Source organism: Streptomyces anulatus, from assembly GCF_000721175.1.
In the GTDB taxonomy this organism is placed as follows: Bacteria; Actinomycetota; Actinomycetes; order Streptomycetales; family Streptomycetaceae; genus Streptomyces; species Streptomyces anulatus_C.
The window spans coordinates 1-45,126 of sequence record NZ_JOEZ01000057.1 but is presented as its reverse complement, the minus strand read 5'-3'; the positions used below and the strand labels follow the sequence as shown (position 1 = coordinate 45,126).

Annotated in this window: 42 protein-coding genes and 3 pseudogenes; 16 read left to right on the top strand and 29 right to left on the bottom strand. The window is 67.1% G+C overall.

From position 1 onward, the window contains the following. Positions 1-1,120 precede the first annotated feature (1,120 nt). The 3 genes from IG90_RS0137215 (at position 1,121) to IG90_RS0137205 (ending at position 2,815) form a co-directional block, all read left to right on the top strand. Complete coding sequence (locus IG90_RS0137215) at positions 1,121-1,618, top strand: replication/maintenance protein RepL (protein WP_233436193.1); 498 nt, start codon at positions 1,121-1,123, stop codon at positions 1,616-1,618. Further along, positions 1,615-2,094, top strand: a complete 480-nt coding sequence (locus tag IG90_RS0137210) for a helix-turn-helix transcriptional regulator (protein ID WP_030595099.1) — start codon at positions 1,615-1,617, stop codon at positions 2,092-2,094. Before IG90_RS0137215 ends, IG90_RS0137210 begins: the two co-directional genes overlap by 4 nt. Positions 2,095-2,362: 268 nt before the next feature. Beyond that, complete coding sequence (locus tag IG90_RS0137205) at positions 2,363-2,815, top strand: hypothetical protein (RefSeq protein WP_030595096.1); 453 nt, start codon at positions 2,363-2,365, stop codon at positions 2,813-2,815. A 740-nt stretch (positions 2,816-3,555) separates the two neighbouring features. Here the strand turns inward: IG90_RS0137205 and IG90_RS0137200 are convergent. From IG90_RS0137200 to tpg (IG90_RS0137175), 6 genes are all read right to left on the bottom strand, one after another. Then, positions 3,556-3,822, bottom strand: a complete 267-nt coding sequence (locus tag IG90_RS0137200; protein ID WP_030595093.1) for a hypothetical protein — start codon at positions 3,820-3,822, stop codon at positions 3,556-3,558. Continuing rightward, a complete protein-coding gene (locus tag IG90_RS0137195) occupies positions 3,822-4,055 on the bottom strand; it encodes a hypothetical protein (RefSeq protein ID WP_030595092.1) in 234 nt (77 codons plus the stop codon). Before IG90_RS0137195 ends, IG90_RS0137200 begins: the two co-directional genes overlap by 1 nt. Before the next feature lie 268 nt (positions 4,056-4,323). After that, the gene (locus IG90_RS0137190) at positions 4,324-4,884 is read right to left on the bottom strand and encodes a hypothetical protein (RefSeq protein WP_030595090.1); all 561 of its coding nucleotides are present in this window, start codon (positions 4,882-4,884) and stop codon (positions 4,324-4,326) included. 212 nt (positions 4,885-5,096) lie between these two features. After that, positions 5,097-5,876 carry a hypothetical protein gene (locus IG90_RS0137185; RefSeq protein ID WP_030595088.1) on the bottom strand — a complete coding sequence of 260 codons (780 nt, stop codon included), beginning with the start codon at positions 5,874-5,876 and terminating at the stop codon, positions 5,097-5,099. A 218-nt stretch (positions 5,877-6,094) separates the two neighbouring features. Continuing rightward, positions 6,095-6,718 (bottom strand): hypothetical protein, encoded by a 624-nt coding sequence (locus IG90_RS0137180; protein ID WP_030595086.1) that lies wholly within the window; start codon positions 6,716-6,718, stop codon positions 6,095-6,097. Positions 6,719-6,939: 221 nt separating this feature from the next. Next, entirely contained in the window at positions 6,940-7,530 is a 591-nt protein-coding gene (gene tpg, locus IG90_RS0137175; protein ID WP_030595084.1) for a telomere-protecting terminal protein Tpg, read from the bottom strand. A 139-nt stretch (positions 7,531-7,669) separates the two neighbouring features. Here tpg (IG90_RS0137175) and IG90_RS0137170 point away from each other — a divergent pair, with 139 nt between their 5' ends. Then, on the top strand, positions 7,670-8,092 hold the full coding sequence (locus IG90_RS0137170) for a hypothetical protein (RefSeq protein WP_157846391.1): 423 nt from the start codon (positions 7,670-7,672) through the stop codon (positions 8,090-8,092). A 450-nt stretch (positions 8,093-8,542) separates the two neighbouring features. Then, entirely contained in the window at positions 8,543-8,761 is a 219-nt protein-coding gene (locus tag IG90_RS44575; RefSeq protein WP_030595078.1) for a hypothetical protein, read from the top strand. A 246-nt stretch (positions 8,762-9,007) separates the two neighbouring features. On the opposite strand, the gene IG90_RS0137160 is transcribed toward IG90_RS44575, so the two are convergent. The 11 genes and pseudogenes from IG90_RS0137160 to tap form a co-directional block, all read right to left on the bottom strand. Then, the gene (locus IG90_RS0137160; RefSeq protein WP_030595076.1) at positions 9,008-9,310 is read right to left on the bottom strand and encodes a hypothetical protein; all 303 of its coding nucleotides are present in this window, start codon (positions 9,308-9,310) and stop codon (positions 9,008-9,010) included. Continuing rightward, positions 9,307-9,921, bottom strand: a complete 615-nt coding sequence (locus IG90_RS0137155; RefSeq protein WP_030595073.1) for a 2'-5' RNA ligase family protein — start codon at positions 9,919-9,921, stop codon at positions 9,307-9,309. Before IG90_RS0137155 ends, IG90_RS0137160 begins: the two co-directional genes overlap by 4 nt. Positions 9,922-10,089: 168 nt before the next feature. After that, the gene (locus tag IG90_RS0137150; protein WP_030595070.1) at positions 10,090-10,611 is read right to left on the bottom strand and encodes a hypothetical protein; all 522 of its coding nucleotides are present in this window, start codon (positions 10,609-10,611) and stop codon (positions 10,090-10,092) included. A 217-nt stretch (positions 10,612-10,828) separates the two neighbouring features. Then, positions 10,829-11,338 (bottom strand): annotated as a pseudogene (tpg, locus tag IG90_RS0137145) (telomere-protecting terminal protein Tpg); the annotation flags it as partial. Positions 11,339-11,342: 4 nt separating this feature from the next. Then, positions 11,343-11,621: a hypothetical protein gene (locus tag IG90_RS44570; RefSeq protein WP_157846392.1), complete on the bottom strand. Its 279-nt coding sequence runs from the start codon at positions 11,619-11,621 to the stop codon at positions 11,343-11,345. A 400-nt stretch (positions 11,622-12,021) separates the two neighbouring features. Beyond that, positions 12,022-13,272, bottom strand: coding sequence for a hypothetical protein (locus IG90_RS0137135; RefSeq protein WP_030595060.1), 1,251 nt, complete (start codon positions 13,270-13,272; stop codon positions 12,022-12,024). Next, on the bottom strand, positions 13,269-14,015 hold the full coding sequence (locus IG90_RS0137130) for an ATP-binding cassette domain-containing protein (RefSeq protein ID WP_030595057.1): 747 nt from the start codon (positions 14,013-14,015) through the stop codon (positions 13,269-13,271). The genes IG90_RS0137135 and IG90_RS0137130 overlap by 4 nt, the downstream gene beginning before the upstream one ends. Before the next feature lie 118 nt (positions 14,016-14,133). Then, positions 14,134-14,469 carry a hypothetical protein gene (locus IG90_RS0137125; RefSeq protein WP_030595054.1) on the bottom strand — a complete coding sequence of 112 codons (336 nt, stop codon included), beginning with the start codon at positions 14,467-14,469 and terminating at the stop codon, positions 14,134-14,136. A gap of 712 nt (positions 14,470-15,181) precedes the next feature. Continuing rightward, a pseudogene (locus IG90_RS0137120) lies at positions 15,182-15,697 on the bottom strand (nucleoside monophosphate kinase); the annotation flags it as partial. A 10-nt stretch (positions 15,698-15,707) separates the two neighbouring features. Beyond that, positions 15,708-16,265 carry a telomere-protecting terminal protein Tpg gene (tpg, locus tag IG90_RS0137115; protein WP_030595048.1) on the bottom strand — a complete coding sequence of 186 codons (558 nt, stop codon included), beginning with the start codon at positions 16,263-16,265 and terminating at the stop codon, positions 15,708-15,710. Between the two features lie 12 nt (positions 16,266-16,277). Then, on the bottom strand, positions 16,278-18,572 hold the full coding sequence (tap, locus tag IG90_RS0137110; protein ID WP_030595046.1) for a telomere-associated protein Tap: 2,295 nt from the start codon (positions 18,570-18,572) through the stop codon (positions 16,278-16,280). A gap of 206 nt (positions 18,573-18,778) precedes the next feature. On the opposite strand from tap, the gene IG90_RS0137105 reads away from it, so the two are divergent. Next, the gene (locus IG90_RS0137105) at positions 18,779-19,750 is read left to right on the top strand and encodes a hypothetical protein (protein WP_030595042.1); all 972 of its coding nucleotides are present in this window, start codon (positions 18,779-18,781) and stop codon (positions 19,748-19,750) included. 229 nt (positions 19,751-19,979) lie between these two features. Here the strand turns inward: IG90_RS0137105 and IG90_RS44565 are convergent, their stop codons facing one another. Both IG90_RS44565 and IG90_RS44560 read right to left on the bottom strand, forming a co-directional pair. Then, entirely contained in the window at positions 19,980-20,720 is a 741-nt protein-coding gene (locus IG90_RS44565) for a hypothetical protein (protein WP_157846393.1), read from the bottom strand. Between the two features lie 193 nt (positions 20,721-20,913). Then, positions 20,914-21,390 carry a hypothetical protein gene (locus IG90_RS44560; protein WP_157846394.1) on the bottom strand — a complete coding sequence of 159 codons (477 nt, stop codon included), beginning with the start codon at positions 21,388-21,390 and terminating at the stop codon, positions 20,914-20,916. Positions 21,391-21,871: 481 nt separating this feature from the next. Here IG90_RS44560 and IG90_RS0137100 point away from each other — a divergent pair, with 481 nt between their 5' ends. Beyond that, positions 21,872-23,509 carry a penicillin-binding transpeptidase domain-containing protein gene (locus IG90_RS0137100; protein ID WP_030595039.1) on the top strand — a complete coding sequence of 546 codons (1,638 nt, stop codon included), beginning with the start codon at positions 21,872-21,874 and terminating at the stop codon, positions 23,507-23,509. Positions 23,510-23,611: 102 nt separating this feature from the next. On the opposite strand, the gene IG90_RS46480 is transcribed toward IG90_RS0137100, so the two are convergent. Continuing rightward, positions 23,612-23,812: a hypothetical protein gene (locus IG90_RS46480; protein ID WP_051860421.1), complete on the bottom strand. Its 201-nt coding sequence runs from the start codon at positions 23,810-23,812 to the stop codon at positions 23,612-23,614. Positions 23,813-24,093: 281 nt separating this feature from the next. On the opposite strand from IG90_RS46480, the gene IG90_RS44555 reads away from it, so the two are divergent. Continuing rightward, positions 24,094-24,408 carry a hypothetical protein gene (locus IG90_RS44555; protein WP_030595038.1) on the top strand — a complete coding sequence of 105 codons (315 nt, stop codon included), beginning with the start codon at positions 24,094-24,096 and terminating at the stop codon, positions 24,406-24,408. A 914-nt stretch (positions 24,409-25,322) separates the two neighbouring features. On the opposite strand, the gene IG90_RS0137080 is transcribed toward IG90_RS44555, so the two are convergent. Continuing rightward, entirely contained in the window at positions 25,323-29,111 is a 3,789-nt protein-coding gene (locus IG90_RS0137080) for a GDSL-type esterase/lipase family protein (RefSeq protein WP_233436194.1), read from the bottom strand. 1,267 nt (positions 29,112-30,378) lie between these two features. Between IG90_RS0137080 and IG90_RS43045 the strand changes: the two genes are divergently transcribed. The 5 genes and pseudogenes from IG90_RS43045 to IG90_RS47245 all read left to right on the top strand — a co-directional run bounded on the left by IG90_RS43045 (position 30,379) and on the right by IG90_RS47245 (position 33,357). Beyond that, the gene (locus IG90_RS43045) at positions 30,379-30,783 is read left to right on the top strand and encodes a peptidase inhibitor family I36 protein (protein ID WP_078585544.1); all 405 of its coding nucleotides are present in this window, start codon (positions 30,379-30,381) and stop codon (positions 30,781-30,783) included. Positions 30,784-31,016: 233 nt separating this feature from the next. After that, positions 31,017-31,856, top strand: coding sequence for a hypothetical protein (locus IG90_RS44550; protein ID WP_157846395.1), 840 nt, complete (start codon positions 31,017-31,019; stop codon positions 31,854-31,856). A gap of 23 nt (positions 31,857-31,879) precedes the next feature. Further along, a pseudogene (locus IG90_RS47255) lies at positions 31,880-32,010 on the top strand (IS701 family transposase); the annotation flags it as partial. Positions 32,011-32,294: 284 nt separating this feature from the next. Beyond that, on the top strand, positions 32,295-32,876 hold the full coding sequence (locus IG90_RS47250) for a helix-turn-helix domain-containing protein (RefSeq protein WP_233436195.1): 582 nt from the start codon (positions 32,295-32,297) through the stop codon (positions 32,874-32,876). After that, positions 32,782-33,357 carry an IS630 family transposase gene (locus IG90_RS47245; protein WP_233436197.1) on the top strand — a complete coding sequence of 192 codons (576 nt, stop codon included), beginning with the start codon at positions 32,782-32,784 and terminating at the stop codon, positions 33,355-33,357. Before IG90_RS47250 ends, IG90_RS47245 begins: the two co-directional genes overlap by 95 nt. A 935-nt stretch (positions 33,358-34,292) precedes the next feature. Here IG90_RS47245 and IG90_RS0137065 read toward each other — a convergent pair. Beyond that, positions 34,293-35,024 carry a restriction endonuclease gene (locus tag IG90_RS0137065; RefSeq protein WP_233436196.1) on the bottom strand — a complete coding sequence of 244 codons (732 nt, stop codon included), beginning with the start codon at positions 35,022-35,024 and terminating at the stop codon, positions 34,293-34,295. 17 nt (positions 35,025-35,041) lie between these two features. After that, positions 35,042-35,251 carry a hypothetical protein gene (locus IG90_RS0137060; RefSeq protein ID WP_030595027.1) on the bottom strand — a complete coding sequence of 70 codons (210 nt, stop codon included), beginning with the start codon at positions 35,249-35,251 and terminating at the stop codon, positions 35,042-35,044. A gap of 165 nt (positions 35,252-35,416) precedes the next feature. On the opposite strand from IG90_RS0137060, the gene IG90_RS0137055 reads away from it, so the two are divergent. Then, positions 35,417-35,656, top strand: coding sequence for a hypothetical protein (locus tag IG90_RS0137055; RefSeq protein ID WP_030595023.1), 240 nt, complete (start codon positions 35,417-35,419; stop codon positions 35,654-35,656). Positions 35,657-35,936: 280 nt separating this feature from the next. Here IG90_RS0137055 and IG90_RS47240 read toward each other — a convergent pair whose 3' ends face one another. The 3 genes from IG90_RS47240 to IG90_RS0137045 are packed head-to-tail and all read right to left on the bottom strand — an operon-like array spanning position 35,937 to position 37,785. After that, positions 35,937-36,431, bottom strand: a complete 495-nt coding sequence (locus IG90_RS47240) for a zinc finger domain-containing protein (protein WP_425338033.1) — start codon at positions 36,429-36,431, stop codon at positions 35,937-35,939. A gap of 57 nt (positions 36,432-36,488) precedes the next feature. Continuing rightward, positions 36,489-37,574 carry a response regulator gene (locus IG90_RS0137050; protein WP_030595020.1) on the bottom strand — a complete coding sequence of 362 codons (1,086 nt, stop codon included), beginning with the start codon at positions 37,572-37,574 and terminating at the stop codon, positions 36,489-36,491. Continuing rightward, the gene (locus tag IG90_RS0137045; RefSeq protein WP_030595018.1) at positions 37,567-37,785 is read right to left on the bottom strand and encodes a hypothetical protein; all 219 of its coding nucleotides are present in this window, start codon (positions 37,783-37,785) and stop codon (positions 37,567-37,569) included. Before IG90_RS0137045 ends, IG90_RS0137050 begins: the two co-directional genes overlap by 8 nt. 606 nt (positions 37,786-38,391) lie before the next feature. On the opposite strand from IG90_RS0137045, the gene tcmP reads away from it, so the two are divergent. Beyond that, positions 38,392-39,558 (top strand): three-Cys-motif partner protein TcmP, encoded by a 1,167-nt coding sequence (tcmP, locus tag IG90_RS43035; protein WP_078841983.1) that lies wholly within the window; start codon positions 38,392-38,394, stop codon positions 39,556-39,558. 54 nt (positions 39,559-39,612) lie between these two features. Here tcmP and IG90_RS0137035 read toward each other — a convergent pair whose 3' ends face one another. After that, the gene (locus tag IG90_RS0137035; protein ID WP_030595013.1) at positions 39,613-40,359 is read right to left on the bottom strand and encodes a DUF5131 family protein; all 747 of its coding nucleotides are present in this window, start codon (positions 40,357-40,359) and stop codon (positions 39,613-39,615) included. Between the two features lie 277 nt (positions 40,360-40,636). Here IG90_RS0137035 and IG90_RS0137030 point away from each other — a divergent pair, with 277 nt between their 5' ends. Next, the gene (locus IG90_RS0137030) at positions 40,637-41,170 is read left to right on the top strand and encodes a hypothetical protein (protein WP_030595010.1); all 534 of its coding nucleotides are present in this window, start codon (positions 40,637-40,639) and stop codon (positions 41,168-41,170) included. A gap of 2 nt (positions 41,171-41,172) precedes the next feature. On the opposite strand, the gene IG90_RS0137025 is transcribed toward IG90_RS0137030, so the two are convergent. Both IG90_RS0137025 and IG90_RS40220 read right to left on the bottom strand, forming a co-directional pair. Beyond that, positions 41,173-42,009: a DciA family protein gene (locus tag IG90_RS0137025; RefSeq protein ID WP_030595007.1), complete on the bottom strand. Its 837-nt coding sequence runs from the start codon at positions 42,007-42,009 to the stop codon at positions 41,173-41,175. Beyond that, positions 42,006-44,159 (bottom strand): hypothetical protein, encoded by a 2,154-nt coding sequence (locus IG90_RS40220; protein WP_157846397.1) that lies wholly within the window; start codon positions 44,157-44,159, stop codon positions 42,006-42,008. The genes IG90_RS0137025 and IG90_RS40220 overlap by 4 nt, the downstream gene beginning before the upstream one ends. Positions 44,160-45,126: the final 967 nt, after the last annotated feature.

Genomic DNA, 45,126 nt, shown 5'->3' with positions numbered 1-45,126 from the left:
GCGGGTACCACATCGCTGCGCGATGTGCAAGCGGGGCGGTCGCTGCGCTCCCTTCGCCCACGCGATGCGTGGGCGCCCACCTCCGCTGCGCTCCAGTGGGTAGTGGGGCCGGCCGCTGCGGGCCCGGCTGGCCGCGCATCGCGCGGCCGTGTCACTGGGGTGTGGTGGTGCGGCTAGTGGGGTCTCCAGTGCGGGAGTTGGGAGGAGCGCGGGGCGCTCCTGGCGGGTCCGCTGGGCTCCCCCGCCTGACGGTCCTTCCGGCTGCGCCTCCAGAACCTTGGGGCCCGCGATGCGGGCCAGGCTGGCTGTGAGGGCGTGGATCGCTCGTTCGTGTCGGGTTTCAGTGTAGCGGGTGCATCCGAGAGATGCACATGTAGCGTTGGCGGAAGTTGGGGACACCCCTCAACCGGGCGGTCAAGGTGAATGGTTTCGATGAACGGTCCGCATCAGAATTTCGGTCCACCAACTTACGCGAGGAATTCCACACTGGGAAGCTGCGGGCCTGAGCCACAGAACGGGACCTCAGATATCGGAAAGCCGGAATTCCGGCGTGCGGAGGTACCGGAGCCGAACGGCCTCAAGGGCCGGGCGGCGGAACCGCCCACCGGTGCCAGCCACGCTTCCTGGCTTGAGAGCGTCACGGCTGGCACCACCCGAGACTCAGAGCCGTTGACGCTGTCCACCGGTCCGGGCGAGGGCGCGGTGCCGCACGCGAAGCGAGCGCAGCCACGGCGGCCGGCGTCCCGCCATCCGGTGGTTGTCGACTCGTTGCTGCCGTGGCTGCGAGCGAGGTGCCGGTGGGCGTCACCGGCGGGGGCTGGTTGCGGTGGAATCCGGGCCGCTCTTAAAGATTACAGAAGGCGCAGCGCTGTGACCTGCGGAAACGCGGAAGTTGTATGCATCCTGGCTGCATACAACGTGCCTCTGGAGCCGGAGTTGTATGCACGTAGCTGCATCAAGGGTCGAAAGCAAGGGACACGCCGCCGGGTGCATGGTTCCGCGAATAACATGTCACTGCTGGTATGTTATGCGCCTCGATGATCTTCGTAAGGAGGGGCCAGTGGCCCAGTCCCAGAGGCGTAGCGCGCCAGCCGTCGCCAGGGCCGTACGCCCGGCGCCGGTGCCTCAGAAGCCCGACGACTCCTACGGTCTGGAGTCCGCGCGGGCGCTGCTGAAGAGGCTGGAGGAGCTGGGGCGCAAGGGCGGCACCTTCTCGACGAAGGGCGACTCGAAGCCCTACGCCTTCTACGGCCGGATCCACCTCAGCGCGTCCCAGCGGCTTCAGGACGAGATGTGGAAGTTCAACTTCTCCTCCATGGCGAGGAACGTGCTGGACCACATGACGGTCCACCACGACGATGAGGCCCTGGTGAAGATGACCCAGCGAGGCCTGGCCGAGAAGTTCGGCTGCTCGCAGTCGAAGGTCTCCCGCTCCATCGGCGAGCTCTCCCGGCAGAACTTTGCCTGGAAGGAGAGCAGGGGCATGTACCGGCTGCATCCCCTCTACGCCTACCGTTGGGGGAGCGACAGGCAGCGGGCCCTGGTCAACAAACTGGGTCCGAAGGTCCTGACGGCCCGCGAGATTGTCATCCCGAACGTGAGGAAGGCAGAGCGATGAGCGACAACCCCGTCCCCGGCTTCCGGAACCCGGACGCCTTCGAGGTCCTGCCGAACGCCCGGCTGAGCCCCACAGCGCGCGACGTCTTCGACATCCTCCAGGCCCGGCAGGATGCCAGCGGCGTCGTCAGGATCCGGCAGACCGACGTCGCCAAGCGCCTCGACATCAGCCAGGCCGCGGTCTCCCGCGCGATCGGCCAGCTCAAGGACAAGGGCCTCCTCGACGGCCGGCACCGCCAGGGCAGCGTGCTCATCCACCCGCTCTTCGCCGCGTACGAGTCGCTCCCCCACATGCTCAACCACCTCAGCGACCCCGAGACCTTCGTGTGGCCGCTGAACTTCCCCACCGGCGACATCCGCCCCCCGCGGGCCAGCGACGCGCGCACCGACACCGGCTTCGACCCCAACCCCGACCCCGACGGCGGCGAGGACGCCCCAGCCCCCGAGGCCCGGCCCGCCCTCCGGCTCGCCGGCTGACTTCCCGAGCTCGCCGGAGATGTATGCGCCCAGGCTGCATACATCTCCCCAGGCGCCGCACCCGACGGGTACGGCGCCTTCTTCATGCTCGCCAGCACCTGCCGTGTCACCTCTGCTTGACACCCGTGTCGCCCCCTGCGCGACACGGCACAGGAGCGGTGTCCCTCCAGGGGGACAGTCGCAGATGGCACGGTGCGTACGGGCGTTCCCGCAGTGGAGCTCCGCGTGCCGCCCGACCGAGGGCCGGCCCTCGCGGTAGGAGTGGAGGGTGACGTACGACTTCGGCCTCCACTTCACCCAGGAGCTGGGCAAACGCTTCGGCCCGGCCACCGACAGCTGGCCCGCGACCGCGGAGCGGGTGACCCCGTTCCTCGCGATCGTCGTGGACGCCCTGGGCGTGGACGACGGCCTGCGATGGTTCGAGGCGGCCCGCCAGGCCCGCCAGCGGGTCCTCGAGGACGAGCGCGACGACAGCTACAGCTTCGGCTTCGCGCACTACCTCGACACGGCGACCGGGGCGCACGAGGACATCACCCTGCCCGTGGTGGCCGCCTTCGAGGCGCTGAAGGGCGCGTACGAGGTCGCCCGCCGCGAGCGCAGCGTGGACGTCGACATGTACTTCGAGTGCGCGGCGCAGGCGTGCTCACGTCTGGGCCAAGCGCGCCGCGACCGGCGGGAGCAGCTGGCGCAGGGTCGGGAGAGGCGAGTCGCTGCACAGTAAGGCCGGCCTTGCTGCACGAGCAGCACCCGTGTGCCGCCTGGGTCGGGCGAATGCTGCATCGCGGGCGAGGCGGACCTGTGCAGCACCCGGTCTTGCACCTTTCTGCTGCCCTTGCACCCTTCACCACCAGGAGCAGCAGCCCGTGCAGCAGGACGGGCTGCCAGCGGAAGGGTGCAAGGCGCGCCGACTGGTGCTGGAGATCGCTGCCAGAGCTTCCGCGGGGGCCGCTGGAAGCCGTCCCAGCGGGGCTGCGGCCGGGCACCGTCTTGCACCCCATTAGAGGTAAGTAGTTGCAGTGCCTATGCGCGGGTTGAACTCTCCCCCCTGAGAGCGGAGCTCGCGGCCGGGAGAGCGAGACCACCGGCGCCCAAGACAAGCTGCGACAAGACGGCCGGGGGCTCCAGAGACACCCCGGGCCGGACGAAGTGCTGTACGCCGCCGTGAAGGCACAGGAGGCCCGTGATCGCCGCTCGGGGAGTCGGGCGGCGCTCGGAGCGCCGCAGGAGGCCGTACAGCGCCGGGAAGGATCATGTGCGCCCGACGGGATGGGTGCAGTGGCCAGCTCTGCCCGGCCGTGCGATTACTGCGCACCAGAAGCGGCGCTGCTTCACGAGCAGCGCCCGCACGCCGCCCGGGGCCAGCCTTCGAATGTCATCGCTCTCCAGTACCAGGCGCCTGATACTGGAGAGGCCGGGCAGCACAGCGAGGAAACCAAGCAGTACGAGGGCGGCGGGCGGCTGCTACACCTCGATGAAGGCGACCACGACCACCGTCTTCAATGCGGTCACCCAGTACACGAGCCGGACGCGTTCGACGTCGTCGGCGTACTGGCGCAGCCGCGGTCCGCTGCTGTCGCCGGGAAGGAGCTCGCCGGCGTGGGGGTCGACGGAGATGACGACCAGGGCGCGGTCCAGGGCGTGGAGCTCGGCTTCGCTGGTGATGGTGTCCAGCTGCTTGGCGGCGGAGTCGGAGAACGCGATCCGGGCACGGCGGGGGCGAGGGATCATCAGGCGACGGCCGGGCGCTGGGCGGCGAGCCGGGCGAGGTGGGCCTCGCGCAGTTCCTCCCACGGCGTGCAGTCCTCCACCGAGGGCAGCCCGTTGGTGGCGATGTCCTCCAGGACGGCGGCGAGCTGGTCGGCGCTCTCACGGGTCCGGGCCGCGTACGCGCGCAGTCCATCGGCGGCGTCGGGCTCCATCTGCTGCCGGGTGGTGTCGGCGGGGGCCGGCTGTTCGCTCATCGAGGGCTCCAGAAGGCAGAACTGGCGTGTCCCACCACGGTATCGCCGGGCAGCCGGGCCCGGGAGCACTCCGCAGGAACCCGGCCCACAGTTACGCTCCGCACTTCTCATAAGTGCGCGTGAAGTCAAATCTTGAGTGTCACGCTCCACCCGGAAAGCGGCCTCTGGAGAACCCCGCAGCCCCGAGAAACGGACAAACAGGGGCAGAAGTCGGGGCGGCGTGACACGTAAGGGTGACATCGCGAAGGAGCGTGACAGTCACCCTCCGTCAGTGTGACACCTGTTCCGGAGGGCCTGCGGGTGGTCGGCCGGTGGTGGGGCCAGCCTGATTCTCCCAGGCCGTACGCCAGGTCGTCAGCTCGTCCTCGGTGTACCGGACGGTCTGCCCGTGCAGTACGCCCTCGGGCACCGGGATGAAGCGCTCTCGGGAGCGTTTCACGTAGGTGCGCATGGTCGATGCCTTCCACGGCAGGATCCCCTTCTGCCACGCCTCCTCCAGGGGGTACCGGATCGGTACGGGGTGGTCGAAGGCGTCGTCCGCCGACAGTGGCTGGCGGATCAGAGGCGCCGCGTCGGTGGCCTGCTGCGGCAGGGCCGGGCGGCCGGGCGGAACGACGGGGCCTGGTCCGCACACGTGCGGGCGCTCCTGTTCGAGCAGCGGTTCCATTCCGGCCAGGATCCGGCGCAGGGGCGGGCCCGGGGCGCCGGCCGCGAGGGCCTGCGCCGCGAGTTCGGCAACGGTGGAACCGGCGGTACGCAGGCTCGCCACCCTGCGGTTGCGCACCTCCACCGCGGCGGTGAGTTCCTTGAGCAGCTGCGTCCAGTCCATGCCCGGCACAACGCCCACACCGTGGCGAGGTGACGGCCGGTGATGATCCGTGGGCTCTACCCCCAGACCCCCAGGTCTCCCCCGAAACCGCCTCCACCTGGGAATTCGCCTGCCACCCCCCAGAGGTTCCGGGCCATTCGGGCATTTCTGGCCCCAACCCCCCGGGTCTCCCCCCCCAGAAGTTCGAGAGCTGGGGGATTGCGGAGAGTGAGTCAGTGAGCTTGAGAGCGGGCGTGGGTGAGGTGCGCGGCGAGGGCTGCGGTGGCTTCGGGTTCGGTGGTGGCGAGCCGGGCCGCGAACGCCAGCTGGTCGACGTCGGCTCCGGGTACCAGGCGGAGGAGTTCGGCGAGCAGCGCGGCCTGAGCGAGAACCGGTGGGGTGAGAAGGCCGGCCGCGGCTTCGCGGGCGGCCGGGTCGCGGTAGTGCCCGAGGCGGGAAGCCAGCGCGCGGGCGAGCCAGGCGTCGGCGTCGTCCTGGACGTAGCCGCCGGCTCGCCGGGTGAGCTCCTCGCGTACGGCTTCGTCGCCCTCTCGGGGCTCGGCCTGGTCCAGGGTGCCGAGCTCGCGCAGCGCCTGGAGCTCGTCAGCGCGGGCCGCAATCCGCATCGCTTCGCGCAGCTCGGCCTCCCGGGCGGCGGCGGCCGCGGCGTCGGCAGCCAGCTCGGCCCGGACGACGTCGTCGGTGTCCGGGTCGTAGACGGTGCCCGGGGTCGCGTCGGCGAGCAGCCGGGCGATCCGCTCCCACTCGCCGAGCTCGGCCTGGCCGCGCTCGTCACCGGCCAGGTCCTCGAACCTCGAGTTCTGCCGGTCGCCGAACCGGGCGACGTCCAGGGCGGCCGCGGCAGCGTCGGCGGTCATGCCCCTGGCACGGCGCCGTACCCAGCGGCGGCCGGTACGGGCCGGATCGAGCGGCTCGCGCGGCACGGCGACGTACGGGGCGGTCGTACGGCGGTCGGTGCTCCGGGGCGGCCAGGACGGCAGGGGTGTGGTCATCGTCGGCCTCGCATTCGTGGTGAGCAATGAGGGCGGGCCGCCGTCAGAGCGCTGTACGGCGGCCCGCTGGAATGTGCCGAAGCACGGTAGGTGTCACCGGCAGAGCTGGTTGAGCTGGCGTATGAGACCGGTCGAAGCAGCCTGATTGTCAGCGGTAAGGCACGGGGCTTGTCACAAATCCTCGTCCCGGACCGCCATGATCGACCGGAAACGGCCTCTCAGTATCCCCAGGTGGCATAGATGGTGACGTTCGCGCCATTGTCCCGGGCTCCAACGCACACGTCACGCCAGTCGAGCAGCCAGCCGCTGGAGCGGCAGCTCTCTTGCTGGAGGCCCAGTTCGCGGATGATCTCCGGGCGGGACAGGCCGTTCCCGCTGATGACCGTTGCGGCGCGCCAGCAGCCGCCGGAACCGCAGTTGGTGCCTTCGTCGACCATGCTGATGCCTGGCGGCAGTGAGGGGAGGGCCTTGGACGGCGGGGCGTCCGAGCCTTCGCCGATCATCAGCGCATACAGGAGGCCGACCACGAGGGTGAGGGCGAACTGCATCCCCAGGAAGCCGATCGCTCCGTTGCGGCGGGGAATCCATTCCGGGGGAGGGGAGTTCCCGTGCCGGCCTTCCAGTCCCGCACCGCAGGCGATGAGCACAGGCGCCAGGGCCGTGAACAGGAGATGGGCGTCGGGTCTGGGGGCGTGGACCCAGCCCTGCTGGACACTGATCAGCAAACCGGCTCCGGCGAGCAGCGTGCCGCCGATCGCGAAGCCGACAGGGCGGGTGCGGGCGATCGTCATCCAGACGACGGCGGGCGCGACAGCGAAGAATATCCCCAGGACGATCAGCATGTACGGGGTGACGTGGGCCGCCGAGCGCCCGGTTCCACACGGCCCGGACTCACCTCAGGCCCGCAGCCGGTCGTTCATGCCGGGCAGCGCGGCGAAGCGATGCTCCCAAAACCTCACATGTGCGCATATACGGCCTGCAGGTGACAACAAGCCTGCCTATGGGACAACTATCGTGCTTCGGCTCATGGAAATGGTTATAGCAGTCCCTGAATTGTGTGGTGTCAGAACTCGAAATCTATCGACTGGACGTGGGTGAAATCCGCGCTCAGCCCCTGGGCCCGGGTGCCCCATTCCGTGAAATAGGACTCGGTGACGGCCTGGGCGACGATCGGATGCAGCTCCTCCTCCGTCGCACCGGATGCTTGGAGCTGGAGGATCTGCTGCGCGTAGGTGGGCGAGATCGCGGTGGTGATGTGCCGTATGCGGCCGTCGTCGGAGGACCCGGAGGCGGTGAACCCGAAGTACGCGACGACGTGCACCATCATCCCGCCGGAGGTGGACGCCTGCTCCCTTGCTTGTGCTCTGACCTGCGGTTGCCACTCGGATTCGGTCTCCTCCACCAAGGCCGTTTGGAGGCGCTTCTGCGGGGTCGTCAGCTTCCCGGCGCGGTAGCGCTCCACCGTGCGGCGCGAGACGCCCAGCCGCTCCGCCAGGGCCTTCGTGGACCCCTTCGCCCGCGTGAGGAGGAATTTCACCTGGGCTTTCGCGGATTTCGGCGCGGGTCGGGTGGAGACCTTCCGCTCCGCCCGGACGAGGGCCTCCAGGACCTTGCCCCGGCCCGGGGCCGACTGCTGCTGCTCGTGATCGCTCATACGTTCCAGGACGCCACGGATCACCTGTGGACAGAGGAAGCCGGCTGCGTCGGCGCAGCCTGATCCAACTCCGGGACGGTGCGGCCGTTCCCGCCGTACGGTCGCATCAGGACCGGAACCGACCTGCCCAGGAGACGCAGTGATCCCAGCACAGCACCCCTACCAAGCGAACTACCAGCAGGAAAAGGGCGGCCGTATGGTCCCCAGGAGCAAGCCCGTCATCGCCTGGGACGACGAGGGCCAGGCGCTCGTCGTCGATGAGCGCAGCGGCCGGCTTGTCCCGGCGAACAACGGCCGTAACTTCACCGGGCTCTCGGAGGGCGAGCACCCTGTCGTCGGCGCTATCCCCGGGAGCGGGTGGAGGGTTCGGTTCAAGAACGAAGACGGCACCTTCATCGAGGACCCGCTGGTGGCCTGGACCGTCCGAAGTGACGGCACCCTCACTCCCATCGACACCGACGACAACGGCGAGTGCCAACCCTCCACAGCCATGGGCAACTTCGATGGTCTCGTTGCCCCCGGAGCGCAGGCGCGGAAGGCACAACCGGACAGCTCGGGCTGACCGGGCTGTTCTTCATCCCGGCTGGTGCCGCCAGCTGCCCGACGTCATCCGTCGGCGCTCCCGTCGCACGGCGGCCGCGCCGGGCGGGGCGGCCCCGGATCCCCAGAGGCCAGCCTTTCGATTGCCCGGGGTACCGCACGGCGGGCATGCTGCGCGTTCGGCGAGGAGAAGAGGGAGACGTGTCCGAAGACGACGACACCACAGCGGCGAAAGCATCGCTCAGGAAGGCCGTGGAGCAACTGTGCGGCGACGGGCCGGGCGACGGCAACAAGGCCGCTCAGGAGGCCGTCCAAGCGCTTGCTGACGGCTCCGGGAAGGCGTGGGCGCCCGAGCAAGAGACGCAGATCAGGGCCATGGTCGAGCAGATCCGCAAGCTGCGGTATCTGAACCGGCCGGGGGGGCTGGTGGCGTCGGCGCCGGGAGTGGCGGGCGAGGGAGCAGCTGGTCAACATGATGATGGCCAGCGGCCCGGAACTGCTGAACGAGGCGGAGCTGCGGCACTGGAAGAGCCACGCGATGGTGGAGCTGCTGCTGAAGTTCATGGACACCGCGATGAAGACGGACGACACGGTGGAGACACTCGCCCGGATCGAGGCGCTGAACGCCGTGACGTACGAGGACTACCGGCAGGCCCGGAAGAAGCTTGCCGAGAAGAACGCCGCCGGGTGACCGGTTGGCAGATGCGATGCGCCAGGGGCCTCGAGCCGGCGCGGCTTGAGCGAGCTGATTTCGGTGCGGGGCGGGTGAAGACCTTCCGCTCCGCCCGCGCGAGGGCCTCCAGGACCTTGCCGCGGCCCGGGGCCGGCTGCTGCTCGTGATCGCTCATCCCTCCAGGGACCACGGATCGCCTGTGGACAGATGAAGACGTCCGCGCAGGCGGGCAGGTAGCGTCGGCGGCTGCCCGTGAACCTGTGGTCAGGGGGATCCGGTGAGAACGAGAGCTCCGTCGCTGGTCGCCCGACGTACGTCCCTCATCTGCAGTCGTGGCGAGGCGTAGAGGAGTACGGCGTCCCGGTACAGCCGGTACTGAAACCGCACCACCTTCTCAAGAGCACGGCGCTGCTGTGGATCGGCATCGGGCAGAACCAGCTCAACAAACCCGCATCCGTCGCGGAGCACCCCCTGGACCGTGATCTCGCCCAGTACGGTGAACGACGCCTCCGCCACGACCAGGTCGACGCGGTCACCGTGGATCGGGCGGTGGCCAGGAAAATTCATGCTGACCCCGCCAACGGAATCGACGCGATCGGCTCCCACTTGATCGTTGCGCCGTCGTGCCATTGCTCCACGAGGTGGATGCGGTCCGCGCGCACCGTGTGTGACAGCGGTGCCTCGATGCCCGCCAGCGCTGCCCGAAGTTCGGCGGGGTTGAGCGTCTCGGAGCCCTGACCGGTGTAGGCGATGGACATGTGGGGGTAGCGACTGGCCGCCGGGCGGAAGTCTGTGCGCTGTTCCTGCGTGAGCTGGGTGACGCTGTCGACCAGGCGGGTGAACGGCGTTCCGGGCCAGCCACTGATCTCAATGGCGAGGGACGCGATGGCCGGCCGGTCGAAGGTGAGCGTGAACGGCTCCAGGTGCTGAACGTGCGCGCGCATGTCGCTCACGAGAGCGTCGACATCCACATCGACTGCGGAGAGCCCGACTGCATGTAGGAGGGTGCAATGGAGCCGATCAACCGGTACCCGGTTCAGCCCTGGCCGTGCGAACACGGCCTCGGGGTAGGACGCGAGCAGCGCTTCTCCCTCACTCGCCGCCGGGAGGATGTGCCAGTGCAGGTCACGCCGCCCCTCCGGCCAGATTTTTGCCACCCGCTCGAAAAGGCTCTCCACGCGTACCCCTCCCCAGATCTTTCGCCAGATCCTGCCAGCTTCCCCGCTCCGCAGCACTGGGTTCACCAGTGAACGCGCCTGCGGGCCCCGGGCCTTCCCGGCCAGGTGTGACTGAGCGCTTCATCTGGCGATTGAGGCCAGATGAAGCGCTCAACAGCTTCCGGGCCTTCATACCGGCGCGGGAGAGGCAGCCATCCGGCGCCGGTAGTAGTGCACTGTGACCGCGCCCAGCAGCGGACCCCAGAAGAGCAACGGAGCGTAGACGATGTTGAGTAGCCAGATGCCCCAGGTGGTGGCTTCCATGTCTGCGTTGAGCGACGTGTGGACGAACAGTGCTCCGAAGACAGTCGTGGCCAGCGCGCCAAGCCCCGCCACGGCGGTCCCCAGCATGACTGGGACGCGGCGCCCGCGGAGATACGGGATCCAACGCGGCCATGCCTCACCCCAGCTCTGCACCAGCCCAAGGGTGAGGAACGCGAAGGCCTCGGAGATCAGACTGAGGCCGACGAGGACCAACGACCCCAGGCCAGGAGCCCCCATCTGATCGTATTCGGATTGCGCCAGCCCAACGGGGACGCCGACGGCAATGGCCACCCGCCAAAGCGCCGAGGGCACGTTGGTCAATGCGGCGCCCAGCGCAGCGAGCCGGGCCCAGCGCGGCACATTGGGCAATACATTCACTTTCGGCATGTGAGCCAGGCTCGTCGACGGGGCGGTTACTCACATCAGCCTGCGGTTCCATCCCTTCTCACCCGCGAGGCGTAACTACACGTACGACCGGCGGGCGCGAACTGAAGGTAACCGCTGCATCCAACTCTGACGCACAGCCCCGCCAACTGAAGCACGCATTCGCCAGGTGAAGCGCTCAGTCACACCAGGGACCCGCAGGCTGTTCGGAGGGCTCCGTCTACAGGTCGAACTCGAGGTGTTCGATGTCGGTGAAGCGGACCTCGTCCAGGCTGCCGGCGCGGCGGCCGCCGTCTTGGAAGTAGACCTCCTTGAGCGCTTCGGCGGCGATCTCCTGGAGCCGGGCGTCGGACGCGCCCTGCTCCTGGGCCTCGAAGAGGCGGGCGGCGTGGACCGGCGGCAGGGCGACGGTCAGGTGGCGGATGCGGTCCTGGTCGGTGGAGCCGATCGGGGCGGTGTAGCCGAGGCGGGCACGGGTGTCGATGATGATGCCGCCCGTGGACGCCGCCTTCGCCTTGGCCCTGGCCCGAATCTGCGGCTGCCACCGCTTCTTCACCTCACGCTCTATGCGCGCGGCGAGGTCGGGGCGGGGCTTCTTGATCTGGTCCTTCACGTACCGCTCCACAGTGCGCTGGGACACCCGCAGCATCTGCGCAACCGCCTTCGTGCCGCCGAGCTGCTTCACCAGGTACCGCATCTGCGCACCCGCGCTCTTCCGTGCCGGGCGCGTGACGTTACGACCGCCGGAGCAGACCCCGCAAGCGCCAGGGTGTCATCCAGAAGGCCAGCGCCCCTACAGCCAGCAGCGCCAGGCTGACCCCGATGCCCACCGGGTGCTCCGCCACGGGTGAGCGGCTGAAGTCCCACCACGGGTAGCTGCCCGTGCCGTCCTGGACACTCCAGTAGCTGATGAGCAGAAGTGCCAGTGCGGGCAGGATCCACCCCTGCCGCCAGCCGAGCAGGCGGCCGCTGAGTAGCCCCAGCCCGGTCCACCCCGGCAGAGCGCCAGCCATAACTTCTAGCACTCGGCCCTCTACGGATACGGCGCAGACGCCCAGGAAGACGGCCATGCTCGTGGCCCACAGCATTATCAACCGCAACGCCCTCCCGCGGTGAAAGCGGGCTGTACCGACTGCCTCCAGCGCTGCCATACGGCTGTGCAGGGACAGTACCGGCAGGGCGCCCGCGAACATGGCCAGCATCCGCCAGCTCGGTGTCCCTGCGGTCTGCGTACCTGCCACAGTGGGCAGGGGGGCCAGCCTGTCCCCTAGCCAAGCCACGGCCAGACCGCTGAGGAGGACCATGAGCAGAACACTCCCCGGCTGCCGCACACCGCACGGCGGGTAGAAACGCCTGCCCGGGCTGGGCCGCCAGGTCGGCAGCAGCGCGTTGATGCGCGTGCCGGCTCGGCTGTCAGTCACAATATTTCTCCAGGACGTGCCGCACCGTGGCCGTGACCCATGCGCGTTGTTCCGCCTCAGGCTGGTCGGCCATCTCTTTGCCGATTTCCACGGCTTTCGCCATGGATTCTGTCATTCCCGATTCCCTGTACTCCGGCTCGCCGCCGCCTGCCAGCCGCTTCTCAAGCCACCGCTCTACAGCGAGAACCGACTGGTCGTCAGCCTTTCGTTGCGCCTCGAAACCCGCGAAGTCCTTGTTCCTGCAGGCCGCGAACGTTTGCGTGCTGATCGCCATAGTCACACCGTCGGCCATCGCCCAGACGGAACCACTGTCCAGGTCGAAGTCCCCACCCCACCTGCGGTCCATGGTGTAGACGAGGCCGAGCGAGTACACCGCCTTGGGCGTACCCAGCACCGGGGGCAGGTCCTCGGCCCGCGCCAGCACGTCCTGGGCCATCGGCTTGTACTTTTCTTCTTCCGGCCATAAGCAGATGTCGGTGCGGCCCTTTACGCAAGCCTTCGATGCGGAGCCGTGCCGCTCATCGATCACCGGGCTGGTGGCGGCTGCCGCCGTCGCGGCGAGTGCCAGGACCATAGCAAGTCCTGATAGCGGACTGATTCGCGTGATCCGTGGACCGTAGGGCAGCCAGAGGCAGGCGGCCAGCAGCAACAGAGCGGCCGCCGAGCGGAGACCTATCTCCAGAAGGTCGGGCTGCAGCCGGGCCGGGCCGTTCACCACGGACAGGTCTGTGTCGGCCACCATTGCAATGAGTAGCCAGCCGAGCGCACCAACTGCTGGTCCCCAGCGGCTGGACAGCAGGCGCCCGACGACCCAGCCCAACCCCGTCGCCGTAAGCAGACTTGAGAAGCCGAGGAGGAGGTATCCCAAGTACTGCGTGAAGCCGGCCGGCCAGGAGGACGCGGTGACCGCGAAACAAACTGCCTGTCCCACCAGATAAGGGACCACGAAGACGCACAGGACCACGGCAATGCGTGGCAGTTCGGCCTGAGGTCTGGGCTTGGGCATCGCGCTCAGAGTCTCCGCCACCTCGGGCGGACGGCGCAGCGAGGAAGTCCAAGCGGCCGCAGCCGCGGCGAAGACGCCCAGGAGGAGGGTGGGCACCTGTCCCGTGGCGCCGGTGTCTCCCCAAAGTCCGTGCCAGTAGTCGTCGCGGGTGAGAATGAGGATGAGATCGAGGGCAAGCAAGGGAGCGAGCAGCCACCGCAGCGGGGAGGAACGCAGCGCCAGTAGGAAGGAGGTCACAGTTCCCGCTCTCCGTCCGGCAGCAGTTGCATATAGGCGCGCTCAAGTGGAGTGTGCCCGGCGGCACCGTCGCCGGCCCGGTCTGCCATCTCGGGTACGGCGCCGTTGAAGAGGATCCGCCCACTGTGCAGGACGACGACTCTTTCGCACGCGGCGGCTACATCGTCGATGAGGTGTGTGCTCAGCAGGACGGTGGTATCGGTGAGTTGGGCGAGAATCCGTCGGAACTGCAATCGTTGGCGTGGATCCAGGCCCACAGTGGGCTCGTCAAGGATCACCAGGCCCGGGTCGCCGACGATGGCCCACGCGATGCCCGCACGTTGTCGCATGCCACCGGAGAGCCGGGACATCCGCTCGTTCTTCCGGTCCGCCAGGTCAACCTGGCTCAAGGCCTGCTCCACGGCCTGTGAACGGTGCTTGCCAGGCACCTCGCGCATCCACGCCCCGTACTCGACGAAGTCTCTCACTCGCATCCCCGGGTCCCAGCCAAAGCTCTGCGGCAGATAACCGATCCGGCGGCGGATGTGCCGCGCAGCCTTCTCGCCGTCGATGGTCGCGCCATCGAGAGCGATGCGGCCTCGCAGCGGTGGCTGCACCGTGGCTAAGGTTCGCATCAAGGTTGACTTGCCCGCGCCGTTGGGCCCTAGGAGCCCTGTCACGCCGGGACGGAGTTCAAGGTCAAGGTCCTCGAGAACCACGCGCCCGGGATATCCCTGACGCAGGTCGGATACGTGTACGTGCATTCAAGCACCTTGTCATGGGTGAGTAAGCTGGAACGCAGCCCGTCTGCCCACAATTGGCGTGTGGGCAGACGGGCCACAGGGTTGCTGCTTCGGACCGCCTGCGGCGGTCCGACACCTTCTAGTAGTAGAAAGTGGAGACGCCGGACACGGACCAGTCGCAGTCGTGGCCGTCGTACGTCGCCGTGCTGCCCTTCGCCCGCCACTGCGTCATCGTGTTGTCGGGTTCAAGGCTGCAGTTGGCCGTGGATTCGTAGGTACCCGCGAACCCCGCGCCGGAGCTGCCGCACTTCTGGTCCCAGTCGGTGTTGTACCAACGGCCGAAACAGTTGTGCACCTTGTTGCCGTCACCGGCGGCCACAGCCTGAGGTGCAACCATGGCCGCCGCCCCGCCCACTACCAGCAGGCCAGCGAAGGTGGACGCCGCCCGCGCGCGCCAGGTGGAGTTCATCCGCATGAGGAAACTCTTCTCCTAAAATTGCTAGTTCTGCCCTGATGGAGGCGAACTTCTGTGCGGTTGTTGCGTTGACGTCGTAACCCTGTCATGGAAGTTACCGACTGGCCATGCGCTTTCCTTGCCATGTCCGGAACCTGATGCTCTATTTCCTCACCAGCGCGCCAGGGCCAAGTGCCCCTTCGAGACGCAGTTGCCCACATCGACAGAGAGTGGCCAGCTGTAGCGCGACGAGCTGGTTTCGGCCGGAGAAATGCCAGGTCAACCTAGATAGCGCTACTGACCGGGTCCCGAAGAAGTCCATCCCGTCGACCCACCCGCCACGGTGGCATCCATCGACACTCCCCGATCCTCCAGAAAGCCCGCACCTCACCCTCAAGGCCGCCCGGATGCCTTGAAACCGACCGGCCATGCTGTTTATTTGGCATGTCCGCGACAAGCTTCTTGGTGGTAGGAACCGGTGCAGCAATGACCTCACGAGGGCGATTCACCGCCCACCAAAGAGGGCGATTGGCTGTAGCGCCCTTTACGCCCGTTTCGGACGAAGAAACTCGATACGGTCCTCGCTCAAGCCACCGGTGCCCAGCCCGTCTGCCCGCCAGCGATGATGGCCGTCTCTCCCGGCTCCAACCGGCGGTCGCGGCGGGCGGAACTTGCAGTCCCCGGCGGCGATTCCCAGACACGGCAGCTCTGCACGTTCCCGGTAGCGGGGGCATCAGCCCGACGTACCGGCGACATCGACCTGGCCGTAGCCGAGCGCGACCAGCGAGCGGTTCAGGACGTCCTGGACTTGGCCGCAGGCCGAGATCGTGGTCACCAGGCCCTGGGTCTGGTAATGGCCAACGACCGGCGCCGTCTCGGTGCGGTACACCTCCAGTCGCTTACGAACGGTCCTCTCGCGGTCGTCTTCGCGCTGGTACAACTCACCGCCGCAGACATCGCAAGTTTCATCCACTTCGGGCGGGCTGTAGTCGACGTGAAAGATGTGTTCGTGGTTCTGACGGCACAGCCGTCGTCCAGCGATCCGTCTGACCACCTGGTCCTCGGGAATCTCCAGGTCGAGCACGGCATCCACCCTCGACTCCGAGTAGGCCAGGATGTCGTCCAGCGCATGCGCCTGCGCAAGGTTGCGAGGAAAGCCGTCCAACAGGAACCCCCGCTCGGTGTCCGGGCGGGTGAGTCGTTCCTTGATCACCCCGATCGTGACCTCGTCCGGGACCAGAAGACCGGCGCGTGTGCTGCTACAGGTCGAACTCGAGGTGTTCGATGTCGGTGAAGCGGACCTCGTCCAGGGAGCCGGCGCGGCGGCCGCCGTCCTGGAAGTAGACCTCCTTGAGCGCTTCGGCCGCGATCTCCTGGAGCCGGGCGTCGGACGCGCCCTGCTCCTGGGCGTCGAAGAGGCGGGCGGCGTGGACCGGCGGCAGGGCGACGGTCAGGTGGCGGATGCGGTCTTGGTCGGTGGAGCCGATCGGGGCGGTGTAGCCGAGGCGGGCGCGGGTGTCGATGATGATGCCGCCCGTGGACGCCGCCTTCTGCTTGGCCTTGGCCCGGATCTGCGGCTGCCACCGGGCCTTCACCTCGCGCTCTATGCGCGCGGCGAGGTCGGGGCGGGGTTTCTTGATCTGGTCCTTCACGTACCGCTCGACGGTGCGCTGGGAGACCCGCAGCATCTGAGCGACCGGCTTGGTGCCGCCGAGCTGCTTCACCAGGTACCGCATCTGCGCACCCGCGCTTTTCGGTGCGGGGCGGGTGAACGCCTTCTGCACCGCCTTGTTCAGGCCGTCCCCGATCAGGCTCATGCCGGTCTTCTCCTACTCTCCGTTGTCGGCATCGGTGACGGTGCCGTCCTTGATGAACCGGGCGAAGTTCAGCTGCGGGGCGTCGAATTGCTCGCGAACCCCTTCGCCCCAGAGCACGGTCTGGGTGCCTTCGTGCTTGACCAGGCCGGGGTTGATGCCGAGCTTGAACCCTCCGGGGAGCGGCTTGCCGTCCCGGTAGGGCAGGAAGTCCAGCGGTGAGGGCCCGTCGGCGGCGTAGACGACGCAGTCGGACAGGACCGCGACCGGGTACTGGCCGGTGAACGCCGCATGCTTGACGATCTTGCGGTGGAGGTTGATGCGGGTGCGGGAGATGACCGCCGCGCGGATGTCGGGCCGCCAGGTCGGGCGCTCCAGGGCGCGCCACCGCTCGCCGGGCCGCCAGCCCTCCCCGCGGGGGCGCTCGCGGAGCTTGCCCAGGCCGCCCTTGACCGTTGCCTTGATCGCCGTGATGACGATGCTCAGCTCCGGGTCACGGCCCTTGTAGCTGTCCATCGCCGTCAGAAAGTCCTGCGGCGACAGGTCGGCGTCGACGCCGAGGTCGGCCATGGTGGCGAGGTAGGCGTCGCGCAGCCGCTGGTACCAGCCGTCCAGGTAGCGGCCGTTGTCGTACCGGACGTACGCCTCGGTCGGGGCGACGTCGTAGCCGAGCTCCTGGGCGTAGGCGACGGTCGGTGTCGCGTACCAGGCCGGGCCCGTCGGGCGGTCGCCCTTCGGCGTGAACGGGGAGGGCAGCAGGTCGCCGTTCAACTCCACCCACTCCTTGCCGGCCTTCACCCGGGACAGGTCGACGTGGGAGAGGTCGACCAGCCAGGAGCCGGGCAGCTTCGGGTCGAACGCGGGTGCCTTGACGTGCGTCGGCTCCCCCAGGCCGACGGTCAGCCCGTTCGCACCGGCGGCGAAGGCCATGTTCACGTCCAGGCCCACCAGGTAGCGCAGAGTGCACTCGGCATCGGTCATCGGCCGCGCCCAGTCGTACGCCTCCTCGAACAGCTTCTCCGACGGGCCCCGCACGTGGAAGCGCGGCAGCTCCAGCGCGGTGAGCACCGGGTGCCCGTCCGGGGCCTCGCACGGGGCGCAGTCCACCGGGTCACTGCCGAGCGACCCGGGCGTCTTGGTGTCGGCCTGCCGCAGGGCGCCGGTCTCCTCGTCCCGTACGGCGTGGGTCGGCGGGTGCAGGGCCGTCATCAGCTCCAGGCCGGTGACGGCGGTCGACCCGCGCGGCGTCATCACCCGCATCGCGTAGGTGCCCAGGACGCGGGCGAGCTCCGCCGGCGACAGCTGCGCGGCATCACCCCAGAACCGAGCGTCCAGCGCGTTCCACGAGGGGATGCACAGCTGCACGCACTGACGGTCGGAGCCCTTGGCCGGACGGTAGATCCTCGCCCACGGCCCGAAGCCCCTCTTCGTGAGCTTCCAGTCGGCGCGGGTCAGCTGCTTGATGACCTTGTGGCCCTCCGGGATCCGCCCGGCATCCTTCTCCTCCGGCGTGAGCCCGGTCGGCAGGCCATAGCGCTCCAGCGCGGCTTCAGTGAGGACGAGCAGCGGGTCGGCGGGCTGGCCCGGGCCGGACAGCTTCGGCTGCCCCAGCTTCGCCTCCGCCAAGGTCCACTCCACCAGGGAGGGCAGGGACTTCGCGGGCACGTCCAGGACCAGCCCGCCGACGCCGTACGCCAGCACCTTCCCGTCCTCGACGTCGACGACCGCCAGCGGCCCGTTCTCGAACCGCGGATCGGCGCCGCCCGCCGGGGTTCCGGCCGGGGCTGCCTTCTTCGCTCCCGGACGGCGAGACGTCGGCGTGCTCCTGGTGCCGGGCGTCGGGCGGGATGCTGCGGCAGAAGTAGCGGCGGCGACGGGGCCCGTAGCGGGGATCTGGGTGTTCTCGGGTGCAGTCATGTCCGCAGCCTCGGTCGCCGGACCCGTGGACAGCGGCCGGGTTTCCGTCGGCTCTGTGGGCTGCGGCTGCGTCGAAGCTGGCACGGCGCTGGTGCACGTGGCGGGCACCGGGACGTCCGGCGCGGGTGCCGTCTCTGTGGCCGGGGCCGGGGTGGCGGGGTAGAGCTCCGCGAGCTTGTCCAACAGTCGGGCGTACGCGTCACGCTCCGGGGGGCGGGGCTCGGTCTTCCCGGACTCCCACCCGGACACCGTGGCCCGGCGGACCTTCAGCGCGCCGGCGACCTCATCGATCGTCAGGCCGTGCGCGGAGCGCAGCCGTTTGCGTTCCGCCGGGGGCGGAAGGGTGGCGCGGGAAGCGAGCAGGGCGTCGACCGCGTCGAACAACTCGGACATGGAACACCTCCTGACCGGCACCCTACCCCACGGAACGCACGAAGTGCGACTATTTAGCGTACGAATACCGTACGGATCGCGTACGGATGCCTTGCAGGGCGGGGTGGCATGGTCCCGGCCAGGGGAAGGGCTGGAAATCGGCGCGTCACATGGAGTGCTTATGGGGAGATACGGCCGGTTGCAGCTCTGAGTGACCAGGGGGTTACGTGAAGTGGAAAGACGCGCTCGACCGCGCGATAGAGGAACTGAAGGCGATACGGGCCCTGCTGGCACCGGTCAGCCGCCTCGATGACCCCACGGTCGGGCTGACCGCCCTGCACGGCGAGCTCACCCAGACCCGCCTGAAGATCCTGGAGACGATCCAGGGAGGCATCACCGGCCTACGGGAGGAGAACCGGGAGGTACGGCGCCGCCAGGACCGGATGATCAGCGACCTCAACGAGACCCGCGGCGAACTTCGCCAGCTCCTCGAACTGGCCGACACCCTCCGCCCCCTCGCGGAGCTCCAGGCGGCGGCCGAGGAGCCCGGCGACGTCACCGGCCCCTATCCGCCCGCCGAGCCGGCGCCCGACCCGGATCCGGCCACCGGCCCGACCGCGCCCGCGGCGGCGCAGCCGCCCGCCTCACCCGACACCGACTCCCAGGGGGGAACCATGGAGTACCACGAGCACCAGGCGCAGCCTGAGCCCGAGCGCGGAGACCAGGACGGCGTGCTGAAGCAGCGGATCGAGGCCGCTTACCGGGGCAGCAGCGCCCCCACGGCCCCGCCGGCTGCCGCCTCGCCGTCGTCCGGCGGGCAGGAGGCGGATCTGCGGGTCACCCACGGGGTCCTGCTGCTGAAGGCGGCCGGGGTGGCTTCCGTGGACCTGGTCGCGCACCGCGACACCTGGGAGTGGCTCACCGCCCTGGCCGTCGACCACGACCACTTCCGCACCCCGCCCTCGGTCGAGGACGTCAAGGAAGGCCGCATCCAGACCGTCCTGTCCGGCCGCTCCCTCATCGGCCTGCTCATCAAGCTATGGCACACCCGCTCGACTGCGGCCCCGCTGGAGGCGGACTGGGCCCTGGCCACCACCACCTACAACCGCATCGAGGCCGAACTCACCGGCGTCGACGGACCAGGCCAGACGATCCGCATCGTCCTGGACGACGGACTTCCTCCCGAGAGCGGCGACTGAACCACTGCACGCCGGGTCGGCGGCCCTCCTACGTACGGGCCGGGGCGGTTACCAGCTGGCCGTGGCACAACCGGAGGCCCGCACCGATCACGGATCGGTGCGGGCCTCCGGGTTTTCAGAGTGCGGGGGCGAAGCCCCAGCCGGGATTTGGCTCCTGACTGTGGGCGGGGAGCGCATGCCCGGCGAACTACCGCGAACAGCCCCGGACAGAGCCAGGATCGAAGCCTGACTACTGGCCATCCCTTAGAAATGCGGAGGCTTTGGACGTCGCCGAAGCATTTTCTTCATTCGCCGCGTTCAGTGCTGGAAGTTGCTTTTTGATTTCCGCTTGCTGGATTTTCGCTTCAGTTTCGAACCAGGTTTGGGTAACCTTGTGCTGGTTGCGGCACTTAAGGTCTGCCTGGGCTGTAGAGATTTCCAGATCTGTGACCTGCTTAGCGTCTCCGAATCGGGAGTCGCTCAGTGCATCTAGCGGGGTCTTGTAGTTGAAGCTCGACTTCTTCATGCAGTCAGACCACTGGCCGAACACCTTGATGACCGCAGCATCCTTCATTGATGCAATGAAGGACCGGTTGTCGATTTCTTGAGCGACGGCACTGGCCTCGAGATCGGGCACAGTACCGTCGGCCTTCTCTACGCAAGTTCGCAGAGCCGCCGGGTCTGACCCCGACATATCGACGGCGCCGATTCTCATCGCTTCATCGTAAGCATTCTGTAGTGCCAGATCCGGATGATACCCACGCTTGCGGGTCAATTCCTCGTCGTGAATTCCATATCGGCGATCTGTGAATGAAGTTCCGTCGATGCTCGGAAGGTCAGGAGCTGGTTGCCAAGCCGCGAATCCTGCTTGAGCCATGCATTCGTCGATCATCGTATCCCGGGCGTTGCTTACCTGCAGAGAGTTTGCCTTTCCCGGAAGGAAAAACTCAATCGGGAGCTTCCACGTTTCGGGGTCGCCTTCGCTCCTCATCTGGGCCGCTGGGACTTTACTGGATGGCGCATCAGCTCTCTGCGTCCCGCTCGTAGCACTTGCTCCCCCCGTCTCATCGCTTATCGAAACTCCGGCAAGAGCGATGCCCCCTACCGCGAAAGCCGCAACAGCAGGGATAGCCACGCCAGGCTTAATCTTCACTGATACTCCTAAGTTTCGTCTCAGAATACTACTAGGCCCAAGAGAATGAGGCGTTCTCGTTGTATACGTACCTGAAACGCGCAATGGTCTGCCCTGGGTTCATCACGTCTTTGGGACCGGTGTATCCGCTGTAGAAATGGACTCTCGCCTTGTACTTGTAGTGGTCGTTCTCTGCAGAGGCGGCGTTGTTCTTTATTTTCTGTCCGGCTCCCGGTGTACCACTGGCTCCTATAATGCAGAATCTGAGGGGGTAGGCGCCCGGGTCCGATCCCCCCGGCTTCAGCCGGTCAAAGTCGTAAACCGAGTACCCGATATTCCTATAGGATCCATCCATTCCCGAGTTGAAGTAGATGTGAAACTTGAACTTCGAGGGAGTCGGCTCTTTGCACCCCTCGGAACTGTAGAGGTTTTCGTAATCGATAACATCGGCGCTCGCTGTCGGGGCGGCAACCATTACACCGAAAACGGCGGTGAAGGAGATTATGGAGGTCGCGAGAATTCGCTTCATCTTGTTCACTCTTTCGCGAAGGTCTTGATCCAATAGAAGTGACGTTCGAGAGTAGCGGATTATCCTGTTCCGCTATATTGCACCCTGCCTCTCTGTGGTGGCGTGTCTAAGCTATACGAAGACCAGCCCCCTAGATGGCTCCGGAATGAGTGTGGCTGGATCTCGCCAGGATTCGTCTGGCGGCCACTGACGTCCGTGCCGCTTGTTCTCGGACAGGGCACCAAGATATTCCTCTGTGACAATGCGTCGTTAAAGTGGAGCGTGATGCTTCGTTTCATCATCGAACAGGGGGCTCTTAGGTGCTTGGCTTGTTCAGTTACCTACGGGAGTGGGGCGCTCGCAGGACATCTCGATGGATACTTTCCGGCCAAGCATTCCGGTCCGGTAACAACGCCCTCACCGCCCGCCACAACCGCTTAGGGTTCCTGACGGTTGCCCCTTGAACATGTTCAGGGGGGCTCCTGGGGAGGGGGACTGCGAGATGCGCAGTGGAGCTAAGGTCGCCGTCATCGGCGGAGCGTTCGTGCTGGTGGCCGGCGGGATCGGTTACGGGGCGTACAGCATGCTCGGGGACACCGGCGGCGGGGGCGGCGGCACGCAGAGCCAGTCCCAGTCGTCGAAGGTGAAGACGGGGCCGCCGAGCGTGGAGGAGATAGCGGAGACGTCGAAGGACTTCTTCGACGCGTGGGCGGCCGGGAACGCGTCGGCGGCGGCCGTCCTGACCAACAACGAGGCGGGCGCGGAGCCGGTGCTCGCCTCGTACGGCGAGGACGCCCACATCGGCAAGGTCAAGATCACCCCGGGCCCGCCCGTCGGCACGAAGGTCCCGTACACGGTCAAGGCCACCGTCGCGTACGAGGGGAAGTCGAAGCCCATCTCCTACGCCTCGGAGTTGACCGTCGTCCGCGGTCTGACGACCGGGAAGGCCCTCGTCGACTGGGAACCGACCGTCGTACACCCGCAGTTGGCGGAGGGCGCGACGCTGAAGACGGGCGAGTCCTCGACACCGGCGATCGAGGCCGTCGACCGCAACGGCACGGTGCTGACGAAGGAGAAGTACCCCTCGCTGGGGCCGATCCTGGACACCCTGCGCCAGAAGTACGGGGAGACCTCAGGCGGTTCGGCCGGCATCGAGACCTGGATCGAGCCCGCCGACGCGTCCCAGCCGGACGTCAACCTGCTGACCCTGTCCAAGGGCAAGCCGGGCAAGGTGCAGACGACACTGGACGCGAACGCGCAGGCGGCGGCCGAGCGGGCGGTGAAGAAGTTCGCCCAGGCGTCGGTGGTCGCGGTGAAGCCGTCGACGGGGGCGATCCGCGCGGTGGCCAACAACCCGGTGACCGAGTTCAACGTGGCGCTCCAGGGCAAGCAGGCGCCCGGCTCGACGCTGAAGATCATGACGGCGGCGATGCTGCTGGAGAAGGGACTCGTCACGGCGAACGGGGCCGCCGAATGCCCGCCGGACGTCAGGTACTACACCCGTACGATCGAGAATCTTGGCCGCTTCTCGCTGCCGGACGGCTCCACCTTCACTCAGAGCTTCGCCAAGTCCTGCAACACCGCCTTCATCAAGCTGATCGATGATGTCGACGACGACTCGGCGCTCGCCAAGGAGGCTCGGGAGGTCTTCGGGATCGGCCTGGACTGGAAGACGGGTGTCGTGACATCCGACGGCAGTGTGCCAGAGGAGGTCCAAGGCGAGGCGGCCGCCCAGTACATCGGCCAGGGCACGGTCCAAATGAACGTCCTCAACATGGCGTCCATCACCGCGACGGCCCGCACCGGCACCTTCCGTCAGCCCGTCATCGTCCCGCAGTCCCTGGACGACCGGGAGCTGGCGACGGCCTCGCGTTCGCTGTCGCCGTCCGTCACACAGCAGCTCACGACGATGATGCGCGCCACGGCCGCCTGGGGCACGGGCGCGAAGGCCATGGCGGGCGTCGGCGGCGACAAGGGCGCGAAGACCGGGTCGGCGGAGGTCGACGGACAGGACACCTCGAACGCCTGGTTCACCGGCTTCAGCAACGACCTCGCGGCCGCGGCAGTCGTCCAGACCGGCGGCCACGGCGGCGACGCGGCGGGCCCGGTCGTGGCGGAGGTGCTCAAGGCCGGCGGCTAGAAGGAACTGCCTCATCTGTCGATTTATGCGCTGCACCGTTCGTCTTCGGGCACGGGTTAGCGGTAGGACGCCGAAAGGCCGGTGTGGCCTTGTTAGTCATGCCTACCGCGCCAGGATCCGCTCTGCGGTCTGCTGATGAGACAGCAAACTGGCGGCGGCTTGAACGGTGGCGTCCATGCGCTCGCGGCCACCGAGGTGGCGGGCACGGCCCACCAGCTTCTTCATGTCGGCGAGGGCGTGCTCGTCCCGAATGAGACGTGGAAGGTGTGCTTCCGTCTGGCGCTCGTGTACGGACTGGCTCATACCAGTCAGAATCGTTCCTCTTGGACTTGCGGGGCGGGCGTGGCCCGAAGCGTCTGCCGGCCTATGCTCCGATTCCGTGATCGTCGGCGACGGCCAGGATCTCGACCGCTGAGCTGCCCAGCCAGGACCCTGCCCGGCCAAAAGCCCCAGGGCATGGGTAATGTCCGCGCAGCTTCCGCACGTCGGGGCAGACCGCGCAACCTCCGCTACGCGAGCAGGGGGCACCTCGCTGATGGCCCGGGCCGGGCCGGTCTTGGCAGGCCGACTCCCCGGTCAGGGGGATGCCCGACAAGCCGGCGCCGGTCGGCCTGCCGACCCTCGCAGCGCGGGCAGCCCCGGCCGGATTCGAGCAGCACCCGGTCGTCGCACCGGACATCGCCGCACTGCTGACGCTGGGGCAGGCCCCGGGCCAGCAGCCTGCCCACCGGATTGATGATCGGACCGCCGGTACGCAGCTGCTCGTCCAGACGCCGGACGAGCCGGTCGGCGAGCACCTGCGCAGCGTCCGTACGGCCCGGGAAGCCTTCCACCCGCTTGAGCTCGTCGGGGCAGGAGCAGGCAGCTACCGAATCTCTTACTTTCGGATGGTGTGGTAGTTCTTGACGGGGATGGTAATTTTGAAAACCATTCCGTACTGGCGTCGCAGATCCCTTATGCTGGTCGATTCAGGCTCTTGAATGCACCGCCGAATCGGCGGGTCATGTGGGGTGCATGAACGTGGCTCATCGATCAATTCGCGTCCATTATCGCCGCGCACTTGGTCCCAGTTTAACGCGACACCTTCCGTGCTGAGCAATTCTGTCGGCTCCACTGCGTTCGAACCTGAAGATGCTTCGCTATTTCCGCGATAGTAATCGACGACTGTGCGCGCATAAACAAAGTCGCGATTGAAGGGAATCGGGGATCCAGGTCGGTCTCCTGCGCTAAGGACTCCATCGATGGTATCGGCTACCATTCGTGGGTCCGCGCCGAAATAGGCACTGATGGCCATTGCGCACCTAATCTTATATTTATCGTCACCCGTTGGGAGGAGCCACTCCGTATCCCTTCCGCCAATACATATATCTTCAATGACGACTAGGCCGAGAGTGAGTGGCGTTTCCGATTCCCAAGTGGCGATAGTGCTGCGTCCCGCCGACTCCGCTTCATGTCGCGCTTTAACCGCTTCTGGACTGCTGGCAAGTTTACGCACCGTCTTCTCGCTTGTTGCTCGCCCACACGCCCCTACGGCAAGCACCAACACTATGGCGAGAGGTAGGCGGACCGTGCGGCGAATCCATAGCTTCCGCTCCTGGCGCGGAGGGAGAGGGCGAGGTCGGGTCGCAGCAGTGAAGGTCAGGATGAGAGACAGGATGAGTAAAGCGATCCAGATAGTGAGTGTCATGACGGTCATGTTGCACTAGAGCGTGGGGATCTTCTACCCGTACAGGTACTCAATGAGGTTGATGAGGGAGGTGCTCTGGGGAGCTGTGTCGACGGCTCCCCAGAGCACCTGTTCGTACGGGTACTACTAGTTCAGGGCCTGCTGGAACGCCTTCGCGTAGTGAGCTGTTCCCGAGACCTTCGGGTGGAACGACTTCATTGATGGCTTCGGAAAGGAGTTGTCGGCCTGCGAGTACCCCGTCACCACGAGTCCGTGGATCGTTTCCGGTATTCCGCAGACTCCCTGCCCGGCGAACGCGGCCCGAGGGTCGGCAAAGACTGCGTATGAGCCGGTGTCGCTGACGGCGCCGCTCATCTCTGTGGCGACCATGTTGCTCATTTCGTTCAGCCAGATGGCTTCCGCCGCGTTGATGCCCGCTACACACCCGTCGTGCGCCTCGAGGAGCTTGGGATAGCCCATGAGGACGATCTTGGCGTTGGGGGCTCTAGTGTGAATCGACTTGAGAGTCTTCGTCAGACGGGGCCGAATTTCATTGTGGGCCCAGTCCGGAAGCCACGTCTGCAAGGGCGGGGTGTTGGTGGTCTTTACCTCACCCGTGTCAGGATCACGGTCTTTAATCACATCGCCCATGCAGCTTCCCAAACCGGGCAAGATGCATTGGGTGAGGACGTCGCCGAATCCCACGTCGTTGCCGCCGATCGACAGGGCTACGAGGGTGGTGTGCTGGTCTAGATAGCCCTGCTGGATCTGGGGCGGTTCGCCTGCATCGGGTGTTCTCTCAAGGATGTTGTAGTGTCGCGCGCCGGAGCAGGCAACGAACTGGAAGTCCATTCTTGCGCTCCACGCGTCGTCCAGGGCGCCGACGGATAGCTGCTGACCTGGCAGAATTGCCCGGCGCGGCCAGGCGTGCTTGGAGCGGTGACACGTGTTCTTCCACTTGTCACCGCGAACCTTGTTGTAGTAGTCGCTTTCGGGATAGTAGTCGTCCCCCTTGGGGTCGGAGGCTCCTTCGCCGGAGGTGTACGAATCGCCCATCGCCACCACGCTCTGGTCAGGCTTGCCGGGAAGCGGTTGGAAGGCTACGGAGTCCCATGCGACGTCCTCGTCGGCCGTGCCGTCGGGAGTCGAGTTCGTGAGGGTGACCGTGGGTGTTCCTGTGAAACGGAACACCCCGAGGCTGACCCACCGATTGGCGCGCTGCTCGACTGTCCTGGCGGTACTGGAGGTGTCCGCCCCGCCGATCACATACTTGGCTTGGCGGGTGTGGGCTCCGGTGTCTGGGAGGTAGACCATGACCCGAGCCCATGAAATGGACCTGTTCAGAGTCCAGGTCCCCTTGACGGTCATCAGACCGGAGTCCCCACCGAGGTGTTCTGCGTTGCGGGTGTGCGCGTACCAGAAGTGACCGCCTTGCCCTCCACCGATTTGGTGGAGGTCGCCCTTGCCCTGGTACGGGCCGAGACCGGGCCCGGATGCGGCCGGGTTCGGGCGGAAGGTGAACTGGAAGTCGCCGTTGTCGGTCGAACCTGTGCCGCAGCCGCCGTAGGTGTTGGTGTTGTCGGGGACTGATTCCACGATGTATGCGCCGGTGGGGGCGGGGTCGCACTTCGGGGTGCCGTACTTCAGGCGGGTTCCGCGGCCGGGTTCCGCTCGCGGTGTGACGTACTTGATGTTCTCGTGGCCGCAGTCTCTGTCGCAGTTCTCCTTCCACGTCACGTTTGATCCGCGCCACCAGTACTTCTCGTAGCATTCCGCGTCGGGGCAGTCCGGCGGGTTGGTGGCGCTGCAGTTGTTGGTGGCGTTGCAGAACGAGCTCAGGGGTGGCTTCACGCGGTCGCGCTGCAGCGTGTCGACCCACCAGGAGGGGCGGAATCCGACGCTGTCGAATCCTGTTTCACCGGGCCAGTCCTGGCGTCCGTCGCTGGAGTAGGAGTAGCCGGTGTCCATGGACCAGGCGGCCCAGCCCAGGACCTTTTCCTCGTAGGGCCAGTTCTGGGGCTTCGCAGCGTCGCGGGGGTCGGTCATGAACGGGTTCCGCGTCGGCGGGTAGAACGGGTTGGCGGGGTTGTTGTACCAGCCCAGTCCCCAGGGCTTGCCGTCGCCGTTGTTCGGGTTGAAGCCGAGGTTGTAGTTCCACAGGGCGGCGAACCAGTTCTCAGGCTTCGAGGGGTCGTCGTTGTTGACGGTGATGGTCTGTCCGGTGGTGTGTACCTGGTTCCACTTGTCCGCGAGAATGTACATGGAGGCAGCGATGTTGACTGCGTAGTCCAGGGCTACGGCCTTCTGCTTCGTCGGAGAGAGGGACACTTCTCCGGGCTTCTCGCGGCCGGCGAGGCGCATGCCGTCGGTGACCTGGCCCACGCCGTAGCCGCAGTCGGAGTTGGCCCAGCGGATCTTCCAGTACTCCTCGGAGGTCTCGCCCTTGTGCCCGTAGAAGCCGGCGACCGCCGCAAGCGGACTGCTCATCTGGCCGGGCACAGCTCCGGATTCGGCCTGCCAGAAGTTCGACTCCTGCGCGAGCACACCAAGAAGCACCTGGGCCGGGATCCGTCCGCCACCCTTCAACGTGGGAGGCGGGAACAGCCCCTGCGGGTCGACGCTGCCAAGGCCCGTCTGCGAGCGCCAGCCTCCCTGCGTGATCCACTTGGCCCGCAGTTCTCCACGAATGGCCATGTTGACGGCCCACTCGACCTGGTTGGAGGTCGGCTGCAGAGCGAGTGCCTTGACGTCGTTACGGGGTATCGAGCACCAGCGGTCAGTGTCGACCGGGTCGTTCCCAATGGCGGCTGCCGCCACGCCTCGATTGCCGTCTGGTGACTTCTGCTTCCCGGAGGTCTGGAGAGCGGGAGAGAAGGAGCCCTTCCCCTCGGCGCTGGTTGTGTCCGCCACCGATTGGGTTAAGGCCTTGCCTGTGGTGGTGGCTGTGCTCGTGATCGTCAGAGGTTCGGTGCTGGCACCCTCGTCTGTGGCTTCTTGAGCGTTCGGAGCCGGCTCCGAACCGGTGAAGCCTTTCCCTGCGTTGTCGATGTGGTCCAGGCCGGCCCGTACGCCGGGTGCCAGGACGGGATTCACCGCGAGTTGGCCATGGCTGGATATGTCGGCGTCTGCCGGGACGTCCAGCCGGGTCACACTAGTGTCCGACAGCCGTAGTTTCGTGGGTTGTCCCGTGAGGAACACGCGGTGGCCGGTGCCGCGCTTGAGGGCGACCTCCCCGAGCTTGCCGGACGCCAGTTCAGTCAGCGTTCCATTCTGCGCTCGTAGTTTCGCGTGAGCGGTGTCCCCCTTGCGGTCCAGGAAGGCCACCCCGTCGTGCGTGGGGCTGATCTGGAACGGGGTGCCACCGGTTCTGACCAGAGTCTTGGTCTTGCCGGACGGAGCCAGATGTACGAGGCGTGCTCCCTTGGCAGCGACGAGACCGTCTTCTACGGGCACGGCTGACGTTACTTGACCTGCCGTAGAGAGCTCGGAGGCAGTCTTGCCCTGTGTGTTCACGGTGACGAGGCGGGTGTTGTTGTCGCGGAACGCGGTGAACGTGGCGGTGCGGGTCTGAGAGTTGCAGGAAGGGGTGAAGTAGGCGAGCGACGCCGTGAACGGCAGTTTTGTGACCACTCCCGTCCCCACGTTCACGACAGCGGTGAACGCGCCTCCCTGCATGAGATCGGGCTTGTTGGTGAACGTGCGCGGCGCGTATGCGGCGGCAACGTGATTGCTATCCATGACGCACGCGTTGCCGATCCACGTATCCGCCGGCATGCCCGGCTCGGCCAGGGCGGCTACCGTCCGCCACACGTAGGCGCTAGAGCTGTCTGCCGTCAGGATCTTCAGGCCTCCGGAGTCCGCTGCCGTAGTTACAGCCCGGTCGGGGGAGGTATTCCAGTCCTTGCCGAGTACTTTCGCTCGCTGGGGAGCGGGCACAGCCGGTAACGGAGACTGCGCTGCTCCTGCAGATGCAGATGCAGATGCAGGTGTGGGCTGGGAAGCACCGCTGAGGTTTTCGGCGGCGGCGGTTCCTTGGAGAAGTCCAGCTAGTAGCGTGGTGGCCGCGATGCCTGCGGCACCTATCGTTACGTATCTCCGATTTCTCAATTAATTCTCTCCTTGCATCGATTTCGCCGAGTCGGCCATGCATGTCGGGGGACAGTGAGCTGATTCCTCATCTGAAGCCCGGGCACAGACGCTTTCCGCGCACGCAAGCCGTGCCTGGTAGGACCTCGGCCTGCGGGCACAACGGCGCCGGGACGAACTATCAGATTGGGTGGTGACCTCTGCACGAGGCCAGTCTCGGAGTAGCGCCCCTCGTTCAATCTCCCTCCCGGCTTTCGGTAGGACGCAACGAGTTTCGCGACGAACGGATGCACTCGCTGGACCTTGACGAAGAATGGCGCGAACCTCACCATTCCTCGGCCCGTCATGCCCTGGTGGGGCACCCCTGGTGTGACGGTAGATCTTGCCGCCCTGCACGTTGTGGTCCACATGATCCGTGCCGTCGAATTTGGACTAGCGCAGAGCTGTGAGCTGGGCCTTGACGCAGTTGAGACATGAACTGGCGATTCAGGTGTAGGCCATCTCCATGCTGCTCGCCGCAGCCGAGGTGCCGACGGGCCGGCACCTCACATCCACTTCTTCACAGGCCAAAATATCAGCCAGAACGAACCCTGTACGGAGAAATTCTGGCCTCGCTCGCTCAACAACCGTCGTCTGCTCGCATGCTTCGCAAAAGTGAGCCAGAACGGGACTCCCGTGGACAAACCCACCTGCCGTGGAGCCGGATTCTCCTGCTGCAGCCCGGCTTGCGAGCGACCCCGGCCGATGGGCGAAGAGCCGCAGACCCTACTCAACGGGGGCGACTGTGCTGACGTCCAGGGCCATGGCATGAAATGTGGACGTGTACCGAGAGTACGAGCGGAGGCCCCGATCGCACTCACTCCGACTATCGCATCGCATCACCACGACGGTCTCGGCAGCCACCATCCTTTGCCCTGCTACAGCGCCGTGTTGCATAGGGATCATTTGCTGCTAAAAAGGACGAGGCGGTGCGCAACGTTTCAAGCCTAAACGTATCAGAATTGAGACAACGTTTGCCTTCTATCTTGCCCCCTACACGCGGCCAGATATAGAAAATCTATTGTTTCAGACGTGCTCATCTCGACGGGCATCCAATTAACACACACGAGGGGCCTCAATGCGTAAAGCCCAGTTGATTGCCACCGTAGCCGCCGCCCTTGGCGTCATGGCATTCGCCACGCCTGCAGGCGCGGCTTCCTATGACGGTTCATGCCAGTCTTCGAACGGCGGCGAAGTCTGTCTCTACCGAGACGCCAGTGCGAGAGGGATTGTTTATGACACGCTTTACAGCAAGCCGTCGTATACAGGAACCTACTACGGCACGAGCGTATCGATAAACAACAGTGTCACCTCAGTGAAGAATCTCGATCCAGACACAAATGTAGAACTTTTCACCAATGAAAACTACACCGGGAATCAGACCACGGCGTGGTCGGGTGCGACACTCCACCAGCTGTCCTCCCTTACAAACGACAAGCTGTCCTCGCACTGCTTCTGGAACAACTCGGCATGTCCCATGTAGTCGACGTGGACGGTTGGGGCCGCGAGATAATCTCGCGGCCCCAACCGTCGGGCCCGGAGCGCAAGGGGATGAAATTTATGAAAGACAATTATCGAAGATTTGGAACTGCTCCAATTGCCGTAATGGCGTTTATGCTTATTTCGGGTTGTTCCGAGACTCAAGGGGTTGGGCGCCATGGCCCAACTTCGGCCTCCGTGGTAGAAGGTCGGTCTAAGCCTGAGGATCACGCGTTCATGCTGCCCCTTGATTCGTATAGCCTGAGCCCCGAAGGGCGAAATTTGCTGGCGCGGGCAGAAAATGTTGAAGCGGTAAAGTGTATGCGTCAGCGCAATATGGATTGGCCGAAACTCTCTAAATCTCCAGGTGTGGCCCGCCCAGTCAATGAGCGCAGATATGGCATCAGCAACGCAACCGTTGCGGCCACATATGGGTATCAATTGCCTCCGCCTGCAGGAATTACACGCCTCGAAGAATATGAATGGAGTTTACGCAGCAAGAAGAGACTTGCTCTAGTAGACCGAGCCACGATGAATGCGTTTACAGGTGAATCTGTGGACGGCCCTGGTTGTAGAGATCTGGCACGCAAGAGGTTGCACATGGATTGGGTCTACGCGAAAGACCCCGTCGCGACTGCGGCAAGCGAGGCTTGGGCCCAGGCGGCAGATGCCGAGTCGGTGCACGAACTGGATCGTAAGTGGAGCAAATGCATGCGCAAATCAGGGCACGAGCAAAAAGATCCCCTGTCCGCAGCCGGTGTATGGGCCGGTTCTGGCTCCCCGTCTGGAGGGGAAGGCCCTCTTGGTGCTCCGAGCGTAAAGGAAGTAGCTATGGCGAGCGCTGATGTGAGGTGTAAGGCCAGTCTGAACTACATTGACCGGCGGCGATCAATTGAAGCGGAATTTCAGGCAGTTCTGATCAAGGTTCGATCGGTGGAACTTCAGGAGTACCGGTCTGCATGGCAGCACAGTTTGAGCGCCGCACAATTGATTGGCTCTGACGCACCTAATACTCCAGCTGTAGATAGTGATCTTGCTGGTCGGGGTCGGTGTGCAGATGGGTGCAGCCAGCGTTGATCATCGTGAGTTGTGTGGAGACGGTGGCCGCAGGTCACAGCATAAATCCCGCCGGTGCCGGGAGGCGTTCGAGGGGGCCATGGGCCGGATCGCCCGGTACGAACCCCACCTACGGGCCGGGCGGTTGGTGATGGGCCTGTTGTCGGACCTGCCGCTTCGGCCAGCTCGAAGGAGTGCTATCCAACCTGCATGCCCTCACGACCACCCTCGAGCGAATGGAAGCTCGCCGGGAGACGGCCTTCGCGGACGCTGCGTGTGAGCGGCTGGGAAATGTGGCTGCTGCTGTTGAGTTCGCCTGTGGCTTCGTACCTGGGGTGATCAGCGAGCTCGAGGAGCTCCCCCAGCTCGTCGAACTGCCCGCCGATGCGCACGAACTTCTTGCCTCTGTCGATGACCTATTGATCAGAAAAGGTTTGGTTTCTGGGTCGTTGGACGGGTGTGAGCGATCTGGTGGGGGACACGCGGCATCTGTCGCCGTCGGCGCAGGAAGCCCTGCGGCTGCGGGCGGTGGCCGCGCTGGTGGCGGGACGGGACCGCGAGGACGTGGCGGCGGTGTTCGGGGTGTCGCTGAAGGCGGTCGACATGTGGTGGGCGAAGTGGCAGGCCGGCGGACGGGAGGCGCTGCTCATGCGTCCGCGTGGCAAGCCGGTCGGGGTGCACCAGGTGCTCGGGGAGGCCGAGCAGGCCGCGGTGCGGCAGGCGGTACTCGATCACCGGCCCTGTGACGTGGGGCTTTCCGGTCAGCTGTGGACGCGGCGGTTGGTGGGCGAGCTGATCGCGAAGCTGTACCGGGTGCGGCTGACCGAGGTGGGGGTGGGCAAGTACCTGAAGCGTTGGGGGCTGTCCTTCCAGCGTCCGGACAAGCGGGCCGTCGAGTCAGGACCCGGATGCTGTCCGGCGCTGGCATCAGGAGACCTGGCCGGAGATCCGCGCGAAGGCGAAGGCCGACGGTGGGGAGATCCTCTTCGCCGATCAGGTCGGCATCCGCTCGGATCAGGTCACCGGCCGTACCTGGGGTGAGAAGGGTAGGACACCTGTGGTGCGGCGGAGCGGGAACCGGTTCTCGGTGAACGCGATGTCGGCGATCAGCACCAAGGGCCGGATGCACTTCATGGTCTTCGCCGAGAGCTTCACCGCCGAGGTGATGTGCCGCTTCCTGGACCGGCTCGCCGGCCACTTCGACCACAAGGTCCACCTCGTGGTCGACGGGCACTCCGCCCACCGCTCCAAGAAGTTCCGCGACTGGCTCGCCGCCCACTCCGACGACATCGAGCTGCACTTCCTGCCCCCGTACTCGCCCGAGCTGAACCCCGACAAGTTGGTCAACGCGGACCTCAAGCACAGCCTGCCCAAGCAGCACCGGGCTCGCGATCAGGCCGAACTCGCCGCCGAGACCCGCCGCTTCTTCCGCAGACGCCAGCGTCAGCCGCACATCGTCCGCGGCTACTTCGGGGGCCCGCACGTCCGCTACGTCCTGCACGAGAACCCCATGAGTTTCTGATCAAATACTCGGCCCGGACGCCGAGTTCCGGCCCTTCCACGAACCCACCGCTCACCAGGAAGACGACAGCGGGTTCGGCTGCGGCTGCGAAGTCCTGATCACGCACGACGGTCAGGTCTGGAACCTGCACCGCGGAGACTCAACCTGGTCCATGGTCCGCGAGAGCGAGGGGAAGCAGCAACCGGACGGCAGCACCACCTTCAGCTCATGGATCGACCTCGATCCCACGCCCACCACTAGCCACCCGCGCCACCTGGCCGCAGAAACCCGCAGGGCACTCGCCGCTGTGACCCTGACCTGCTTCTGCGTGTATCGGAGAGGAGCGGTCACTGCGTTTTGCTCAGCCGGTCCGGTCTCGGGTCGCGGTGTTATTCGGTGTATCGGTGATCAATGGCGTGGGTTGCAGGGGATGCGCAGCAGGTCTTTTTCGGGCAGCGCAAGCGCGCCCAGGACGGCCTCATGGAGTGAGGGAAGGCGTTCGCGACGGCTCGTACTCAACGACAGTGACGGTTTCGCCTTTCACGACTTTCCGCAGAGCATCAGGGAACAAGTCCGCGAAGTCGAGACCGATAGAGAGCAAGTCACCGCGGAGACATGCAATGTGGTTCCTGACGTTCTGGCGGCGCCGGTCCTCTGAGTATCGGCAGCGAACCCGGGGTGCGGAAGGGCCAGGAATGACCGTGCTCGGGGAGACGCTGAGCACCTGATCTTCGAGACCAACGCTCAGACGAAAACCGCGCTCGCTGATGGACTCGCTCCAGGATGCATCCTCGAGGCGTCGACGGTGTGTCGGAGCGCGGCGTAGGCACGACGGTGCTTGACCCGGTTCATAGGCACATGTTCTTACCAGCTCATTGACAGTCAACAGTAGAACGCGATGCCGACATCCCCGAAAGCCCCCAGGCCGCCCGCCGCATTACTGTTCTGTGACTGGGCTACCGGCCCTTGCGGGGCGGTGGAATCTTCGGCAGGAGCTCCCACAAAGGGCGCCCGCCGCTCGCCCAGGTTCCCAGGGTGCGCCGGTCGGCGAGGTGCATGTGGAGCTGCGCGGCGAGGGGAGCGCAGCGGGTGGAGAAGCGGCCGTTGGTGACGACCAGGACGACGTCCGCGCCGTAGAGCTGGCGGGCAGTGCCGTTGACGCGCTGGAGGTCCGGGGTGCCGACCGGTGAGCCGCCGTCACCGTCGCGGCGGTGCTTCACCTGGATGACCCAGGAGCGGCCCAGCGGATCGGTGGCCAGGACGTCGGCGCCATTGTCGCCGGCACCGCCGATCTGCCGGGCATCGGCACACCCGTCGCGGCGCATCAGGTCGCGGATCGCGTACTCGAAGTCGCGGTGGTGCAGTGCGTCCAACTGCGGCAGACCGTAGCGCAGAGCTTGCTGCCGGACCCGGTCCCATGCCTGCTGCTGGCGGTACCGGTGGACCCACATCGACCCGCCGACGGCGGCGAGGGCCCCGAGTACGACCATGACCCACCAGTTCACCAGCAGCCAGGAGATCACCGCCCACACCAGCGCGAAGCCCGCGACAGCACCGAACCCGAGCAGGAGCAGCTGGTTGTCGCGGTGCTGCTGCCGGCGCGAGCGGCGGCGCCGCAACGGGGTGCTGCGGCGTGCGGGGCGGCGGGCCGCGGGCCTGCGGCGGGGCGGTGGTCGGCGGTTGGCCATCGGGGCGGGCTCCGGTTTCAGCGGGAGGAGTCGGTGACGCCGGAGGCGAGCTGGCCCAGGAAGTCGCCGATGCCCTCCCCCAGCGGGGTCGGGGCGATGACGACGCCGAGCGCGAGCACGATGATCACGGTCAGCTTCTCGTCGTTCCTGCTCCGGGACTCCGTGCGCCGGCGTAGCCGCAGCAGGACGATGACGGCGAGCAGCACTCCTACGTTGATGGTCAGCATCGCGCTCCGCCTCTGGATCGCCCTCGGTCCCGTTCCGACCCTCTTATGTATCCGCAACCTGCACCGTTGTGCCTGGCAGTTGCCGGATGATGACGCAAAGCGACTGGTTGGCCGGATCCGTCACGAGGGAAGTTGTCCTCGGTGCTGCCCGATAGGCTCGCCGCCATGAGCGTGGACCTTCACCAGCAACTGACCGCGTATGACCGGGCGGTGCACATCGCCGGTTCCACCTACCCGGAGATCTCCCGTGACGAGCGCGGGGCCCGCGAGCTCGCGGGACGCCAGCTGGCTCTGCACGCCCCCAGCAGCCGGACGTCCCCGACCTGCCAGGGATGTGACGGCGGCCCGTGGCCCTGTTCCACCGTCCAGGGCGCGATCAAGTACGCCGACCCCCGGTACAACTGACACCTCGCTTCCAGACCGGGCGCCACACCACCGCCATCGTCCAGGACACCCGCCGGTAGCCCCGCTCATGCCGCCGCCGCGGCCCCGGAACTCTCTTCCGGGGCCGCGGCGGCGGTCGTTCAAGAGGCGGTGACACCCCATCCGGGATCCTGGTCCTGCCGGGCGGTGCGCGGGCTCGGTGTGGTGGTCATGGCCGGAGCGTACGCCCGACAGACCCCTGAAAAACAGGCCCGAACCGCAGCTTCCCGGCGTGCTTCCCCGCCGCTCGGATGGCCGGAGGTCAGCCCCACAGCTTGCGAGTGAACTCCGCCGCCCACTCCACCCGTTCGCGATGCGTGCCGTTGGGTGTGCAGCGGGCCTCTGGCGGGGCCTGGCACTTCGGGCACCGGACTTCCCGGGCGTGCCAAGTCCGGGCCGCCGTGCCACCGGCCGGTTGTTCGCTCCGCTTTTCCCGGCGCTGCCGTGGTGGCCGGGAGCGGGCGTCGCTGTGGTGCAGGACTCTGCGCAGGCGTTCGTCGTGCGGAAGTTGCCGCGTCCGGCCGGGGCCGACCCGGTCGTCGTTGTCGCACGGCTTTCCGGCCCCAGCGTGGCACCGCGGGCAGGTTTTGCTGTACCAGTCCGCGCGCGCCACCTGTTGGTACAGGCGGGGCTCGCCCTTCTGCTGCTGTACGTTTCGGCCCCGGTCGGGTGTCGGGTCCGGGGCGGGTTCCTTCTGTGCGGGAAGCACGTGTGCCGGCGTTAAGCGGCGGACGATCGGCTCCGGGGTGGCCTCCATGGACCTGGTCGCGCACCGCGACACCTGGGAGTGGCTCACTGCGGGGCAGGGCGGAGGTCAGCCGACGGGGTTGCTGAGGCGTCGTTCGAGGTGGATCTCGGTGAAGACGGCGACCTTGGCCCGCAGGGCCCAGGGGTCGAAGGGCTTGCTGATGTAGTCGACCGCGCCGGCCGCGTACCCGCGGGCGGTGTGTTCGGGGTCGATACCCATCGCGGTGAGGAAGATGATCGGCACGTCCCGGTTGCGGGGGCGGCGCTTGATGTGGGCGGCGGTCTCGTAGCCGTCCATCCCGGGCATCTGCACGTCCATGATGATGACGGCGAAGTCGTCATGGTGGAGCAGTGCCTTGAGGGCGTCGCGCCCGGAGGAGACGGTGACCAGCTCCTGGTCCAGTGTCTCCAGCACGGCGGTCATGGCGAGGAGGTTGTCGGGCTGGTCGTCCACGACGAGGACCTTGGGCATGGGCTGCGGCATGGGCTGCGCTAGTGGGGCCGGGTGCTCGACGGCTTCGAGCTGGCGCTCCAACAGATCGCAGCGCGCCTCCGCGTCTGCCCGCTGTTCCCGTGCTTCCTGGAGCTCGTGGCCCAGCCGGGCGACTTCCCTGCGCAGGACGTCGCGCTCCCCCATGAGTTCGGAGACCTCGGGGTGGGCGGCTGCGAGCTGGCCGGCGCGCTCGCGCTCGGCGGTGAGCGTCGCCTCCATCTGGTTGAGGCGTACCTCCAGGTCGGCGATGCGGTGCTTGCGGTCCAGCAGGGCGTCGCCCAGGACGTCGCCGCGGACGCTGGAGCGCCGCGAGACGTGGTCCGCGTCGGCCAGCTGCTGCTCGATGATCTGGGCGGCGTGCTTGGGTGAGGAGTTGGCGTCGAAGGCTGACTCGTAGAGGCCGCGCACGTAGTCGATGGTCTCGGGGGTGACGGTGGTGCCGCGGTGTTCGGCGAGATCCGTCAGCATGTCCATGATCGCTGACCAGGGGGGCATCCGGGTGCCGTTGAGGTAGCGGGAGAACGTTCCCGGGTCGCGTTGGCGCCGTGCTGCGTACCGGCGCACCGAGACTCCGAGTCCCTCGAACAGCTCGCGCAATACCTCGGCGAGCGCCCTCGATTCCTTTGTCAGGTCCTGTCCCAAGGGCCGCAGTTCACCCATGATCGTGCGCCTTTCCGCATGTCTCGCCGGATTGCGGCGTGATCAGACGGTCGAAGAACGCAGTCGCCAGGCCAGCGACGGCGAGGCCGGCGAGCACGCCGCGGGCGGCGCTTTCCCCCGCCAGCCAGGACAGTCCTCCTGCCACAACGCCGCTGAGCGCGGCGAGCAGGAAGACCAGGGCCGATCTCAGCGGCAGTAAGGGCCGGTCCACGCGATTCCCCATTCGTCTGCCCCGCGTCGTGGGGACGCGGAGGGAGCTCCCGCCCGGCAGGCCGCCAAGTGGGTGACAAACAGCATGGGGCGTCACGGAGGCGTTGCCGTACGTGATCGAGGCAAAAGGCAACGAACCCGCTGTTGCACCGGGCCCACCGCACCCCGGGCCGGACGGTTCGGGCAGATCAGTCCGCTGACCCAGCGGCGCGTTGCCAATCGAAGTCCTGCAACGTGGGCAACGCGGAAGCAAGGTGGAGGCAACACGGGGCACCACCGTACTGAGCGGTCCTGTCAGCACGCTCGTCTCGCTGTGACGGAAGGAGTCCCACGGGCAGACTCCGGTGGCGCGTTGTGCGGAACCGTTGCGTCAGCGATCCATGCGGTGAGAGCGGCGGCGCTGCGTGACGCAGCCGCGTTGCGCTGCTTGGCCTGCTTCACATGCCTGGCCGCCCGCTTCGGCTGCGCCCTTTCCCTATGGCCTTACTACCTGTGCGTCCGAGTGGACCGGCTCCATTGTTGTCGCCCGGTGGTGCTCTTGTGCTCAACCCCGCCCTCGTGCCTCACTATCTGTGATCAATTGGATACGGTGAAGTCGGGGGTTGCGATGTCGTCAGGAACGAGCGGGGAGTACTGGGCGGACAAGGCATTGCCCAGTGTGTTCAAGCACGACCTGCTGCGGCGGTATCTGCCGCAGTTCGGCGGGATGACGGGCACGCAGTCCCGCGACAAGCGGGTGGTCTACCTGGACGGGTACGCGGGTGAGGGCCGTTATGAGAACGGCCAGCCGGCCTCCGGCGAGATTGCCCTGCGGGTCGCCTCGCACCTGCGGGCCAAGGCGGGGCTGACCCTGGAGTGCTTCTTCTCGGAGGCGCAGGCGAAGTCGTACGACCGGCTGAGCGAGGTGGTCCAGCAGTACCGAGGCCGAGGGGTCCGCGCGCATGCCCACCGGGGTGAGGTCGACAACGTCCTGGACCAAGTCGTCGAACGGGCGGTACGGGAGCCGCTGTTCCTGTTCCTGGACCCGTGCGGGCTCGTCCTGCCGCAGGACCGCCTGGTGGAGGTGCTCGCCCACAAGCGCCCGCAGAAACGCCCTGCGACGGAACTGCTGATGAACTTCAGCATGATGGCGGTGTGGCGCCTGGGCGGCCACGTCCGCTCCCCCAGGGGAAATGAGCGGTCACTGCAGCGGTTCGACGACGTGTGCGGCGGAACGTGGTGGCGGGAGTACTTCGCCGACGCGGTCGCCTCCCGCGGCCGGAACGGTGCGGCCGAGGACGCCATCGAAGCGGTTGCGGCCGAGTACGCCCGCCGGCTGGAGCAGCGCACCGGGATGGTGGTGCAGTCGGTTCCGGTGTCGCACTCGCCGCGCCAGCGCGCCGTGTACCGGCTGGTGTTCGCGACCCGCAGCCCGTACGGCCTGTGGGTGTTCGGTGATGCCGTCGCCCGGGCGCGGGCCGAGTGGTGGAAGGAGCTGGAGGAGCGCGAGGAGGACACCCTGTTCTCCCTGGCCCCGGACCCGAAGGAAGTCGAGGCGAAAGCCCTGCCGGAGATCACAGCCAACCTGGAGAAGCTCCTGATCCGGTCCCGGCGCCCGGTGAAGCTGGTCGACCACACACTGGAGATCTTCGGTTCGTTCTACGGGCAGGTGACCGAGCCGGTGGCACGCCAGGCGGTACGGCTCCTTCACGAACAGGGCAAGACGCCCAGCAACGGAGTCGGCGTGAAGCGCACCCGGGAAATCACCGTCGCCCCCGGCCCTCTCCTGCCCTGACGCCCGTATGGCCGGGCCCGGCCTCGGGGCCCGGCCTCGTCTTGCGCGTACGGGTCAGGCCGGAACCGGCAGCGGCATCTGGTCCCAAGTGCGACCCTCCAGCAGGCGGCCGCCAGCCTTCGGGGTGCGCCCGCCCCACTGCTTGAAGAAGAACGCCACATCCGCCTTCTGACAGGTGTCGCGGATCTGCGTCACCCAGGCCTCGTCCAACATCCGGTGATTGGGCCCGGACTCGCCCCCGGCGATGACCCAGTGGATGCCCTCCAGGCCGAGGCCGGGCAGCGGGCCCAGCAGCGGCTCGCAGGACAGGAACCGCACGGCGGCGGGCACCTGGCGCAGGTCGTCGATGCGCGGCAGCTCCGCCTCGGACTCGACGGAGACGCCCATCCAGAGGTTTGACGGCCAGTCCAGCTTCGGCGCGATCTGACGCAGCCGCCGGGCCCGCTTCGTCAGTACCTGGTAGGTGTGCTGCGGAGTATCGGCCATGACCTTGAAGACCTGACGGACGAAGTCCAGCGGCACACGGGCGTGGAACAGGTCCGACATCGAGTTGACGAACACCACCCGCGGCGCCTTCCACCCGTACGGGACCTCCAATGAGTCTGGATGAAGCGTCACGTCGAACCCGGGGCCGGACGTCCTCGGATCCCCGTCGTTCTGGTATTTCGCCGCGCCCATCGCCTTGAGCCGTTTCGCCAGCGCCAAGGCGTAGCAGTTGTCGCAGCCGGCCGAGACCCTGTCGCACCCGGTGGTGGGGTTCCAGGTCGCCTCGGTCCACTCGATGGCGCTGCGGTCACTCACCGGTTTCCTCCTGCCCTGCACGGCTCCCGCACCGTTGCGATACCAACGGTGCGCTGTGGTGCCCAACGATGCCCGCTCGCCCGGGGATTCGGGCTGCGCACCCCAATATTCGTAAGCTTCCAGTCACCTTTTGTAACATCAGAATTCGAACCTCCATTCGGAAATCTAGTAGCCAGGCCCACCCCCGTCGACACCGGTACACACCTTGCAGCCCCAGGCCCGGCGCAATGGGCCAGCACGGCCCGGAACCCGGCCGGAGGCCGGTCGTTGCGCAGGCATGGCACGCAAACAAACAGACCCGACCGCCCGCAGGGCCCGTGAGGCGGCACGCCGAACGGCAGCCGCGCAGCGCATCGGCCCCCGCCCGCCCAGAACACCGCGCCCCCGGCAGCCCAAGCTCCTGTTCGACCTTCAGCCACCCGGCACCGTCGGCACGGACGCCGAGGTCATGGCCCAGGTCACCGACCACTTCGGAGCCGACTCCGGTGAAGCCACCACCATGCGGTATCTGCTGCGCTTCCGCGAAATCTACGGACCGCACATTCCGCTTGGCGCTGTTGGCCAACTGGAGCTTCTGCTGGATGAGACGGACCTGCTGACCCAGCTCTCCCCTGGAGTAGGCGTCAGCCCCGATGACGCCCGCGACTCGGTGCACTCCCTGCACGCCCACGGCATGCTCCTCATCGCCGACGACGGTTCCTTGTGGATGACCGTCCCACCAGGAACCCCCTACTCCGCACCGGACGGAAAGTGGTCGTTCGTTGAACAGAAAGTCCAAGCGCCGACTGAACGGGTCGGCGCCGGGACCTGACCTCACGCCGTACGGTCCAGCCGCTGCGGCGCGGCGGCCGCCGGGGTGATGGTGGCCAGCCCGGCGCGTTCGGCAGCGAGGCGTTGCAGAGCTCGCGCCCGGGTCACGTCGCTCGGCCGGACTCGTTGCTGGCCGGCTGCTTTGGCCCGCAGTTCTTCGAGGGCCTGGCGGCCGTCGGCGAACTGCTCCTCGGGTTCCCGGAGCCGTTCGCGAAGCTGCCGCTCGGCGGCTGCCTGGATGTCGGGGTTGATGTGCTGTCGGGTGGTGCTCCAGGTGGCGCGGTGGGCGGCGATGGCCTCGCGGTAGCCCTCTGGCGGATCTACGCGCTGCATCGGTGCGGCGGGGGAGGCCGACTGCGGGGCCGGCTCGGCGACCGCTGGGGCGGGGCCGGCCTTTGCAGGTGCGGGTGCCAGGACGTGCAGGGCGCGGACGTTCGCGGCGGGCACCTTCTCGTTGGCCGCCGCGATCAGCTTCGGCGCGCTCCAGCGCAGCTGCGTTGCGGCTGCCGGAAGGTCGGGGACGACGTCCAGGCGGCCGGTCTCCGCGTCGAAGGCAACGGCCGTCACGCGCCCAGCGAGCTCGGGCACGACCGCGGCGAGGATGGTGTCGAAGGCGGCGAGGACGTTTCCGCCGGCGGCCGGGGCGGCCATGCCGCGCTCGGTCATCATCATGCCGATCGCGCTGCCCAGTCCCAGCGGTTCACGGCCGTCGCGCCGTGCGACGGTGGTGGTGCGCCGCTTCGGCTTCTTAGCGGTGGCGCCGTTCTTCCTCGCCGCTTCCCGGGCCGCGAGCAGGGCCTGGCGGGCCAGGTCGACGCCGGACACTTCGCCGCTGCTCACGACTGCTCCCAGGTGGAGTAGCTGAGGTTCAGGTGCCCGAGCCGGGCGTGGTGCTGTGCCTGGTCGACCAGCTGGTTGCTGAACAGTCGCCTCGCTGACGACTCCCCGTAGTGGTCGATGTGGTCGAGGAGGACCTGGTGGTCCTTCATCGCCCGCACCCGCCAGTCACGCACCTGGTCGGGGGTCAAGTCCTCGAGGACGAGTTCCTGGTCGTCGACGTCGGCGGTCTCCGGCTCCAGGGCCGGAGCGGCGGCGGCCGGGCGCGGCGCGGGCAGCGCGACCGGGGCCACCGGCGCGGCCGGGACGTCGTCGGCCAGATGCGCGGCGGCTGCTTCGGCGCGGGCCGCTTTCGCTTCGGCCTTCCGGGCGCGGTAGTGCTCCCACTCGGCCGCCTGCGCCCACGCTTTGGCCGTCACGGTCTCGTGCAGCTGCCGGTCGGTGGCCGCCCGCCGCTCGGTCTCGGAGGCTCCGGGCATCGCGGCATCCACGGCGGCCGCGACCGAGCGGCGGGTGGCACGGCTGTCGGCCTGCCGGTCCTCGCAGCGCGGGCAGTCCCGGCCGGAGTCGAGCAGGGTGCCCTCATCGCACCGGAGCTCCGCACACAGCCGGATTTGCGGAAGACCCCGGCCGATCAGCCAGCCCACCGGGTCCGTGATCGGACCGCCCAGCCGCATCTGGTTCTCCAGGCGCCGGGCGAGCCGGTCGGCAAGGATCTGCGGCGCGTCCGCGGGACCGGCGAACCCGACCACCCGGGCCAGCTCGGCACGGACCTTGGCCTCCACCAGACACCGGACACCCCGGCCCTCCAGGCGCGCCCAGACCAGCTTGACCGGGGCCAGGACGGCCCGAAGATCCAGCGACGGCAGAGCCACCCTCCCCTGCTGCTGCTGCCTCCCCTGACCTTCACCCTCCAGGACCCGCACGCTGCCACCGGCCACCAGCCCGCGGCTGCCCTTCCCACCTTCAACGACCGGGGACTTCTTCGGCTGTTCCCCGCGCAGCGGGCCACCCTCGCCGTCGACCAGCGTCAGCCGGGCAGCGGCATCGCCGTCCACGGCCTGGTCCTCGCGCTCGCACGCGCGGTCCGGCAGATCACCGGACCCACCACGGCCTTCGCCGGAAAAACTACAATCAAGCTGTGGAGTAACGACGGGAGTAACCACCTGAGCGTGGTCTGCGTGGAGCTCTGCACTACCGGGACGCTCCTGAACCTCCGCATCCGTGGGGCTCTCAGCGGCGCCGATCTCAGTCGTACCAAGGGCACCAGCAGCACCGGCCGGAGCCTGATCTCCGACTGCACCATCGGGACGCACCGAAAACACGGCATCGGAGCCCGAAAGTGCCTCCACAGAGGCCAGCGTGCGGCCGTGCGCACGGGCGACGGGGAGCAGCAAGACCCGGGCCCGGCCGTTCATCCGTGTTGATGTCGCCTTGCGCTGCCGCGCCACGACACCGGCCTCCGTCAGTCTGTCCAGGACCTTCCGGGCCCCCGAGGGTGAGCAGCCCAGCAGCCGGGCCAGCGTCGCCGCACCCCGCCCCTCCTTGACCTTCACCGAGCCGCCGCACAACTGCAGCCAGCCCGATGCCCGAGTGTTCAGCACCATCAGCAGCAGCCCGAGCCGGTCGGTCGGAGCCCCCTTGCCCGTACGGCCGGCCAGCAGCCCCGGCGGTGTCGGCTCCTTGTCCTCCGGCGTCCAGCCGGGCCCGAACAGCGCCTCAATGAGGTGCAGCAGGGTCGCCAGCTCCGCCTGCGACAGCGCCAGAGGGTGCGCGGCTCCGCCACTCTTGCGGGCGTTCCACAGAGGCATGACCAGGCAGTCAAGCCCGGTCGGGTGCCCCTTCTCGTTCTTCTTCACCTTGGTGTGCAGCCCGTCAGAGGCACGCAGCGGCACCAGCGCCCGGCGGTTGACCGTGGACTCGCCCACGCCCATCCACCGGCCCAGCTCCGCAACCCAGATCGACGTCTGGTTGTCGTTCTTCTTCCCCTTCGGCGCCCGCGACTTCGCGTACAGCACCACCGCCGCGAGCCTCGCCACGTCCGGCTGTCCCGCGATCGACGGATCCGCCAGCAGTGCCTGGATTGCCGCGAGCAGCCGCAGCCGCATCCTTGGACCCAGACGCAGCGGGTCGCCGGAACTCGTGGCATCCACCTGCCCGGAGCCCGGCACCGGACCCAACACCGTCCGCTTCCAGCCGGAACGAGGCCCCGGAACAGCCACAGCCGTGCGCTGCGCCACCGCCGTGCTCATCGGCCCACCGCACCGGCGAGAGCGGAACCCGCATGGGCCGTGATCTTCTGCGTCTGCATGGGGCCGGTGTACACGCCAAAGCGGACACCCCCCTGAGCAGCCGAAACGCTCGATTCCTGATCCACGCGACGACCCTGCACCGGGAGCCCTGTGGACAGAGGCCCACGAGCCCCGATTGCCTCCGCCGCTCCCGCACGGTGGGCAACAATCTTGGAATCCATCCCGTCACGCGGGACGACGTCCTGCTGCGGGGCATGGTCGACCGAGTTGTCGACGAACTCCCGCAGCGGGTGGTCCAGCACGGCGGTCGACGCCGCACTCGCGATCACAGGGCACCTCGAAACGGACATGGGTCGGCTTTTCATAAACCGGGAGATCGGGCACTATGACGTTGACCAGCTTTCAGATGCGCGGACATACCAGAGCCCTCGGGCCCTGGTCTGGGTGTGCGGATGGGTTGGGAAACCGATCAGGCGAGTGGGGATCACCTCTCTCTGTTTGGCCGGTGAACCGCGAAGCCCCTGTGGTGGGGGCCCGCGGTGTGACACCAGCGGTGCTGATCTGCGGCTGTGGTGGCTGTGGTGGTTGCCGGTGGTGGTGGCCCTGGTAAGGGGCCGATTTGGGATATGAGCGGCTCAGTGAGCCGCGGCTCAGGACCAGCAGCAACTGGGACCTGAGCGACCGACACGGCAGTAAGCCGGTCGGTAGACGGGCCGCGCGAGGCCAGCGGATTGGTAGTCCGCCTCTTGGCGCGCGCGGCCGATGACCGCTAGGTCATCCCGACCCCCCTTCGGAGGCCGGCGTCGGCATGCCCTCATCCAGCTCAGCGGCTTCGGGGAAACGCTCCGCGAGGCGCTTGAGCAGGTGA

What these genes read in the sequence shown, in the direction of transcription:
- IG90_RS44550 (WP_157846395.1), top strand. Translation starts at nt 31,017, where the DNA reads ATGCTGCCCCTTGATTCGTATAGCCTGAGCCCCGAAGGGCGAAATTTG.
- tpg (WP_030595084.1), bottom strand. Translation starts at nt 7,530, where the DNA reads ATGAGCGATCACGAGCAGCAGCAGTCGGCCCCGGGCCGGGGCAAGGTC.
- IG90_RS44575 (WP_030595078.1), top strand. Translation starts at nt 8,543, where the DNA reads ATGATGATGGCCAGCGGCCCGGAACTGCTGAACGAGGCGGAGCTGCGG.
- IG90_RS43045 (WP_078585544.1), top strand. Translation starts at nt 30,379, where the DNA reads ATGCGTAAAGCCCAGTTGATTGCCACCGTAGCCGCCGCCCTTGGCGTC.
- IG90_RS0137150 (WP_030595070.1), bottom strand. Translation starts at nt 10,611, where the DNA reads ATGCCGAAAGTGAATGTATTGCCCAATGTGCCGCGCTGGGCCCGGCTC.
- IG90_RS0137195 (WP_030595092.1), bottom strand. Translation starts at nt 4,055, where the DNA reads ATGAGCGAACAGCCGGCCCCCGCCGACACCACCCGGCAGCAGATGGAG.
- IG90_RS0137185 (WP_030595088.1), bottom strand. Translation starts at nt 5,876, where the DNA reads ATGACCACACCCCTGCCGTCCTGGCCGCCCCGGAGCACCGACCGCCGT.
- IG90_RS0137160 (WP_030595076.1), bottom strand. Translation starts at nt 9,310, where the DNA reads ATGAATTTTCCTGGCCACCGCCCGATCCACGGTGACCGCGTCGACCTG.
- IG90_RS0137200 (WP_030595093.1), bottom strand. Translation starts at nt 3,822, where the DNA reads ATGATCCCTCGCCCCCGCCGTGCCCGGATCGCGTTCTCCGACTCCGCC.
- IG90_RS0137065 (WP_233436196.1), bottom strand. Translation starts at nt 35,024, where the DNA reads ATGGCCAACCGCCGACCACCGCCCCGCCGCAGGCCCGCGGCCCGCCGC.
- tcmP (WP_078841983.1), top strand. Translation starts at nt 38,392, where the DNA reads ATGTCGTCAGGAACGAGCGGGGAGTACTGGGCGGACAAGGCATTGCCC.
- IG90_RS44565 (WP_157846393.1), bottom strand. Translation starts at nt 20,720, where the DNA reads ATGAGGAGCGAAGGCGACCCCGAAACGTGGAAGCTCCCGATTGAGTTT.
- IG90_RS0137180 (WP_030595086.1), bottom strand. Translation starts at nt 6,718, where the DNA reads ATGCTGATCGTCCTGGGGATATTCTTCGCTGTCGCGCCCGCCGTCGTC.
- IG90_RS0137210 (WP_030595099.1), top strand. Translation starts at nt 1,615, where the DNA reads ATGAGCGACAACCCCGTCCCCGGCTTCCGGAACCCGGACGCCTTCGAG.
- IG90_RS44560 (WP_157846394.1), bottom strand. Translation starts at nt 21,390, where the DNA reads ATGAAGCGAATTCTCGCGACCTCCATAATCTCCTTCACCGCCGTTTTC.
- IG90_RS0137050 (WP_030595020.1), bottom strand. Translation starts at nt 37,574, where the DNA reads ATGGGTGAACTGCGGCCCTTGGGACAGGACCTGACAAAGGAATCGAGG.
- IG90_RS0137125 (WP_030595054.1), bottom strand. Translation starts at nt 14,469, where the DNA reads ATGCGGATGAACTCCACCTGGCGCGCGCGGGCGGCGTCCACCTTCGCT.
- IG90_RS0137060 (WP_030595027.1), bottom strand. Translation starts at nt 35,251, where the DNA reads ATGCTGACCATCAACGTAGGAGTGCTGCTCGCCGTCATCGTCCTGCTG.
- IG90_RS0137030 (WP_030595010.1), top strand. Translation starts at nt 40,637, where the DNA reads ATGGCACGCAAACAAACAGACCCGACCGCCCGCAGGGCCCGTGAGGCG.
- IG90_RS44570 (WP_157846392.1), bottom strand. Translation starts at nt 11,621, where the DNA reads ATGGCTGGCGCTCTGCCGGGGTGGACCGGGCTGGGGCTACTCAGCGGC.
- IG90_RS0137100 (WP_030595039.1), top strand. Translation starts at nt 21,872, where the DNA reads ATGCGCAGTGGAGCTAAGGTCGCCGTCATCGGCGGAGCGTTCGTGCTG.
- IG90_RS44555 (WP_030595038.1), top strand. Translation starts at nt 24,094, where the DNA reads ATGCCCGACAAGCCGGCGCCGGTCGGCCTGCCGACCCTCGCAGCGCGG.
- tap (WP_030595046.1), bottom strand. Translation starts at nt 18,572, where the DNA reads ATGTCCGAGTTGTTCGACGCGGTCGACGCCCTGCTCGCTTCCCGCGCC.
- IG90_RS46480 (WP_051860421.1), bottom strand. Translation starts at nt 23,812, where the DNA reads ATGAGCCAGTCCGTACACGAGCGCCAGACGGAAGCACACCTTCCACGT.
- tpg (WP_030595048.1), bottom strand. Translation starts at nt 16,265, where the DNA reads ATGAGCCTGATCGGGGACGGCCTGAACAAGGCGGTGCAGAAGGCGTTC.
- IG90_RS0137130 (WP_030595057.1), bottom strand. Translation starts at nt 14,015, where the DNA reads ATGCACGTACACGTATCCGACCTGCGTCAGGGATATCCCGGGCGCGTG.
- IG90_RS0137190 (WP_030595090.1), bottom strand. Translation starts at nt 4,884, where the DNA reads ATGGACTGGACGCAGCTGCTCAAGGAACTCACCGCCGCGGTGGAGGTG.
- IG90_RS47240 (WP_425338033.1), bottom strand. Translation starts at nt 36,431, where the DNA reads ATGGAGGCCACCCCGGAGCCGATCGTCCGCCGCTTAACGCCGGCACAC.
- IG90_RS0137055 (WP_030595023.1), top strand. Translation starts at nt 35,417, where the DNA reads ATGAGCGTGGACCTTCACCAGCAACTGACCGCGTATGACCGGGCGGTG.